Raw genomic sequence first — 56,545 nt, 5'->3', positions numbered from 1 at the left:
TCTCTTCTGCGCCGCGATGCACGCCGCCGATGCCGCCGGTGGCGAAGACCTTGATGCCAGCGCGGGCTGCGGCGATCATGGTGGCGGCGACGGTGGTTGCGCCGGTGCGGCGCTCGGCGATCGCAAAAGCGAGGTCAGCGCGCGAAACTTTCATTGCACCCTCCGTCTTGGCAAGGGCTTCCAGCTCTTCCGGCTCAAGACCGATATGCAGGGTGCCGTGAATGACGGCGATGGTCGCCGGCACCGCGCCTTCCTGCCGGATGATCGCCTCGACGCTGCGAGCCATCTCGATATTGCCTGGGTAGGGCATGCCATGGGTGATGATGGTCGATTCCAGGGCGACAAGCGGCGCGCCGCGCAGCTTGGCGGCGGCAACTTCCTTCGAATAGGAGATCGGAAGCAGTGGCGAGATAGGCTGAGTCATTGTCGTTTCCAATTCACTGAAACAATTTAGGCGTTTTGAAGAGGCTTCATGACAGAATTTCGGCCTTGGGAACAAGGGCCAAGGTCGTCTTTAGCAGCTCGGGGGAGAGATTTTCTGCAGTCGCAAAGGGCGACTGCACAGTGATCGCCGCGGCGGCTGCGCCATGGCGGACGGCTTCGCCGAGATCGTGGCCGGCAAGCAGGGCCGAGAGTACGCCCGAAGCAAGTGAATCGCCCGCTCCGGTGACATCGGCGACATTATCGACGATGGGCGGCTGCAGGCTGATCACTGCGTCATGGGAGAAAGCGACCAGCGCGCGCTTGCCGCGGGTGATTACCCCATTGCGCAGGCCGAGGGCACGCAACGCTTCCACCCATTCGCGCGGGTCTTCCGGGCGGTTTTCGGTCAGTGCGGCTGCCTCCGCCTCGTTGAGGAACAGATAGTCGATGCCCGGGAGGCTTGGCTTCAAACGCACGACCTTTGCCGGTGAGATTGCGATGGCGGCGACGGGCTTGCCGCAGAGGAAGGCTTTTGTCGCAATCGTCGCCAAAGTCTCGGCCGGCAGATTGGCGTCGCAGAGAACGAGGTCGGCCTCGTCAAAAGCTTCGCGAACGGCGCGAATCGCCAGACGGCGTGGGCTGAACAGCTTGTAGAGTTCCATATCCGCAAGGGCGATGACCAGGTTACCGTCATGTTCGAGGATCGCGGTGTAGCTCGGCGTTTTGCGGTCGAGGAAAACAAAAGGCCTGTCATCGATGCCGGCATGGCTGGCAGCCTCCGCGACCATCTCGCCCGAGGGGTCGCCGCCGCGCGGCGAGATCATCCGGACTTCGAAGCCGAGGCGGGCGAGATTGCGGGCCGCATTGAAGCCGCCGCCGCCGGGTTCTTCGAACCAGGCTCCCGGATTGCTGGCGCCCGGCGCCGTCTCGCCGAAGATGCGGCCGCGCCGATCGACATGAGCGCCGCCGAGAACGAGAATCTTCTTCGCCATATGGTTTTCCTCAGCAATCAAAAAAAGCGAATCGAGCCGCCAGTCGACATGATGGAACCTATGGTTCCGGATATGTAAGTATCTGGTAAGAAAGGAGAAAACAAAAGTAGAACGAAATTCATTTTACCTTTTTCTTTCAATCGCTTGTTGTGCTCTTGCGATAAGAGAACAAATAGAGTACAGAATTCTCATCAGCGGCGACATTGCTAGAGCGGCTTCAATAACCTAAAGGTGGATCGAATGTCTCAGAATTCTTTGCGGCTTGTAGAGGACAAATCGGTGGATAAAAGCAAGGCACTTGAAGCGGCACTCTCTCAAATTGAGCGGTCGTTCGGCAAGGGCTCGATCATGAAGCTCGGTTCTAACGAGAACGTGGTCGAAATCGAAACGGTTTCCACGGGTTCTCTGAGCCTCGATATCGCCCTCGGCATTGGCGGCTTGCCGAAGGGACGCATCATCGAAATCTACGGGCCGGAAAGCTCGGGTAAGACGACGCTGGCTCTGCAGACCATTGCAGAGGCCCAGAAGAAGGGCGGCATCTGCGCCTTCGTGGACGCGGAACATGCGCTCGATCCGGTCTATGCCCGCAAGCTGGGCGTCGATTTGCAGAACCTGTTGATCTCGCAGCCGGATACCGGCGAGCAGGCGCTTGAAATCACCGATACGCTCGTGCGCTCCGGTGCCATCGACGTTCTCGTCGTCGACTCCGTTGCGGCATTGACGCCGCGAGCCGAAATCGAGGGCGAGATGGGCGACAGCCTGCCGGGCCTGCAGGCTCGTTTGATGAGCCAGGCGTTGCGCAAGCTTACGGCTTCGATCTCGAAGTCCAAAACCATGGTGATCTTCATCAACCAGATCCGCATGAAGATCGGCGTCATGTTCGGTTCGCCGGAAACGACGACCGGCGGTAATGCGCTGAAGTTCTATGCCTCGGTTCGCCTCGATATCCGCCGCATCGGCGCGGTCAAGGAGCGCGAAGAAGTGATCGGCAACCAGACTCGCGTCAAGGTCGTCAAAAACAAGATGGCACCTCCCTTCAAGCAGGTCGAGTTCGACATCATGTATGGCGAAGGCGTTTCTAAGACGGGCGAGCTGGTCGATCTCGGCGTCAAGGCCGGCATCGTCGAAAAGTCCGGTGCCTGGTTCTCCTATAACAGCCAGCGCCTCGGCCAGGGCCGCGAGAATGCGAAGATCTTCCTGCGCGACAATCCGGATCTCGCCCGCGAGATCGAATTGTCGCTGCGCCAGAATGCCGGTCTGATCGCCGACCGCTTCCTGCAGAATGGCGGTCCGGATGCCGATGATGGTGATGATGCGAGCGAGTAACGATTTCCGGGAGCAATTTCCGGCTTGATACGAGACTAAAAGCTGAAACCGGCCGCATTGTCCAAGGGATGTGCGGCCGGTTTTGTTCGTGCGGCTGGACAGCGCCCGGAGCGAACGATAAAAGCCACTGACTTTGACGCAAGTTGTTGACGGCAGTACTGAAGGGCCCCCTATGAGCGGTGTGAATGAAATCCGGTCGACCTTCCTCGACTATTTTAAGAAAAACGGTCACGAGATCGTGCCGTCGAGCCCGCTCGTACCGCGCAACGATCCGACATTGATGTTCACCAATGCCGGCATGGTGCAGTTCAAGAACGTGTTTACCGGCCTGGAGCCGCGTCCCTATACGACGGCCTCGACGGCGCAGAAATGCGTACGCGCCGGCGGCAAGCACAACGACCTCGATAATGTCGGCTACACCGCGCGCCACCACACCTTCTTCGAGATGCTCGGCAATTTCTCCTTCGGCGACTATTTCAAGGAGCGTGCGATCGAGCTTGCCTGGAACCTGATCACCAAGGAATTCGGCCTCGATGCCAAGCGCCTGCTGGTCACGGTCTACCACACCGACGACGACGCCTATAATCTGTGGAAGAAGATCGCCGGCCTTTCCGACGACAAGATCATCCGCATCGCCACCAGCGACAATTTCTGGGCGATGGGCGATACCGGCCCCTGCGGCCCCTGTTCCGAGATCTTCTATGACCATGGCGATCACATTTGGGGCGGCCCTCCGGGCTCTCCCGAGGAAGACGGCGACCGCTTCATCGAGATCTGGAACCTCGTGTTCATGCAGTTCGAGCAGGTTACCAAGGAACAGCGCATCGACCTGCCGCGCCCGTCGATCGATACCGGTATGGGGCTCGAGCGCGTTGCCGCCGTTCTGCAGGGCAAGCATGACAACTACGATATCGACCTGTTCCGCGCGCTGATCGAGGCCTCGGAAGAGGCAACCGGCGTAAAGGCCGAGGGTGAGCATCGCGCCAGCCATCGCGTGATCGCCGACCATCTGCGCTCCTCCGCCTTCCTGGTTGCTGACGGCGTGCTGCCGTCGAACGAAGGCCGAGGCTATGTTCTGCGCCGTATCATGCGCCGCGCCATGCGCCATGCGCAGCTGCTCGGTGCCAAGGAGCCGCTGATCTGGAAGCTGCTGCCGACGCTGGTTCAGCAGATGGGCCGTGCCTATCCCGAGCTGGTGCGTGCCGAAGCGCTCACATCCGAGACGCTGAAGCTCGAAGAGACCCGTTTCCGCAAGACGCTGGAACGCGGCCTGTCGCTGCTCAACGACGCGACCTCGACGCTGCACAAGGGCGACAGCCTGGATGGCGAGACCGCCTTCAAGCTTTACGACACCTACGGCTTCCCGCTCGACCTGACGCAGGACGCGCTTCGCGCTCGCGGCATCGGCGTCGATATCTCCAGTTTCACGGATGCCATGGAGCGCCAGAAGGCCGAAGCGCGCTCGCATTGGGCCGGCTCCGGCGACAAGGCGACGGAGACCATCTGGTTCGAGCTCAAGGAAAAGTTCGGCGCGACCGAATTCCTGGGCTACGACACGGAAACGGCCGAAGGCGTCATCCAGGCGATCGTCAAGGATGGTGTCGCCGTCGATAGCGCCTCCGCGGGTGACAAGGTGCAAATCGTCGTCAACCAGACGCCGTTCTACGGCGAATCCGGTGGTCAGATGGGCGATACCGGCATGATTACGAGCGACCACGGCAAGCTCGCCGTCGGTGACACCCAGAAGAAGGGCGAAGGCCTTTTCATTCACAGCTCGGAAGTCTCCGAAGGCAAGATCAAGGTCGGCGACGCCGTCGTCCTGACGGTCGATCACAACAGGCGCTCGCGCCTGCGCGCCAATCACTCTGCCACCCATCTGCTGCACGAGGCTCTTCGTGAAGTGCTGGGAACGCATGTGGCGCAGAAGGGTTCGCTGGTCGCGCCTGAGCGCCTGCGCTTCGACGTTTCCCATCCGAAGCCGATGTCAGCTGAGGAGCTGAAGGTCGTCGAGGATATGGCCAACGAGATCGTTCTGCAGAATTCGCCAGTTACGACCCGCCTGATGAGCGTCGACGATGCGATCGCGGAAGGCGCGATGGCGCTGTTCGGCGAGAAGTATGGCGATGAAGTCCGCGTGGTGTCGATGGGGCAGGGTGTTCGCGGCGCCAAGGCCGGTAAAGCCTATTCCGTCGAGCTTTGCGGTGGCACGCATGTGTCTGCCACGGGCCAGATCGGTCTCGTACGCATTCTCGGCGAGAGCGCCGTCGGTGCTGGTGTGCGCCGCATCGAAGCTGTGACCGGCGAATCCGCACGCGACTATCTCTCCGAGCAGGATGAACGCGTGAAGAACCTCGCCTCAACGCTGAAGGTTCAGCCGGCGGAAGTCGTTTCGCGCGTCGAAGCCCTGATGGACGAGCGCCGCAAGCTGGAGCGCGAATTGGCCGATGCCAAGCGCAAGCTGGCCATGGGCGGCGGCCAGGGCGGCTCCGCCGACGCGGTGCGCGACGTCAATGGTGTCAAGTTCCTTGGCAAGGCGATCTCTGGCGTCGATCCGAAGGATCTGAAGGGTCTGGCGGATGAGGCCAAGGCAGGTCTCGGCTCGGGCGTGGTCGCGCTGATCGGCGTCTCGGAAGACGGCAAGGCCAGCGCCGTCGTTGCCGTCACCGAGGACCTGATCGGCCGTGCGAGCGCCGTCGATCTCGTCCGTATCGCCTCGGCCGCTCTCGGTGGCAAGGGCGGCGGCGGCCGTCCCGATATGGCTCAGGCCGGCGGCCCGGATGGCGCCAAGGCCGACGAAGCGATCGAGGCGATTGCCGCGGCACTCGCCGGCTAACAACATACAATTTATGGTGATGGTAAAGGTGGCGGATGCTTCGGCATTCGCCACTTTTATTTGCGCGCCCAACTCCGCAGGATTTGTCAAATCGGGTTATGGTCTTGTCGGGCCGATCGATTTGCAAGAGGTTTGACATGAATGGTGGAACGGCGTGGACGCTTTACGAGACCCGGTTGCGGCGGGTTTCGGCCTATATCCACGAGCATCTGGATGACGAGCTCGATATGGAAAAGCTCGCCGAGATCGCCTGCATGTCCAGCTATCACTGGCATAGGATCTATCGGGCAATTTATGGCGAGACGGCGGCGGCCACGGTCAAGCGGCTGCGGCTGCATCGTGCCGCCGGCGATCTCGTCAACACCCGTCTATCCGTCAGCGACATTGCAAAGCGGTCGGGCTATCCTAACCTCCAGTCGTTCAACCGCATCTTCAGATCCGTCTACGGCATGCCGCCGGCGCGATATCGGAATGAGGGAAGCCACACGATCTTCGAACCCAGCACCCAAGGAAGGATTACTGTCTTGTTCGACGTTACGCTTCGCACCATCTCCCCGATGTCACTCGTCGGTGTCGCCCATCGCGGCTCCTACATGCAGGTCGGCCAGGCTTTTGAGACACTTTTCGGCACTATTTTTGCCCGTGGCCTTGCCGGGCCGGACATGCGCATGATCGGCATCTATCTCGACGATCCCGATGTCGTCAAAGTGGATAAGCTGCGCTCCTATGCCTGCGTCACGGCAGGAGAGACCGTCGTCGCCGATGCTCCGTTGGAGCGGCGCTCGCTCGAGGGCGGCGAATATGCCGTGCTGCGCCACAAGGGGCCATACGCAAACATGCACAAGGCCTATCAATGGCTATATGCGCAATGGCTGCCAGCCTCCGGGCGACAGCTGCGCGATACCGTCATGTTCGAGGAATATATCAACAATCCGCGCGACGTGCCGCCGACGGAGCTTCTGACCGATATCTATATGCCGCTGCAATAGCGGCATATAGTACTGTCGGTTGAAGTTCTTTCTTCAGTGCCTTGTTTTCTCAGGCGTTTGTCTGCTTCGGCATGGCAGCGTTGTCGATTTCGTTGCCGCGGCGATAGGCGTCGCGGTCGCTGACCCGGCTCCAATAATCGATGAAAGCCTGGCGTTTCTCGATGGTGCCGAAGTTGAGGCCCCAGCCGACATGCGAGCCGACATAGACGTCGGCGGCCGTAAAGCGGTCGCCGGCGATGAACGGCGAGGCGCTGACGGCCTGTTCCAGAGCGTCGAAGATATGGTCGAGGCTGCCGCATCCGGCCATGCGCAGGCGTTCCGCGGGAATTTCGAAGCCCAGGGCGCGGTTGGTCACTGCCATCTCCATCGGGCCGGCAGCGAAGAACATCCAGCGGAAGTAGCGGCCTCGCTCGGCTGCTGTCGGCGCAAGGCCCGCCTGCGGGAACGTCTCTGCCAGATAGGCGCAAATGGCCGCGCCTTCGGTGACGACGGTATCGCCATGCTTGATCGCCGGTACCTTACCCATGGGGTTTATCGACAGGTATTCGGGCGCTTTCATAGTCGTGCCGTAGTCGAGATATTCGGTGCGGTAGGGCTGGCCGATCTCCTCGAGCATCCAGCGTGCTACGCGTCCGCGTGACATCGGGTTGGTATAGAAAACGAGTTCTTCAGCCATCTGTCTCTCCCTTTTTGTCGGGCGCATTGTTGCCACCGGTCGGCTGCGGCGGCAAGCTTCCGGGCAAAAGAAAACCCGGCACAGAGGCCGGGTTCTCAAAGGGTCCATTGTCGGCGAGGCTTAGGCAGCCATGGCCTTCTGGAGATTTTCGTCGATCTTGTCGAGGAAGGCAGTGGTCGAGAGCCACGGCTGATCCGGGCCGATGAGCAGCGCCAGATCCTTGGTCATGAAGCCGGCTTCGACGGTATCGACGCAGACTTTTTCGAGCGTGGAAGCGAACTTGGCGAGCTCGGCATTGTCGTCGAGCTTGGCGCGATGGGCGAGACCACGGGTCCAGGCGAAGATCGAGGCGATCGAGTTCGTCGAGGTTTCCTGGCCCTTCTGGTGCTGGCGGTAATGGCGGGTCACCGTGCCGTGGGCGGCTTCGGCTTCGACCGTCTTACCGTCTGGCGTGAGCAGAACCGAGGTCATCAGGCCGAGCGAGCCGAAGCCCTGAGCAACCGTGTCGGACTGGACGTCGCCGTCGTAGTTCTTGCAGGCCCAAACATAACCGCCGGACCACTTCAGTGCGGAGGCGACCATGTCGTCGATGAGGCGATGTTCATAGGTGATGCCGACTTCGTCGAACTGAGCCTTGAACTCGTTCTGATAGACTTCTTCGAAGATGTCCTTGAAGCGGCCGTCATAGGCCTTGAGGATGGTGTTCTTGGTCGACAGGTAGACCGGCCACTTGCGCATCAGGCCGTACATCATCGAAGCGCGGGCGAATTCGCGGATCGACTCGTCGAGGTTGTACATGGCCATTGCAACGCCGGCGCCGGGGGCGTCGAAAACGTCCTTTTCAATGACCGTGCCGTCTTCGCCGACGAACTTGATGGTCAGCTTGCCCTTGCCGGGGAACTTGAAGTCGGTGGCGCGGTACTGGTCGCCGAAGGCATGACGGCCAACGACGATCGGCTTGGTCCAGCCGGGAACGAGGCGCGGTACGTTCTTGCAGATGATCGGCTCGCGGAAGATGACGCCGCCGAGGATGTTGCGGATCGTGCCGTTCGGGCTCTTCCACATCTGCTTCAGGTTGAATTCCTTGACGCGATCTTCATCCGGCGTGATCGTCGCGCACTTGATGCCGACGCCGTGCTTCTTGATGGCGTTGGCGGCGTCAACGGTCACCTGGTCGTTGGTCGCATCGCGGTTTTCGACGGAAAGGTCATAATAGTCGATATCGATATCGAGGTAGGGGTAGATCAGTTTGTCTTTGATAAACTGCCAGATGATGCGAGTCATTTCATCGCCATCGAGATCGGCAACGGGGTTAGCGACCTTGATCTTCTTCATACTTCTGCCTCGTTTAAGCTGATGGGACCGGATTGTCCTGTGGGTAATGTGAAGTCTCGAGCGCTATAACACCGCAAGCCCGGAACGCAAAGCCGATAGAGCCTCCCGCATCGCGTTTTTGATCATTCGTGACACCTGTCGCTTTTTGGGATCGGCCCATTGCCAAAGTGGTCGATGCGTCTAATGTCGCCCATGTTTTGCCGATCGCAACGGAATCATATCATGCAGAAATTTGCCGCATCCGCGCTTGCCTTCACGCTCTTCCAGTTTTCGCTCGGTGCGCATATGGCGCTGGCCGCCGATGCGACGACGCCGGTCAAGGTGATCATGGACGCAACCGTCTCGAACTGGGCGGGCGGCGACAGCGATTGGCAGGATATTTTCGGCGACGACAAGCTCAAGGATGTCTACAGCAAGGATTTCGTCGCCAAATACCAGGCGGCAGCGCAGTTTCCCGCAGCGGACGAGGATGGGATTTCTCCGTTCGACTATGACGTCATTGTCAATGCGCAGGATGCCTGTCCGCTGGAGGATGTGAAGATCACCGCCCAGCCGCCCAAGAACAATGCCACGGAGGTGCTGGCGACCTTCAAGAAGTCCACCTGCATGGGCTCCGATGCCGACTATCAGAAGGTGACGACGGTGCGCTTCGAGGTCATCGAAGAGGGTGGCAGACCAGTCGTCGACGATATCGTCACGAACGACGACAACGGCAATCCGAGCTCGCTGAAGAGCGTGATGCAGGATCTCGTCAAGCAACAGCAGCAACAGCCTGCCGATCAGAAACAGCAATCCACGGACCAGCAACAGCCGGCCAAGCCGTAACAATCGGGCACGCTTCATCCCGCCATCGTGCGTAAAAACCTTGCCGATTGCGGCCTGTCTCGCTATTGCGACCCCGGAGCCGGATGATTTCAGGTCGAACAGACCTGAAATCATCCGGCTCCGGAATCAGGAAAATAGAGCATGATGTCGTGCGAAAACCGCTAGCACTTTTCGGCATCATGCTCGAATTGGCGCGACTGGGCTCGCGCGCGGAGATTTAGGCATCATGGCAGGCACGAATAGCGAGCGTCAACTTCTGGCCGAGGGGCCGGCCGTCATTCTGGTCGAGCCGCAGATGGGTGAGAATATCGGCATGGTAGCTCGCGCCATGGCGAATTTCGGGCTTGTCGAGCTGCGTCTCGTCAATCCGCGTGATGGCTGGCCGAACGAGAGGGCGCAGGCGACGGCCTCAAAGGCGGATCACATTATCGAGGCGACGAAGGTCTACGAGACGCTGGAGCAGGCGATAGCAGACCTCAATTTCGTCTATGCGACAACAGCGCGCGAGCGTGATGGTTATAAGCCGGTGCGTTCGCCTGTCGTTGCCGCCGAGACGCTTCGCGCAAAGTTCAAGGCGGGCGAGGGCACCGGCATTCTCTTCGGGCGCGAGCGCTGGGGACTGACGAACGAGGAAGTGGCTTTGGCCGACGAGATCGTCACCTTTCCGGTCAATCCCGCTTTCGCGTCTTTGAACATCGCCCAGGCCGTGCTGCTGATGTCCTATGAGTGGATGAAGTCGGGCATGGAAGATCTGGGTGCCGTGCCTTTCCAGGCAATCGAGCAGAGGCCTTCGACAAAGGATCAGCTTTTCGGCCTTTTCGACCAGTTGGAGGAGGCGCTGGATGCGCGCAATTATTTCCATCCTGCCGGGAAAAAGCCGAAAATGGTCGACAATCTCCGGGCCGTCCTCTCGCGCCGGGCGTTCACCGAACAGGAAATCAGCGTCCTTCGCGGGGTGATCTCGTCCCTCGATCGATTCACGCGGAAGTCTCCGCGCGGCAGCGGCTCGCATCCCCGGCCCAGCAAGACGTCCTCCAAAGCGCCCAAGGAAACCACCAGCGATGACAGCAGCGGCGAATGAGCTGAAACCGGTCCTTGTCTTCGATTCAGGGATCGGCGGTTTGACTGTTCTGCGGGAAGCGAGGGTGCTGATGCCGGAACGCGGTTTCATCTATGTCGCCGACGATGCCGGCTTTCCTTATGGCGGCTGGGAAGAGCCAGCGCTGAAGCAGCGCATCGTCGATCTCTTCGCAAAGCTACTAACGCAATATGATCCGGAAGTCTGCATCATCGCCTGCAATACGGCCTTCACCCTTGTCGGCGCCGATCTGCGGGCAGCCTTTCCAGCGATGACGTTCGTCGGGACGGTACCAGCGATCAAGCCGGCTGCGGAGCGCACGCGTTCGGGCCTGGTTTCGGTGCTGGCGACGCCAGGCACCGTCAAGCGTGCTTACACGCGCGACCTGATCCAATCTTTCGCCACCCAATGTCATGTCCGGCTTGTCGGATCGGAAAATCTGGCCCGCCTGGCGGAGAGCTATATTCGCGGCGATGCGATTGCCGACGATGCTGTCATGACGGAGATCGACCAATGCTTCGTCGAGATGGATGGCCGCAAGACCGATATCGTCGTGCTCGCCTGCACGCATTATCCTTTCATGGCCAATATCTTCCGCAGGCTCGCGCCGTGGCCGGTCGACTGGCTGGATCCCGCAGAAGCAATCGCAAGGCGCGCGCGCAGCCTGGTGCCGCAGGCAGCCGATGCGGTTCATCCCGACAATTTCGACTTTGCAGTGTTCACCTCCGGTGCGCCGGATTTCCCCACCCGCCGGCTGATGCAGGGCTTTGGGCTCAAGGCTTGATGATGACTGATAAGATTTCGCTGCGTAAACTCAATTTCGCGGACATGCCGGCGGCTGCTGCCATTCACCGTGCATCCTTCAACGAGCGGCTGCCGACGCTTGTCGGGCTCCATACGCCGGAAGAGGATGCCGGATTCTGGAGTGCTGTCGTCTATAGGGATTGCCAGATCTGGGGCGCGGAAGAGGGCGGTCGACTCGTCGGCGTCATTGCCTTTCTCGAGGATTGGATCGACCAGCTCTACGTTCTGCCTGAGGCGCAGGGGCGCGGCATCGGCAGTCGCCTGCTCGATGTCGCCAAGTCGGCCTATCCGGTGCTCTCGCTCTGGACATTCCAGAGAAATGAACTGGCTCGCCGCTTTTACTTGAAACACGGCTTCTTCGCGGTTGACGAGTCGGACGGGGCAGGCAATGAGGAAAAGGAGCCGGATGTGCTTTACAAATGGGAAGCACGCTTGCACCGGCTTTGATGCAAGACCGGTCTTAATTGCGGGATTAGCGGGAGTTCGATAGTTGATGTCTTTTGAGAATGTCGAGGCAAGCCATGCGTCTGCGTGAGTGCCACAACTTCCATGATTTTCGCCTCCTTGCGAAAAAACGTCTTCCGGGTCCGATCTTCAACTATATCGACGGCGCAGCTGACGATGAGGTGACGCTGCGGCGAAACACGTCGAGCTTCGAAAGCTGCGATCTCGTTCCCAACGTCCTGCGTGGTGTCAGCGAGATCGACATGTCTGTTACCGTCATGGGACAAAAGCTCGCAACGCCCTTTTATTGCTCGCCGACGGCGCTGCAGCGGCTGTTCCATCACCAGGGCGAGAATGCGGTCGCTGCCGCGGCCTCGTCGCTCGGCACGATGTTCGGTGTCTCTTCGCTCGGCACCGTCAGCGTCGAGGAAATCCGCAAGAAGTATTCAGGACCGCAGGTCTACCAGTTTTATTTCCATAAGGACCGCGGGCTGAACCGGGCGATGATGGAGCGGGCGAAGGAAGCCGGCGTCAACGTGATGATGCTAACCGTCGACAGCATCACCGGCGGCAACCGCGAGCGCGATCTTCGCACAGGTTTTTCTATTCCGTTCAAGCTCAATCTGGCCGGCATCACTCAGTTCGCCATCAAGCCAGCCTGGGCGCTGAACTATCTCACGCACGAGAAATTCCGTCTGCCGCAGCTCGATGAGCATGTGGATATGAGCGGTGGTGCCATGTCGATTGGCAAGTATTTCACCGAGATGCTCGATCCGTCGATGAACTGGAACGACGTCGCCGAAATGGTGAAGCACTGGAACGGGCAGTTCTGCCTGAAAGGCATCATGTCGGTTGAGGACGCCAAGCGTGCGGTCGACATCGGATGCACCGGTATCGTTCTGTCGAACCATGGCGGCCGGCAATTGGACGGCTCGCGTTCCGCATTCGATCAACTGGCCGAGATCGTCGACGCCGTCGGCCACCGCATCGATGTCATGATGGATGGCGGCATTCAGCGCGGCACGCATGTACTGAAGGCGCTGTCGCTCGGTGCCAAGGCGGTTGGTCTCGGCCGCTTCTACCTCTATCCGCTGGCCGCTGCCGGTCAGGCGGGCGTAGAGCGCGCGCTACGGCATCTGCGCACCGAGGTCGAGCGCGACATGAAGCTTATGGGCTGCACCTCGGTCAGCGAGCTATCGCGGGCAAACTTGCGGTTCCGCTGACATCACAATCGCCTGTGGGTTTTTTCAATCCGCGGGCGCGAAGCTTGGAAATCTTTGCTAGACGGAGGCGCGTCCTTTCAGAAAGATGGGACGCATCAGCGTTTGATTCTTGATCATATAGGGGAAGTGCATTGCAGGTCGGCATCGACATGGGAACGGCGTCCGGCGGGACCAGCGCCCAGCTCGATATCGAGGAGCTGCTGGCGACGCGTCTCCTGGTACAAGGCAATTCCGGCTCCGGAAAATCGCATCTCTTGCGACGGCTGCTCGAGCAATCCGCACAATGGGTGCAGCAGGTCATCATCGATCCCGAAGGCGATTTCGTCACGCTGGCCGACAAGTTCGGGCACGTCGTCGTCGATGGCGAGCGCACGGAAGCGGAGCTTGCCGGTATAGCCAACCGCATCCGCCAGCATCGCGTCTCCTGCGTGCTGACGCTGGAGGGGCTCGATATCGAGCAGCAGATGCGTGCCGCCGCCGCCTTCCTGAACGGCATGTTCGATGCCGATCGTGAATTCTGGTATCCGGTGTTGGTCGTGGTCGATGAGGCGCAGATGTTCGCGCCCTCGGTCGGTGGCGACGTTTCGGAAGATGCGCGCAAGATGTCGCTCGGCGCCATGACCAACCTGATGTGCCGCGGCCGAAAGCGCGGTCTGGCCGGCGTCATCGCCACGCAGCGCCTGGCGAAGCTCGCCAAGAACGTTGCGGCCGAGGCCTCTAATTTCCTGATGGGCCGTACCTTCCTCGATATCGATATGGCGCGCGCAGCCGACCTTCTCGGCATGGATCGCAGGCAGGCGGAAATGTTCCGCGACCTGAAGCGCGGCAATTTCGTCGCACTCGGGCCGGCACTTTCGCGTCGTCCGCTGCCGATCGCGATTGGCACGGTAGAGACCTCGGCGCGCTCTTCCAGCCCGAAGCTGATGCCGCTGCCGGATGCGCCGCAGGACGTGGAAGATCTGATCTTCACGCCGGATCCCGAAGAATTTACACGACCCGCCGTTCGCCGCGCCACGCCGGCGCCGCGTCCGACGACCGACATCCTGGCCGAGCTTTCGCGCTCCGTGCCGGCGGCTGGCCCAGTTACGACGGAGCCGAAGACCAGTCAGCCGGAAATATCGAGCGAGGATCGCGAGGCGAGGGTCGGCGCCGTGCTCTCCGAGATCCTTGACGATCCAGCGTCAGGCTTCCGCACAGATTCGGTGCTCTATCAGGAATTTCTCGTGCGGCTGCGCATGCGCCGCGTTCCCGGCGCACCGATGAGCCTGTCGGAGTTTCGTCGCCGCGTAGCGATCGCGCGCTCCGGCGCCGATGACGAGATCATGGCAACCGAGCAATGGGCGACAGCGCTCACGCTTTCCTCCAGCGTCACCGATGATCTGCAGGGCGTTTTCCTGATGCTGGCGAAGGCCGCCATCAGCGGTGAGCCATGCCCGTCCGACGCCCGCATCGCCCGCGCCTACGGCACGCATTCGGCTCGCCGCGCGCGCCGTCTCCTCAGTTATTTCGAGGAACAGGGCAGCGTCGTCGTCCACACGGATTTCTCCGGCAAGCGCATCGTCGCCTTCCCGGATATGGGATGCCAGACCGCTCCGGGCGATGCCAATGCGCCCGATCTGGATGGCGGCGAGCAGGCAGCTGCGGAATAGCTGCCCTATTCTCGTTGAAGAGCGCTTGGCGCTGTTGACATTTTCATGACGACCGCTTAGAGACCGCCTCAACGCCGGGCAGAAATGTCCGGTGTTTCATTTGACATGTCCCGTGGCTTTCTCCGTTCGCTAACGTGAGAAGCCTGTCAGAGCTCGAAAACGGAGTTCAGAGGAGGGCGTGTTTCCTTCGCGGTTCGGCAACGAGCCGCCATAACACTTGAAAGGAAATGCGATGAGCAAGCGCGAATCGTCCAAGTATAAAATTGACCGCCGTATGGGCGAAAACATCTGGGGCCGTCCGAAGTCCCCGGTTAACCGTCGCGAATACGGCCCGGGCCAGCACGGCCAGCGCCGCAAGGGCAAGCTCTCGGACTTCGGTGTGCAGCTGCGCGCCAAGCAGAAGCTGAAGGGCTACTACGGCGACCTGCGCGAGAAGCAGTTCCGCGCCATCTTCGCTGAAGCTGACCGTCGCAAGGGCGACACCTCGGAAAACCTGATCGGCCTGCTCGAATCGCGCCTCGACGCGATCGTCTACCGCGCCAAGTTCGTTCCGACCGTCTTCGCAGCTCGTCAGTTCGTCAACCATGGCCACGTCACGGTAAACGGCGTTCGCGTCAACATCGGTTCGTACCGCTGCAAGGCTGGCGACGTTATCGAAGTTCGCGAAAAGTCCAAGCAGCTCGTAACCGTTCTGGAATCGATTTCTCTCGCTGAGCGTGACGTTCCGGACTACATCGAAGCCGACCACAACAAGATGGTTGCGACCTTCGCTCGCGTTCCGGCTCTCGGCGACGTACCGTACGCCGTTGTCATGGAACCGCATCTTGTCGTCGAATTCTATTCGCGTTAATAAGCGGATAACTTTCTTGATGAATGAAAAAGCCGCTCGTTTCGAGCGGCTTTTTTGTCTTTGGAGCGCCGCATGACGGATTTGCAGGCAATTCTCGATGGCATTCATGCTGAGCTTTCGCCGCGCATCGGCGAGGGCAAGGTCGCCGACTACATTCCGGAGCTGGCAAAGGTCGATCCGAAGCAGTTCGGCATGGCGATCGCCACGGTCAACGGCGATGTCTATAGCATCGGCGATGCCGCAATTCCTTTTTCCATCCAGAGTATCTCGAAGGTCTTCATGCTGACGCTGGCGCTCGGAAAGGTCGGGGAAAGCCTCTGGAAGCGTGTGGGGCGCGAACCTTCGGGCACGGCGTTCAACTCCATCGTTCAGTTGGAGCGGGAGGAGGGCATACCGCGCAATCCCTTCATCAATGCGGGTGCGATCGCCATCAGCGATATCGTATTGGCGGGGCACGAGCCACGGGAGGCAATTGGCGAGCTGCTGCGCTTCGTACGCTATGTGGCCGACGACGAGACGATCAGTATCGACGATAGGATTGCGCGTTCGGAGACGCAGACGGGTTATCGCAATTTCGCTCTGGCGAATTTCATGCGTGCCTATGGCAATATCCATCATCCGGTGGAGCACGTGCTCGGCGTCTATTTCCATCAATGCGCGCTTGCGATGAGCTGCCAGCAGCTTGCCAAGGCTGGGCTCTATCTCGCCGCGCGCGGCAGCAACCCGATCACCGGGCATTCCGTCGTCTCGCCGAAGCGGGCGCGGCGCATCAATGCGCTGATGCTGACATGCGGCCACTATGACGGCTCGGGCGACTTCGCCTATCATGTCGGCCTGCCGGGCAAGAGCGGTGTTGGCGGCGGCATTCTGGCCGTGGCGCCGGGCATCGGCTCGATTGCCGCCTGGTCGCCGGGCTTGAACAAGGTCGGTAATTCGCAGCTCGGCGCGGTCGCGCTGGAGATGCTGGCGGCGCGCACCGGCTGGTCGGTGTTTGGTGATTGATACGGTGTTTTCTTGCCACGCATTCTGCTATCAGCGTGGCGAGATCCTACCGCGCCGCGCGTCCTATGGGATGTGCAAGGGACGCGGTAGCACTTTTAATCTGCGCATAACCCCTTCAATCGAGTGGGATTGAAGGGGTTATGTGCCGGGGATTACGAGATGAATATCGCAACGACTGTCGCGGACGAGATCGATGTTGAGGAAGGCGGCTCTGCCGTCCATCCGATGTTTTCCGATGCGCCGCGCTCCGTCTCCTTCAACAAGCTTCGCAAGCGCCTGTTGCGGCAGGTGCGTCAGGCTCTGGAGGATTTCCAGATGCTGAAGGGGCAGAAGCGCTGGTTGGTCGGCCTGTCCGGTGGCAAGGATTCCTATGGGCTGCTCTCGCTCCTGCTCGATCTGAAATGGCGGGGCCTGCTGCCGGTGGAGTTGATCGCCTGCAATCTCGATCAAGGTCAGCCGAATTTCCCGAAACATATACTGCCCGAATATCTCACCAAGATCGGCGTCGCACATCGCATCGAATATCGCGACACATACTCGATCGTGAAGGAGAAGGTGCCCGAGGGGGCCACCTACTGCTCGCTCTGTTCGCGCCTGCGTCGCGGCAATCTCTATCGCATCGCCCGTGAAGAGGGTTGTGACGCCCTGGTGCTTGGCCATCATCGCGAGGATATTCTCGAAACCTTCTTCATGAACTTTTTCCATGGCGGTCGGCTGGCCTCCATGCCGGCGAAGCTTCTGAACGACGAGGGCGACCTGATGCTGCTGCGCCCGCTCGCCTATGCCGCGGAAGATGATCTCGCCAAGTTCGCTACTGCCATGCAGTTTCCGATCATTCCCTGCGATCTCTGCGGCTCACAGGACGGATTGCAGCGCAATGCCATGAAGGACATGCTCGCCGATATCGAGCGGCGCATGCCGGGCCGCAAGGACACGATGCTGCGTGCACTGGCGCATGTGAACCCGTCGCATCTGCTCGACCCGAAGCTCTTCGATTTCGCCGGCCTGATGACTCAGGGATCTTCGGCCAGGAGAACGGACGTCGAATAGGCATTTCGCCATACCACTGTCATCGAATCGGGCATAAGAGGAGGCCCTTCCAAATCAAAGGCTTCCGATGACTTTCTCCGATACAGATTTCGACTACCTGACGACGATCGTTGCCGAAGCAGCGGCTAAGGAAATCCTGCCGCGTTTCCGCAATTTGAGCACCGACGACATATCGGAAAAAACCTCGGCCATCGATCTGGTGACGGAGGCCGATCTGCTTGCCGAGAAACATATTACCGCGGCATTAAAAGCGCGCTTTCCGACAGCGCTGATCGTCGGAGAAGAGGCCTATGAGGCCGATAAGTCCGTCGTGCCGGCATTGGCAGACGCAGAGCTCGCCTTTACCATCGATCCAGTGGACGGCACATTCAATTTCGCGGCAGGGCTCCCGGTGTTCGGCACGATCGTCGCCGTTGTTGCGAATGGTCAGACGATTGCCAGTGTCATCCACGATCCCGTACTCGGGGATACGATTACCGCGGCGCGTGGCGCTGGTGCCTTTCTCCGCCGGCCAACAGGGCAGGCGAGGCGACTTTCAGTTGCTCCCGCCGCCCCTTTGAGTGCCATGACGGGGGCGATATCCTGGGGGTACATGGACGAGCCGGACCGAACCCGAATCACGACGAATCTCGCCAAGACGCGCATAGCTTTCGCATTGAATTGCTCCGCCTACGAATATTGGATGGTGGCATCCGGCAAATGGCATTTTATCAGCCATTCCAAGCTGATGCCCTGGGATCATCTTGCCGGGGTACTGGTACATCAGGAGGCTGGGGGTTATACGGCGAAATTCGACGGCACGCCTTACCGGCCCGGTGAGACCACCGGCGGCATCATTTCCGCGCCGGACGAGGATAGCTGGCACATAATTCGCCGGGAAATCATCGGCGCCTGACAGGAAAGGACCAAATCATGACTTCGCTCGTTGACGTTACTACACTTGCCCATGTGTTGCGCCGTGCGGCTCAGACGGAGATCCTGCCGCGTTTCCGCAGGCTTGGCAGTGATGACGTCCGCGCCAAGAGCGAAGCCACCGATCTGGTGACCGAAGCTGACGAGCGCGCCGAACGCATGGTGAAGGCGGAGGTGTCGCGGCTTTGGCCGGAAGCTCTGTTTATCGGCGAGGAATCCGTCGCTGCCGATCCCGCACTCCTCAACAAATTGCAGGATGCGGATCTCGCCATCATCGTCGACCCGGTGGACGGTACCTTCAATTTTGCGGCTGGCATCCCGGCCTTCGGCGTCATGGCTTCCGTCGTCTCGAAGGGTGAGACCGTCGCCGGCATCATCTTCGATCCGATGGGCGACGACTGGGTGCTGGCGGAACGCGGCAGCGGCGCCTGGCTGCGCCGGCCTGATGGCGAGATGCTGCGTCTCAACGTGACTCAGCCGGTCGTACTGGAAGAGTTGGTCGGCATGGCAGCCACCGGCTATCTGCCCAAGGAGAAGCGTGCCGAGATCATGGGCAATCTCGCCAAGGTACGCTACGCGACCAGCTATCGATGCGCGGCACATGAATATCGCACGCTTGCCGGCGGTCATGTGCATTACCTGATGTACAACAAGCTGATGCCCTGGGACCATCTGGCAGGATCGCTGATTTCGCAGGAAGCGGGTGCCTATGTGCGCCGTTTCGACGGGTCGCCCTATCTGCCGCGTCATCTCGATGGCGGGCTGCTGGTTGCCGTGGACAAGGATACCTGGGAGTTGCTGCGGCGTGAGGTCTTCACCATTTAAGGTGAGCGGATCGACCTGATAATCGCCGCTGCTACTTGGAAAGTGGTATCTGGAAAGCTATCTTTTTGGCAACAGGCGGGAGCCTTGGTGGGCGCCTGCTGCGGGGATGAGGTCGATGTCCGAAACAAGCCGCAAGCTGACTACCATTTTCTGCGCCGATGTGCAGGATTACACTCGTCTCATGGGGAAGGATGAGGAGGGCACGCTCGAAACCCTCCGGCGTTACCGCGATGCGATGAAGCGGCTGATAGAGGCGCATGGCGGCCGGGTGATCAACACCTGGGGCGACGGCGTCTTTGCCGAGTTTCCGAGCGTTGTCGAAGCGGTGCGGGCGGCAATCGACGTTCAGAATGAATTGGCTGGATACAACGCAGCCATGGATCCCGAAAAGCAGATGCTCTTCCGCATCGGTCTTAACCTCGGCGATGTCATCGCCGATGGCAATGATCTCTATGGCGACGGCGTCAATATTGCCGCCCGTCTGCAATCGCGCGCGGCTGCCGGCGGCATCGTCATTTCCAACACGGTTTACGATCAGGTCCGCAACAAGGTCGCAGTCGGTTTCGATTTTCTCGGTCAGTTGGATGTCAAGAATATCGAGGGCGGCGTGCCGAGCTATGCGGTTCGAGTCGGTGGTGTGCAGGTCGCCGATACCGCTGCGGACTATCGGCCGGCGCCTGAACCCGTCCGGGCACCTGATGTTGCCGCCAGCGAACCTGCGCTGCAAGACTGGCGGCGCAGCTACGGCGTGCCATTTGTCGTTGCCATCGGCCTTGCGGCATTCAATGGGCTGAACTGGCATGGAGAGTTCTGGGCCAAGTGGCCGATACTCGCGCTTGTCTGGGTGGCTGCGCTTCGCTTCGTGCGAAGCAACAAGCAGATCGATATGGCCATTGCCGGTCTTGCCATTACCGGCGTTGGCTTCGTCATGATCAATCTTTTCACCTGGCATGGAACGCCATGGGCGATCTGGCCCTTGTTCGTGCTCGCCATCGCGGCTGCGGTGCGTTGGGTCAGCCGCCCACGCAGACGCGTGTAATCCGGGGAGTCACGCCGTTCAGACGTGACCCATGCCGGGTTCCAGCGCCGGCGTATCGCCGGGATGGGTGAAGAGCTTGCCGCGCTCGGCCCATAGTGTCGCCAGGATCGACAGTATGCCGAATATGGTGAAGCCGGCGATCATCGGCTGGGCAGTGCCATCGAACATCTGACCGACAATGCCGCCGAGAACGACGCCGCCGGTGGTTGAGATTGAGCTGGTGATGGCGGCTGCCGTGCCTGCGAGGTGTCCCATCGGCTCCAGGCTGATCGCCATGCAGTTGGTGGTAATGACAGCAAACATCATCAGCATGATCGAGATCAACACATAGATGAATGCGAAGCTCGGCTGGCCGAACACGCCGACAACGTAACCGAGAACGCCCAGAAGGGTGAAGAGGATCATGGCGGCGTGGGAGATGCGCCGCATGCCGAAGCTGCGGACGAAATAGCCGTTGGCGAACTGTGCCACCGCCGTCCCGGCTGCCGTCGCCGCGAAAGCGATCGGGAACCAGTCGCCCAGGCCGTAGACCTCGCCGAAAACCTGCTGCACGGAGACGATGTAGGCACAAATGACGCCGGTATAGAGCGTCAGGCCGATCATGTAGCCGCAGGTGATGCGGTTCGTCAGGACCGTCTTGAAGCCGGAGAGGACGGAAGCGACCGAAAGCGGCAAGCGCTCTTCGACCGGAAGCGTTTCCTTCATGCGGAAGACGGCGACGAAGAACAGGCCGGCACAGATGATTCCGAGAAGGATGAAGATCCACTGCCAGTTGGAATAGGCGACGATCACCTGACCGAGGAAAGGCGCGACCATCGGCATGATCATGAAGACGATCATGACATAGGACATAACGCGCGCCATTTCGCGGCCGCCGAAGCAATCGCGGACGATGGCAAGGGTGGTGATGCGCACGGCTGCGGCGCCAACGCCCTGCGCGAAACGCAAGGTGAGCAAGGCAAAGAGACTGCCGCTCCAGGCCGCCGCAAACAGCGTTACTGTATAGAAGGCAAGGCCACCGAGCAGAATGCGGCGGCGGCCATAGGTGTCCGACAGGCTGCCGAAGAAGAGTTGGCAGATACCGAAGCCGAGGAAGTAGACGCCGATGACCAGCTGCGTGTCATTGGGGTTGGCGACTTGTAGGGACTGGCCGATGTTCGGGAGCGCCGGCAGCATGCTGTCGATGCCCAGTGAGATGCTCGCCGTCATCAGTGCGATCATGATGATGAACTCGACGATGCCGAGGCCGATGCGGCTGGAGCCGGATTTCGCCGGCATATGGTCTTGAGGCGGGGTCATATGAGTTTGCCTGTCAATGTAAAGCGAGGGATTGATCGGCCGGCGGCGGCGCATTGTGCTGACGGAACAGCTTGCCCTTTTCGGCGATCAGCACGAAGAAGACGCCGATGAGGGAAACGGTGAAGTAGCCGATGACCATCGGCGTTGCCGTGCCGTCGTAGAACTGACCGATGCAAGCGCCGATCGATGCGCCGCCGACCGTGCTCATGAAGCCGAGCACGGAAGAAGCCGTGCCGGCAACGTGGCCGAGAGGCTCCATCGCGAGAGAGTTGAAATTGGAACCGATCCAGCCGAACTGGAACATGGCCAATGCGAAAAATACCATGAACAGCGGGAAGGGCATCGGCGACGGTCCATAAAGCTGCACCAGCAGCCAACAGAAGGTGATGGCGACAAAGCCGAGCAGGGCCGTGTGCGACAGCCGGCGCATGCCGAACCGGCCGACGAACTGCGAGTTGACGAAGGACGACAGGGCCATGAACAGCGCCACGCCGCCGAACGCCAGCGGCGTGTAGACGCCGAGGCCGTAGATATTGTTATAGATCTGCTGAGCGGAATTGATGAAGCCGAACAGCGCGCCGAACAGGAACGTGCTGGCAATGGTGTAACAGAGCGCGACACGGTTCGTCAGAACCATCTTGAAGCCGGATACGACGGATTTGACGGTGAGCGGGCGCACATTTTCCGGCTTCAGCGTCTCGGGAAGCCGGAAATACATCCATGCTCCCACGAGCATCGCCATGACGCCGATGAAGACGAAGATCATATGCCAGGTGCTGACCAGCATGATGATCTGGCCGCTCCCCGGCGCGATGACCGGGACGATCATGAACACCATCATGATCAACGACATCACCTCGGCCATCAGGCGGCCGCCGAAGACGTCGCGGACGATGGAAATGGTGATGACGCGCGTTGCCGCCGAGCCCAGACCCTGGATGAAGCGCAGAGCGAGCAGACCGGCAAAGGACGGTATCATTGCGATGCCGAAAGCCGAGACGACGTAGATCGTAAGGCCGATCAACAGCGGCATACGGCGGCCGAAGCGGTCCGACACGGGACCGTAGACGAGTTGCGCTGCACCGAAGCCGATCAGATAGGCCGTCACCACGTATTGGCGGTGATTCTCGTTTAGAACGCCAAGACTGGAACCGATCTGCTGCAATGCAGGGAGCATGATGTCGATTGCAAGCGAATTGGTCGCCATCAGGAAGGCCGCGAGTGCGATAAACTCGCGCTTGCCCATGGGCAATTGCCCATGGGACAGAGCCTGGGATGAAGTCGTCACGGTTTTATTCCCATAAACATATCAAGGCGCCGCTCGGTGGCAGCGCCTTATCGATCGAAGTGAACTATGGAAACCGGACGGGTAGCCCGGTGACCGATCAGGAAGCGGCGCGAACGCTGATGCCGTTTTCCTGGAAGTGCTGCTGCAACTCGCCCGCCTGGAACATTTCGCGCACGATGTCACAGCCGCCGATGAATTCGCCCTTGACGTAAAGCTGCGGGATGGTCGGCCAGTTCGAGTAGTCCTTGATGCCCTGACGGATTTCGGCGTCTGCGAGGACGTTGATGCCCTTATAGTCGACACCGATATAGTCGAGGATCTGAACCACCTGGCCCGAGAAGCCACACTGAGGGAACTGGGGCGTGCCTTTCATGAAGAGAACGACGTCGTTGCTCTTTACTTCGTTGGCGATGAATTCCTGAATGCCGCTCATTGTCCAGTTCCTTTCACATGCGGAGTCAAGATCCGCAGCGTTAAATCCGTTCCTTAAATAGCAAGCGACCGGCGCGATTTCCAGCCGCAAAACGTACGCGCCGTCTTTTTCGTCGCATGAATGATTCCGAGCGCCGTCGTTAAGGATCATGGCAAAATTCGTTCATTGGCAATGTTTCTTGAACAGTGCGTTTTGAAAACGCCACTTCAACTCGATCACTGAACAACGCATATAAATTAAATGCAAGGGACGATTAATATTAGGCTGCTATCTAATTTACATGCGGCCGGTTTGTTTGTTAAAGTTCGTCGATTGATGCGATTTGGCGCGTATCGGTCCCTTGTGAGCATACCACTGGCATTTTTAAGGGAGCGGACACCATGAGCCACCATCATTATTCTGAAGGGCAGGTTGGTGAGGAGCGAGAATTTTATAGCTCGGAGGATACGAGCGAAGGCGAGCGGGAATATTACGAGCACGTCCGCACGCCGAGAGCTTCGATCCTGAGCAGCACGGTGACTGTGAGTGCGATCGTGCTCATTCTCAGCATCGCCTTCGGCTATCGAGCCTCGATTGCCACGCCGTCGCCACCGGGCACGCCTACGATCGTCGAGAAGATCATGACCGCGCCACCGGCGGACTCTTGCGCTGAGGTTTCCCCCTATCCGCGCCGGGAGTGCTAAGACTGTTGCATCCCGCCTTGTCACCGACCGGTGCGATGACAAGGCGGGATGCCATAAGCCACGCGGTCCCGAGTACAGATCGGTAGTCCCCGAGAGTTTGATCCCATCTTTTTGTTTTTCGGATGATTTAAGGCGGCTTGCCATGAAAAAGCCGGCAGCCCATGGTGTTGGCGATCTTCGGTATCGATCGATGTACTGACGCGCCCCGGGAACTGACGACAATATGGATAGTATCAAGAAGAGGGTGGTTCTCCACTTCCCTGGCTTCGAGCCGTTGGATGCTGCGGCACATCGAGCCCGCTACGAGCGCTCGGCGCGGCAAAGCGCGGCCGTATGGGATTTTTCTGCCTCAGTCGACGAATTGAACAATTTAGGCCGGGCGCCGTATTTCGACGTTACCGCGACGGCGGCGGATTGGCGCACGCAAAGCCGCATTCACATTGTCGATCACAACGATCTGGTCGCTGCCCTGAACGGTAAACCGTTCTTCACGCGGCTGCTGCAGGGCTATCTGGCGGCCGCAAAGGTTGTTCTGACCGGTGGTATGGTCGGTTATTTTCGCCATGCATGGCGTTTCGGCCTGTTCTTCATCTTTCCGTTTCTGCTAATGCTGGCCGGGCTGCTGATCAGCCTCTCGATTGCCTTTGCACCATTCCTGCTTGGGCTGCCGGCCTGGAGCCATATCGGCAGCATCGCGCTGGCCGTTGCCTTTTTCGTCTATATCTTTCTGCCACAGGCCGAGAAGCTGCATACTCTGCATCTCTTTTCCGACTGGGGAATGGCCGTGGCGATGGCGGATCTGAACGGACTCGGCGCCGAACAATGGCTGGAGGCGAGCGCGATCAGCGTGCGCCAGGCGTTGGAAGAACCCGGTGTCGATGAATTCGTCATTTCCTCGCATAGCATGGGCTCGTCCGTCGCGACCCATGTCATCGGACTGCTGCTCGAGCGCGAGCCGGATCTGCTGCAGGGCAAGCGCGTGATATTCGCGACGCTTGGCAGCGCCATCCTGCAATGCGCGCTGATGCGCCCGGCATCGGTGCTGCGCTCACGCGTGGGGTTGGTCGCGCGCTGCAAGGAGATCTTCTGGCTCGACGTTCACTGTCTGACCGATGCGATCCACTTCTACAAGGCGAAGGTTGCCGCCGTTTGCGGGCATTCGGATGCCGAGCAGGCTTCGATCCTGTTCGTGCGCTTCAAGCATATGCTGACGTCGCAGCACTATACCAAGATCAAGCGCGATTTCCTGCGGGTCCACCGGCAATATGTGCTCGGTCCGGATGTTAAGGCCTCCTTCGACTTCACGCTGATGACGGCCGGTCCGTTACCGGCAGCACATTTCGCGGAGTTCTCACCGAAGAAGCTGCCGGAGCTGACGTTCAACTCCGGCGAAGAGGCGCAGGCGCTCTCAATCGGGCGCTGAGGTCTGCAGCGCAAGGGCGTGCAACACGCCGCCCATATTGCCCTTTAGGGCATCATAGACCATCTGGTGCTGTTGCACGCGGCTCTTGCCGCGGAAGGCTTCCGCGACAACTTCGGCGGCATAGTGATCGCCATCCCCGGCCAGGTCGCGAATCGTTACCCGGGCTCCGGGGATGCCGGCCTTGATCATGTCTTCGATATCGCCGGGGTTCATTGGCATAGGTAGTATACCTCGATCTTATTCAGCGGCAGCGAGAGCGCTGCCATCCATGAAGGCAGGAAACCACGATTCATGCGCTTCGCGCAACTGTTCAACCGGAAGCGTTAACAGGCCGTCGATGGCGAGCGCATCGCCTCCGACCGTGCCGAGGCGGCGGAAAGGTACGCCGGCGCTTTCGGCATTGATGCAGACGAAATCGGCGAGATCGGCCGGAACGGCGATGACGTAACGGGCCTGATCTTCACCGAAAAGCGCTGCATGCGCCACCGTCTTGCATTCTGCAAGGTCGATGCGCAGACCCTTGCGGGATGCCATCGCCATTTCGGCAAGCGCCAGCGCGAGGCCGCCAGACGAGATATCGTGGCAGGCCGTGACCTGGCCGTTGCGGATGGCGGAGCGGACGAAATCGCCGTTGCGGCGCTCTGCGAAGAGATCGACTTCCGGAGCCGGGCCATCGGTCGAGCCGAGAATATCGCGGAGATAGATCGAGGAGCCGAGATGGCTGCCGTCGACACCGATCATCACGACATGATCGCCTTCGGAAGCAGAGCCGATGCGGGCCATCGCCTTCCAGTCCGGCAGCAGGCCGACGCCGGCGATGGTGGGCGTCGGCAGGATCGCGACACCATTGGTTTCGTTGTAGAGCGAGACGTTGCCCGAGACGATCGGGAAATCGAGCGCGCGGCAGGCTTCACCGATGCCTTTGATCGCGCCGACGAGTTGACCCATGATCTCTGGCTTTTCCGGATTGCCGAAATTCAGGTTGTCGGTAGCCGCCAGGGGCTCGGCGCCGGTTGCCGTAATGTTGCGCCAGCATTCGGCCACGGCCTGCTTGCCGCCTTCGAACGGATCGGCTTCGACATAACGCGGGGTGACGTCGGAGGAGAAGGCCAGCGCCTTGTTCGGATGGCCTTCTACGCGCACGACACCGGCGTCACCGCCGGGAAGCTGCAGCGAATTGCCCTGGATCAGCGTGTCGTACTGCTCGTAGACCCAGCGGCGGCTGGACTGATTGGCAGAGCCGACCAGCGTCAGCAGCGCCTGACCGTAATCTTCCGGTGCTGCCACGAGATTGGCGGGCAGGGCTGCGCGCTTGTCGGATTCCCGCCATGGGCGGTCGTATTCCGGTGCCTGATCGCCGAGATCCTTGATCGGCAGGTTGGCGACTTCTACGCCCTGATGGATGACGCGGAAGCGCAGGTCGTCCGTCGTCTTGCCGACGATGGCGAAATCCAGGCCCCACTTGACGAAGATCGCCTTGGCGATGGCTTCCTTTTCCGGCTGCAGCACCATGAGCATGCGCTCCTGGCTTTCCGACAGCATCATTTCGTAAGCCGTCATCTGTTCTTCGCGCACCGGCACCTTGTCGAGATCGAGCTCGATACCGAGGTCGCCCTTGGCGCCCATTTCGACGGCGGAGCAGGTGAGGCCGGCTGCACCCATGTCCTGGATGGCGATGACGGCGCCCGTCTGCATCAGTTCCAGGCAGGCTTCCAGCAGGCACTTTTCGGTGAAGGGATCACCGACCTGAACGGTCGGGCGCTTTTCCTCGATCGATTCGTCGAATTCGGCCGAAGCCATGGTTGCGCCGCCGACGCCGTCACGGCCGGTCTTGGCGCCGAGATAGACGACAGGCAGGCCGACGCCCTTGGCTTCCGACAGGAAGATGGCGTTGGACTTGGCAAGGCCGGCCGCAAAGGCGTTGACCAGGATATTGCCGTTGTAGCGCGCATCGAACTCGACTTCGCCGCCGACCGTCGGCACGCCGAAGGAGTTGCCATAACCGCCGACGCCGGCGACGACGCCGGACACAAGATGGCGGGTCTTCGGATGGTCCGGTTCGCCGAAGCGCAGCGCGTTCATAGCAGCGACCGGGCGGGCGCCCATGGTGAAGACGTCGCGCAGGATGCCGCCGACGCCGGTCGCCGCACCCTGATAGGGCTCGATGTAGGACGGGTGGTTGTGGCTCTCCATCTTGAAGACGACACAGTCGCCATCGTCGATGTCGACAACGCCGGCATTCTCGCCGGGGCCCTGGATGACCCGCGCCCCCTTGGTCGGCAGTGTGCGGAGCCACTTCTTGGAGGACTTGTACGAGCAGTGCTCGTTCCACATGGCCGAGAAGATGCCGAGCTCGGTAAAGGACGGCTCGCGACCGATCAGATCCAGAATGCGCTGATATTCATCCGGCTTCAGGCCGTGGGCGGCAATCAGTTCGGGGGTGATCTGGATCGAATTGGAAATGGTCATGGGCGCTCGAGTGTCCTTGCCTGTAAAGGGTTTGAAGGCCGGTCAGGGATCGGGGTCTCTTTAGCGCAAGTCTCCCTGTCGTGCGACAGGAAAATCACCGCGTTCACAACACGCCGGTATTCACGACGGGGCCTGGGCAAGAACTACGCCCGTAGGTCGTCCAGGAAAGCGCCTTCTCACTGATGTTTCGATACATGGTCTACAAATCGGTCCAGCAGAGGCGTTGTTTGCTTCCTGTGCCAGCAAAGCCCGACCGGCCAAGTGGATTCCACGCCGGAAAGAGGTTGCTGACGGGTGCGGCCAGCCAATGCATTGACGCCGTGCCAAGGTAAGAATGCCGCTCCGAGCCCGGCAGCCACCACGGCATGCACGGTCAGAATATCTTCTGCATGTTGAACGATGCGCGGCTTGAAGCCGTTCGCCGCACACCAGCGGTTGACCTGCCCATCCAATCCCGGCCCACTAGACGGCGAGAGCGCCACGAAGCCAAGTTGGTTCAATGTCGACATTCGATCCGGGGCAGGGAACTCCACCTCGCGGGGGAGCACCAAGGCTAACTGCTCCTCGACGAGCGGCATGAAAGACAAGTCCTCGCTTTCCTCCGGCGCTCTGCAAAAGCCGACGTCGAGCCGGCCGCTCAGCAGGCGCTGATGCTGTTCTCGCGACGGCAAGTCATTGAGCGTGATCTGGCTGTCCGGTGTCGCCGCGCGAAATCCGGCGATCAGTTCCGGCGCGACGATGAGCGTCGAAACGCCAAAACCGATGTCCAGTTGCCCGTTCAGCCCGGCATTGGCGCGACGCATCTTGACATCGATATCCTCGCTGAGCCGCAGGAGCGCCCGCGCCTCCCGCTTCAGCAGCATTCCCAACGGCGTCAGTATCGCGCCATGCCGCCCGCGCTCAAACAGCGCTCCTCCGACACTCTCTTCCAATGCCTGTATCTGCTTGGACAGCGTCGATTGCGTGATGAACAGTTTCGCCGCGGTCTTGCCGTAGTGACCCGCATCCGCAAGCTCGATGAACGATCGTAGCAGCTTAAGTTCCATTCCAATTCCGAATATTTTTAATCCAAAGTTTCATTTTACAAAAGGATGCCGACGCAGTCAAATTATGACCAGGCACTTAATCGCCACAAGTCATCAGAGGCATCGGTCATGACATTCAAAGTTTCTTCCGTGCAGTTTCAGCACAAAGCCAGCGACAAGGCCTACAATCTCTCGCGGATCGCGCATTTCACCAATGAGGCCATTCTCGAGGGCAGCCAGCTCGTCGCGTTTCCCGAGATGTGCATCACCGGATATTGGCACGTCCCCAAGATGGATAGGGATGGCCTTTATGCGCTTGCCGAACCGCTTTCCGGCCCTTCGATTTCCTACGTCGCTGCCATGGCCCGCGAGAAAGGGATTGCGATCGGCGCCGGCTTCCTGGAACTGGCCGAGGATCAATCCTTGTACAACAGCTATGCCGTCTGCATGCCGGACGGGCAAGTTCATTGCCATCGCAAACTCCATGCCTGGGAGCATCGCCTCATTTCCAGCGGCAACGCCTACACGGTCTTCGATACGCCTTGGGGCGTCCGCGCAGGCATTCTGATTTGCTGGGATAACAATCTGATCGAAAACGCGCGCGCAAACGCTCTGCTTGGTGCGGAAATGCTGATCGCGCCTCATCAGGCTGGCGGAGGTTATTCCGTCAGTCCGCATGGAATGAAGCGAATTCCGGTCGAAAAATGGACCCGCCGTCACGAAGACCCCGAAGCCATCGAAGCCGAAATCCGAGGTCCCAATGGTCGCGAATGGTTCATGCGCTGGCTGCCGTCTCGCGCGCATGACAACGGGATGTTTCTGGTCTTCAGCAATGGTGTCGGCCAGGACGAGGATGAAGTGCGCACAGGCAACGCAACGATCCTCGATCCCTATGGCCGGATTCTGGTCGAGACTTGGCAGGCGGCCGACGCGATGGTGAGCACCGAGATCGATCTTGGTTTGCTCGACAAATGCACGGGGCAACGCTGGATTCGCGGTCGTCGCCCGGAGCTTTACGGTTGTCTGACGGAGCCTAATCCGCAGGGCCTTTCGCCGATGGACGCGCGGTTCTCCGATACCTCGACACGCAAGCCCTCACGCACAGACGAAACGTCGTAAGCGTCAATAGCAAGCTAAAGGAGACGCGGCCATTGCGGCCGCTCTCCGATCGTCAGAACTTGTAGCCGACCATGAGGCCGACACGCGTCATGCCGCCATTCGGACCGTCGCAAAGATTGGCGTGCGACGAATGGGCAACCTGCGCCATCATGTTCCAGTGACTGTCGAAATTGTATCCAAGGCCTGCATATTCGTGAAAGAGCAGGCGACAGCCAAGCATCGGGCCGTGGTCCTGCCAATCGTCGAGATTGCCGGTATGAACCGTTCCGCCGAAGCCGGCTTCCGCGAAAATGCCATTGCTGTTCGTCAGCGTCCAGGAAAGGCCGCCATAAACCTGCGTGGCGGAGCCCGCGGTGCCGATCGACGTTCCCAAATGGATACGTGGATGCGTCAGCTGATCTTTCCAGTTGTCGGTCGGATTGTAGCCGAACGGATTGAAGAGCACCTGGACATCCGGGAACACGCCATTTTCGTGGTCACGGCCACCCTGGATGGAGGCGCTCGCTCCGAAACGCAGTTCGTCGAAGATTTTCGGGCCAGAGGCGACCGCTACCTGATCAGCGGCAGTTGCGGCGGATGCCTCCGCAACAAATATGGCGCTGATTGCTAGAAAACTCGCTACTAAACCCTTACGCGAAACGCATGCTGAAATGCTGTCGATAGCCATGCACTCCCCCTGAATGGCGGGCGAATCCCTAAACATCCATAGAATGGTAGGGTGCTAGGTGTCGAGATGGCACGGCTGGAATTTCGCAAAATGCCTGTCGATAAACGAAGAGTCTTGCTTAAATGTGACTATCGTAGCCTGACGAGCCGTTTTCCAGCAGCCGGCGCAGGGTCATGAAGCCTGCTTCGACGTCCTCGCGCCGCCGGGGCGACGAGAAAGCGACGCGAACGCGATGGTAGACCTTTTCCATACGCGCGGCCTTGAATTCGTCTTCGTCGTCGATGAGCACGCCGTCGGCAATAGCCGCATTCTTGAAGGTACCGGATAGCCAGGGTTCAGGCAGTTTCAGCCAAAGGAACGGCAGGTGCGGATGAGAATTGAACTCGAATCCGGCTAGCGCCTGCTGCGCGATCTGCTCGCGCGCCCTGATTTCCTCGATCGACTTGCGGCGCAGGTCCAGCGCATGGCCTTCCAGCACCAGCCGCGCACAGGTTTCCGCCAGAATGAAGGGCAGTCCGCCGGTGGTCATCTTATGCGTGACCTTGATGCGCTGCGCGAAATGCGGCGGGCAGGCGACCCAGCCGCCACGCACGCCGGCCGTCACTGCTTTCGCCAGGCTGCTGACCACAAAGGTCCGCTCAGGCGCGATGGCGGCCATCAGCGGGTTCTGGTCGCCGGTCATTCCGCCATAGAGATCGTCCTCGATGAGCCAGACACTGTGGCGGCGCGCTATGGCGGCGATGGCCCGGCGCCTTGCTTCCGGCATTGTCACCAGTGTGGGATTATGCGCTGTCGGCATCATGAACGCCAGGCGCGGATGCTGCTGCTGACACAGCCGCTCGAAATCGTCTGGGATCATGCCATGTTCGTCGGAATCGACCAATATCGAGCGGCGCCCAAGGAGGCGCGCGGCGCGGCTGATCTGCGTGTAGGTCAGGTTTTCAAAGACGATCTTGTCGCCGGGCGATGTCACGGCCGAAATGACGGCTATGGCACCGGCATGGGCACCCAGCGTCGGCACGACTGATTCAATTGGCGGCCGCCAGCCGTTGCGGGCGAGCCAGATCTGCCCCGCCTCAAACCAGCTTGCCGGGAAATTCCGGGAATAGGAGGAGATTTCCGATTGGTGTTCGTTGCTGATGTCGGCGAAGAGCTTTCCGATAATCACGCCCTGGCCGATATCGGGCGCTGCGGTCGTATCGAAGCGTATTTTCGCATCGGGCGTATTCAGACCACGAGTGCCGGCGAGCGCCTGCGTGATCGGATCGACGAGCTCGATCTGCTTGCTGTTCGAACGCTCCAGCACATAGGTGCCACGCCCGACTTCGCCGGCAACGAGGCCGCGCTCGTGCACGAGCGCATAGGCGCGGCTCACCGTGCCGATCGTCACGCCGATATCATAGGCAAGATTGCGTTGCGGCGGCAATTTTGTGCCGGGCGGCAAGACGCCATGCGTGATCGCGTTCTCGATGCTGTCGGCAACGCGGATATAGACCGGTCCGTTGCCACTGGAAATGTCAGGGAGCCAATTTGTCATAATGACAATTTCCTAGATTGTCTCTGTGGTAGAGTCAATACTATGAGTCAATTGTATCGTTTGGCTCGATACGTGTGAATTGTCACGACTAGGTGGATTTGAAGATGAGTACAATTGATACAATGTGCGCGGCGGAGGCGAGCGAGACTCGAGCCGCGGCCGTGGAAGTCGGGGCGACGCAGCCAAAGTCGTATCCTGTGCGCCGGCTTTGGGCCTCTTTCCTTCTATGGATGCAAAAGCGCGAGGGCCGCTTGGTTCTGCGGGAATTGACGGGCGATCAGTTGCGCGACATCGGCCTTAGCCCTAGCGAGGCCAAGGCAGAGGTCAGCAAATCGTTTTTCTGGGATTGAGGCTGACGATGCGCAATGTCTGCCCTCATTGAGGCTGGTCGAGGATCAACGCAGGCCTAGTGTCGAAAGGACGAGATCGGCGCGTGTCTCGACGCCGATTTTCGGCGGGATATGAGTTTCATAGCTGAGCGAGGGATAGTCGGCGCTCAACCGCTCATATTCGGCGATCGCCTCCGACAGATCATGTCTGCACTCGCGGTCGCCGACATATATTTCCGGCCAGGGCGGCGTGAGGAAGATATGCCGGTTGTAGCGGTGACGCTGGCCGTAAGACGTCAAGGCGGGTTCGCCCGTTAAGTGTTCGAGGGCCGATGCGGCATCGATCAATCCTCTGTCGAAGAAGACGATTCCCGGATGCGCGGCTGCAGCCTCTCGGTCGCAGAGCGATATGTCGATCGCCCGACGTGCGAAGGCCGTAAGATCCACCCAAGGCAGCGCTGAGCCGCTATTGTCCAACTCCTGCCCAACGATGCGCCGCCCAGGCTCCTCGACGACATGGTGTCCGCGAAGCCTGAGCGCTTCGAGCAGGGTGGATTTACCTCCGCCCGAACAGCCTGAAAGAATGACAAATCCATCCATGACAATATCCCTGTGGTTGAGGGCACGTCATGCGTCGGCTGCGGTGTTGGAGAATGCGGGTGGGTTCAGGCCATCGGCTTTAATTGCAGTTCTTCGAACCCGCAGCCCAGCGATTGACGTCGCCCGTGATACGGCCGCCGGAAGCGCCGTTCATCATCGGACCGAAGGCCTGCAATTGGGCCGGATTGCCTTCCGCCTGCACGACAAGCGACGGCCGGCCGGTGGGATGCTTCTTGTCGACCACGAGGATGCGCGGGCGACCGGTGAAGGAATTGAGTTCCGGAGAAAGCTGGTAACCCGTGAAAGCAGGGTCGGACGACTTGAACCAGCAGGCGCTGGCATTGAGCATGACGCGTTCCATCGTCGACAGGGCGCTGTGATCCGTCGCGATGATGCTCGGAGGGCGCGGACCGCCGCAAGAGGTGATGAGAAGCCCAAGCATCGCGATGGCAGCGGCGGAATAAAGTCCTGTCGGGAGGCGAGGGCGCATCAATCTCTTTCCAATGAAGCGGTTAGGTCTGGCGTTGCGAAGGTGCCGAACAATTATTTGCCGGCGCCCTGCTGTTTTGCGCAAAGACGTCGATTTTATGATGTCGGCGCCAGGCCTTGGCGATCTATCAGGCGGCGATAACGCCGAGTGCGGAGGCGAAGAGGCCGCGGCCGTCATTGCCGCCGTGGGCCGCTTCGATCAGATTTTCCGGATGCGGCATCATGCCGAGCACATTGCCCTTGGTGTTGATGACACCGGCGATGTCGTTGACCGAGCCGTTGGGGTTGGTGCCTTCGGCATAGCGGAAGACTACCTGGCCATTATCCTCGATCGCCTTCAGCGTCTCGGCATCGGCGAAATAGTTGCCGTCATGATGCGCGACCGGGCTGCGGATGACCTGACCCTTGGCATACGCGCCAGTGAATTCCGTTTCGGCATTCACTACCTCGAGCTTCACTTCGCGGCAGACGAATTTCAGCGAGGCGTTGCGCATCAGCGCGCCGGGCAGCATGCCCGCCTCCAGCAGAATCTGGAAACCGTTGCAGACGCCGAGAACCTTGACGCCCTTGTCGGCCTTGTCCTTGATCGCCTGCATGATCGGCATGCGAGCTGCGATCGCGCCGCAGCGCAGATAATCGCCATAGGAGAAGCCGCCAGGGATGACGATCAGGTCGACATCCGGGATCTCGGTCTCGGTCTGCCACACGGTCACGGGCGCATGGCCGGAAATCTTGGTCAGAGCCGCAATCATGTCGCGATCGCGATTGAGGCCGGGGAGTTGGACGACTGCTGATTTCATGATGCTGGTCCCGTAACAGGCTAGGGATGATCGCTGGAAGAGCTTCGAGAGCCATACTCCATTGCCTCAAGCAAAGGAAGAATGGCTCGCGGACGAGGACAATCAGTCGATCGAAATGCTGAAGTTCTCGATTACCGTGTTGGCGAGGAGCTTTTCGCACATGGCTTTGAGATCCGCCTCGGCCTTGCTCTTGTCGGTGCCTTCAAGCTCGAGGTCGAAGACCTTGCCCTGGCGGACCTGATGAACGCCGTCAAAGCCGAGCGCGCCGAGCGCGCCTTCGATTGCCTTGCCCTGCGGATCGAGAACGCCGTTCTTCAGCGTGACGGTTACACGAGCCTTGATCACGATTGTCCTTCCTGAACTTACTTGACGAGAACCGGCCCCGTGCCGCGCACGGGTTCGTTTTCATTGATGATGCCGAGGCGGCGAGCGACTTCGGAATAGGCTTCCAGCAGGCCGCCCATATCGCGACGGAAGCGATCCTTGTCCATCTTCTCATGGGTTTCGATATCCCATAGACGGCAGCTGTCCGGCGAGATTTCGTCGGCAAGGATGATACGCATCATGTCGCCTTCGAAGAGACGGCCGCATTCGATCTTGAAATCGACGAGCTGGATGCCGACGCCGAGGAAAAGGCCGGTCATGAAGTCGTTGACGCGGATGGCGAGCGCCATGATGTCATCGAGTTCCGCCGGGTTGGCCCAGCCGAAAGCCGTGATGTGCTCTTCGGAGACCATGGGGTCTTCGAGCGCATCGGACTTGTAGTAGAATTCGATGATCGAGCGCGGCAGCACCACGCCTTCCTCGATGCCGAGGCGCTTGGAGAGCGAGCCGGCGGCAACGTTGCGCACGACGATCTCGAGCGGGATCATCTCCACTTCCTTGATCAGCTGCTCGCGCATGTTGAGGCGGCGGATGAAATGGGTGGGGATGCCGATCTTGTTCAGATGGCTGAAGATATATTCGCAGATGCGATTGTTCAGAACACCCTTGCCATCGATGACTTCGTGCTTCTTCTTGTTGAAGGCAGTAGCGTCGTCCTTGAAGAACTGGATCAGCGTGCCTGGCTCAGGTCCCTCATAAAGGATCTTGGCCTTGCCTTCGTAGATACGGCGGCGACGGTTCATTGGTATTGTTCTCTGTCTTTGGCGCTCATGGGATAGCGCAAGTGGATCGTATGTGGGCGTCCCATAACGGATAAGAAGCGAATTCACAATCCGCCAGCGCCTCCTTCCTCGGAATTCCGGCCTTGGCGGGACGCCAAGGCGAGAATCGGGATCCTGTCAGGGCCTGTTTTACAGGTTTTTATCTGACGATGGAATGAATGTGGCCGGTACTTCACAGGCTAGTGAGATCGGCTGCGTCCATCGCACATTGCATTTCCCGGCTGTCACGGCTTCAGTTGGCTCAGGAATTTCGCGAAAACCATCGTGCCTTCGGGCCAGGGGCCGTGGCCGGATTCGCTGTTGATATGGCCGGACTCGCCGGCGTCGATCAGCAGCGAGCCCCAGCTGCTGGCGACATCGTCAGCATGCTCGTAGCTGCCGAATGGGTCGTTACGGCTCGCAATCGTAACCGACGGAAATGGCAGGGGATCGCGCGGATAGGGGCCGAATGTCATCAGATGCTTCGGCCGGATGCCGGGATTGGCGACATCGGGCGGTGCGACGAGGAAGGCACCGGCGACCTTGTTGCGGAATTGTGGGATCGCGTGGATTACCGAGGGGACGCCGAGCGAGTGCGCCACGAGTACGACAGGCTTATCCGAAGCGTTCACCTCTTCGGCAATACGGGCAACCCAATCATCGCGCACGGGCTTCGACCATTCGGCCTGCTCCACGCGCCGCGCTGTCGAGAGTTTCTGCTCCCAGCGTGTCTGCCAGTGGTCGGGGCCGGAATTGGTATAGCCGGGGATGATGAGGATATTTGCGTCGGAGGCTTTCATGATAGCGCGATGTGGAAAAGGTGAACCCAAGTGTCAAGGGAAAAAGGCGACAATTGCGGCAAAATTTGCTAGCATCGCCGTTGCCGGTAGCGAATGACGATGTCGGCGATCAATTTGCCGCCATCTTTCACCGCAACCGAGTGCCACGGTTGAGGAGGAGAGCATTATGACGGCCTTTCACGTCATGGCTGGAGCGGACCATACATTTACCCGCCCTGCCATCCGCAAGATTGGTATTGCAGACCTTGTCGACGCCCTGAAACTGGGGCTGGACGATTTCAGCGAGAAGCCATCGCATTATGTCTTCCTGTGCCTGATGTATCCGATAGCGGGCATTGCACTCGCGATCTGGAGCACAGACCAGAACCTTTTGCCGCTACTATTCCCGCTGATGTCGGGCTTTGCCTTGCTAGGCCCGATGGCTGCGATCGGTCTCTACGAGATCAGCCGACGGCGGGAAAAGGGGCTGGATACGTCCTGGAGCCATGCGTTCGACGTGCGCCATTCGCCAGCATTGCCGTCGATCGTTGTTGCGGGCCTGATGCTATTTGGCCTCTTCATCGTCTGGCTCTTCGTAGCGCAGAACATTTACGCCATCTTCTTCGGTGACGGTGTACAGCCCACGCTTTGGTCCTTCGTGTCGAATGTTCTGACGACGCGTGCGGGCATGACGATGATGTTCTGGGGCAATCTGACCGGTTTCGTCTTCGCCCTCGTCGTGTTGGCGACCACAGTCGTTACGTTTCCGCTGTTGCTGGACCGTGACGTCGGCGTCGTCGCAGCGGTCGATGCCAGCATAAGGGCAACATTGATCAATCCGGTTCCGATCGCGGTCTGGGGCCTGATAGTGGCAGCATTGCTTGTGGTTGGTACGATTCCGATCTTTGTGGGTCTTGCTGTCGTGATGCCCATACTCGGTCACGCGTCCTGGCATCTCTATCGCAAACTGGTCGTAGCCCAAGACTAGACCTTCGCGCTTTTAGCGGTTCTCGGCGATCGTTGGAACCGCAACGGAGTTTCCACGTTGATCCGCATCATCATGGAGATGCGGATCATGGTTTCGCTGACGCATATTTTCACACGTTTTGCGGTGACGGTTTCGAATTGGACGGGCAAACCGGCCATCTTCGTACTGGCGTTGCTCGTCGTCACTGTGTGGGGCGCGACAGGGCCGATCTTCAATTATTCGGACACCTGGCAGCTGGTCATCAATACCAGCACGACGATCGTCACGTTTCTGATGGTTTTCCTGCTTCAGAGCGCACAGACGCGCGACACGCGGGCCATCCAAGCCAAGCTCAACGAGCTGATCCTGACCAGCGGGGCCGAGAATCGCTTCATTGGGATCGAAAACCTCGACGAAGAGGATCTCAAACATCTCGACAGACTGGTCGAAAAGGCAGCGAAGCGGCATCAGGAACGACACAAGAGCAAGGCTGGCGATAGCGTCGGGCTCGATCGCGTGGTCGTCGCCAAGCCAGCGAACAAAAGAAAAAGGCGGCGCGTCAACCGCACCGCCTCAACGTCAAATCAGACCAATCACACCAAATCTTAGCCGAAGACCCGCTTGAAGATCGTGTCGACATGCTTGGTGTGATAGCCGAGGTCGAATTTTTCGCGGATATCTGCCTCGGAAAGCGCCGCGCGTACTTCCTGATCCGCCAGGAGTTCCTCGAGGAAGTCCTTGCCTTGCTCCCAGACCTTCATCGCGTTGCGCTGGACAAGGCGATAGGAGTCTTCGCGGGAAACGCCGGCCTGGGTCAGCGCCAGCAGGACGCGCTGCGAATGAACAAGTCCACGGAACTTGTTCAAATTCTTCATCATATTGTCCGGGTAGACCAGCAGCTTGTCGATCACGCTCGTCATGCGGGCGAGCGCGAAATCGAGCGTGACGGTCGCATCTGGGCCGATCATGCGTTCGACGGACGAATGCGAGATATCGCGCTCATGCCAGAGAGCGACGTTCTCCATGGCCGGCATGGCGTAAGAGCGGACCATGCGGGCAAGGCCGGTCAGGTTTTCCGTCAGCACCGGATTACGCTTGTGCGGCATAGCCGATGAGCCCTTCTGGCCCGGCGAGAAATATTCCTCGGCCTCCAGAACTTCCGTGCGCTGCAGATGGCGGATTTCGGTCGCGAGACGCTCGATCGAGGAAGCGACGACGCCGAGGGTGGCGAAGAACATCGCGTGACGGTCGCGCGGGATGACCTGTGTGGAGACCGGCTCCGGCTTCAGGCCGAGCGCGGCGGCAACATGCTCTTCAACGCGCGGATCGATATTGGCGAAGGTGCCGACGGCGCCGGAGATGGCGCAGGTGGCGACTTCCTCGCGGGCCGCGATCAGGCGCTGCCTGCAGCGCTCGAATTCGGCATAGGCGAGCGCGAGCTTGACGCCGAAGGTGGTGGGTTCGGCATGGATGCCATGCGAACGGCCGATGGTAACCGTGTCCTTATGCTCGAAGGCGCGGCGTTTCAGCGCTTCCAGCAGCTTGTCGATATCGGCGAGCAGCAGGTCGCTTGCGCGAACGAGCTGGACGTTGAAGCAGGTGTCGAGAACATCAGAGGAGGTCATGCCCTGGTGCACGAAGCGGGCATCCGGACCAACGATTTCGGCGAGATGCGTCAGGAATGCAATGACGTCGTGCTTGGTGACGGCCTCGATCTCATCGATGCGGGCAACGTCGAAAGTTGCCTTGCCGCCCTTTTCCCAAATGGTGTCTGCCGCCGACTTCGGAATGACGCCGAGAGCGGCCAGCGCATCACAAGCATGGGCCTCGATCTCGAACCAGATACGGAACTTGGTTTCGGGCGACCAGATGGCGACCATTTCCGGTCGGGAGTAGCGCGGGATCATGGGCTCAAAGCTTTCTTGGCTAACGGGAAAGGAAACCTCGGCGCCCCCATAACAAAGACGGGCGGCAATCACAATGTTTGACGGATCAATCTTTGATCCGTCTCAACGCATATGTCGGGTAAGATAGACCGACGCGGCGATCAGGCAAAGCAAACCGATGGGCAGAAACAGCGTAAAGCCGAGAACGGCGAACTGATAAACGGCGCTGGCGCTGGTGAACAGGAATTGAAATATCCAGACGAGCGAGCCGAAGGGAGCATGCCAGCGCGCGTAGAACCAGCGATAATCCATCGCGAAGAGGAATGCCGTTATGGCTACGGTGCCGATCGATAGCGCCAGGAAGAACGCGGCAAAGCGCGCCGTTGGCGGCCGATGTCCGGCAAAGCGTCTGGCGAATGGCACCGTGACGAGCCAGGAGAGGGCGCCGCCCAGGAAGTAGACGAGAACGAGCGCAGCCAGATGGCTCGTCAGAAGGCCATTGCGCAGGTAGAGCGCCACCAGCGCCGAGGCGGCCATGGCTAGGCCCCAAAAGGCTGCGTCGCGCAAAAGTCCAAGGCAATAGGAAACGGCGGCCCGAATTCGGTCCACCGCCTCGATAGTGCCGGTTGGATTAGTTTGCTCCAACACGACCTCGTTCCGCCGCCGCTCTGAGATCGCCGACCGTCTGCTTGTAGGCGTCAACCGACCCTCCCTTGAAGATCGCCGAGCCGGCAACGAGGACATTGGCGCCGGCGGCTGTGATCAGGCCGGCCGTCTCCGTGGAGACACCGCCATCGACTTCCAGTTCGATTGGCCGGTCACCGATCAGAGACTTTGCATTGCGGATCTTGTCGGCCATGGCCGGAATGAACTTCTGGCCGCCAAAGCCCGGATTCACTGACATGATCAGAATCAGGTCGATGTCGTCGAGCACGTTTTCCAGTATCGACAGCGGGGTAGCGGGGTTGAGGGTGACGCCGACTTTCTTGCCGAGATGGCGGATCGTCTGCAGCGAGCGATGCAGATGCACGCCGGCTTCGGCATGGACGGTGATCCGGTCGCAGCCAGCCTTGGCAAAAGCCTCGACGTAGGGATCGGCCGGCGAGATCATCAGATGGCAATCGAAGGTGGCGGTCGTATAGGGCCGCAGCGACTTGATGACATCAGGGCCGAAGGAGATGTTCGGCACGAAATGCCCGTCCATGACATCCAGATGGATCCAGTCGGCTCCGGCTTCGGTCACATCCTTCACTTCCTGCCCGAGCTTGGCAAAATCGGCTGCGAGAATGGAAGGGGCAATGCGGATCGGCAGGGTCATGGGATAGCTGAGCTCCATCTGATTTTTCGGTCTGGATTAGCACCGCTTCGGCACGCAAACAACAGCCCGCTCTGGTCGCCTTAATTCGATGGCGTCGTCACCGGCGCGAAAGCGTTGCCGCGCCATTCCAGCCGCCGATAGACATTCTCGGTCAGTTCGTGGTTCTGCCCGAAGGTGATCGAGCCGATGGCTGTCTGGAAAGCCGCGCCGACGAGCTTGTCGGCTATCGGTTTGTTGCTGTCCGCCTTGGCGCTTTCGGCCGCTTGGCTGGCGACCTGCGCTGCGGCGGCGGCTGGCAGGATGTAGCCGTCCGGTTCGATGCCGCCAGCGCGCATGGCCTGCGCGGTCGATTGCGCTGCGGGCAGGCTGGCATAATCAGGGAGCGCGATTGCCTGCACGCCCTCCAGCAGCGGCACAGGCTGATCGGCGGCGCGCATGGCGTCGCCGCCCATGAGAGTCAGCGGAATGTTTTCGTTTTTGGCGTCGCGTGCGATGACCGCGACGTCACTGCGGTCGCCGCCGACGAAGACACGCGTCGCGCCCGCCTTCTTGAGACGGCGGACGAGGGCGATCTGCTGTTCCTGGCCTGGCCGATAGGTATCGGTGAAGACAGGTTTCAGCCCTTTTTCCTCAAGCGCATTGCGGATCGCGCCGACCAGTTCGCGGCCGTGGATCGTGCCGTCGTCGATCAGGGCCATCGGTTCGCCCGCCCAATCCTTCAGGATGGTGCTAATGGCCATGGCGGCCTCCGCGCTATCCATCGGCGCAAGGCGAAACAGCGGCAAGCCGTTCTTCAGAGCATCTTCCATCAATATGCGGGAACGGACGGAAACGGTGATGGCCGGGATGCCGGCATCCTTGAGGCGAGGCAAGGCACCTTCCAGCGTTTCGGTGCAGAGGAAGCCGATAGCGATCTGCGCCTTCGCAGCGATCAACGCTTCGGCGGCGGCACGGCCGCCGTCTTCCGTGCAGGGTTCGTCGACAACGGTCGCCGTGTCCTTCTGCGCCTGGATTTCGAAATTGGCGCCGGCAGTGATCTCGGCTCCCAGCGTTGCAAAATTGCCGTCCTGCGGCGCTACCACGCCGATGCGGATTCCTGCGGCGTGGCTGCTGCCGGCCGCCGACAGCAGCACAAACAGAAGCGGAAGGCGACGCAGAACGTTCATCGATTGATTATCCCGGACAATTTTTCTGCTCTATTTATCCGTCTGAAGGGGATCGTCAAAGAAAAAGCAGCAGAATCGCTCTGTTTTCAATTGAGCTATTGTAGAAAAGCTAACATCTGCCCGCCATATTGAGAGAAAGACGGGGTGTTACAGAATAATGGAGATGATGGTGCTAGATAGGCAGCGTATGGATCCGGCGCTTTATCGCGATGCCATGAGCCGTTATGCGGGGCATGTGCAATTGGTGACGACGGCGCTCGGCGGCGAGCGGCGCGGCGTGACGATCACGGCTGCATGCTCGGTGTCGGACAATCCGGCGACAGTTCTGATCTGCCTCAATAACAGCAACGAGAAGAATGAGATCTTCTTCAACAGCGGCATCTTCGCGCTGAATACGCTCGGTGCGCACCATCAGTCGCTCGCCGATGCCTTTTCCGGCAAGACGCAGCTAACGACGGACGAGCGCTTCGCCTTCGGCACGTTCGAAACGCTGGCAACGGGCGCGCCGGTGCTTTCGGATGCGCTCGCAGCCTTCGATTGCCGCGTGATCGAGATCAAGCAGACCTCGACGCACAACATCATTTTCGGCGAGGTCATGGCCGTACGCTACAGTGAGGCGAAGCCCGCATTGCTGTATATGAACCGGGGCTATCACGCGCTATAACCCCTTCAGGGGAGTTATCATGGCGGATCAAAAATCATCAACTTCGCTGCCGGGCTCGATCGAAGAGACGATGGCATTGCTCGCAGCCCATGACTATCTGGCCGGCCGAGCGCTTGGCACGGTCCTGTTCCTGGCGCTGAAAATGAAGCGGCCGCTTTTTCTGGAAGGCGAGGCCGGCGTCGGCAAGACCGAGATCGCCAAGGTACTCTCCAAGGCGCTCGACCGGCCGCTGATCCGGCTGCAGTGTTACGAAGGCCTGGATGTCTCGTCGGCCGTCTATGAATGGAACTATCCGGCGCAGATGCTGGAAATCCGTCTTGCCGAGGCTTCGGGTCTCACAGATCGCGGTCGCATAGAGGCCGATATCTTTTCCGAGCGTTATCTCATCCGCCGGCCGGTGCTGCAGGCGCTGTCGGGTGTCGGTGGCCGGGCACCGGTATTCCTGATCGACGAGCTGGACCGTACCGACGAAGCTTTCGAAGCGTTCCTTCTAGAGGTGCTGTCCGATTTTCAGGTCACAGTGCCGGAACTCGGGACGATCCGCGCCGCAGAGCCGCCCATCGTCATCATCACCACGAACCGCACGCGCGAAGTGCATGACGCGCTGAAACGGCGCTGTCTCTATCATTGGGTCGACTATCCGCAGGCGGAGCAGGAGCTGGAGATCATCCGCCGCAAGGTGCCTGGCAGCAACGAGGCCCTGTCGCGCCAGATCGTCGCTTATGTGCAGAAATTGCGCACGCTCGATCTCTACAAGAATCCGGGCGTTGCCGAGACGATCGACTGGGCGACTGCCTTGACCGAGCTCGACCGGCTCGCACTCGACCCCGAGATGATTTCCGACACGCTGGGGACACTCCTGAAGTATCAGGACGATATTGCCCGCATTCAGGGCGGCGAAGGCAAGCGTGTGCTGGACGAAGTGAAATCCGAACTGCTTGCGGCGGGGTGAGCCATGGAACCCGGCGCGCAAGACGGCATCATCATTGCGCCGTCACCGCCCGGTGACGGGCGTCTTGCCGATAATATAGTGCTGTTTGGCCGTGCGCTTCGCAAAGCCGGGCTGAAGGTCGGGCCTGGGGCCATTGCCGACGCCGTCGAGGCGGTCGAGGCGATTGGCATCGGCTCCCGCGAGGAATTCCACGCCGCCCTGTGTTCGGTCTTCGTCAAGCGCCATGAGGACCTCGCCGTTTTCGACGAGGCATTCCGGCTGTTCTGGCGCTCTCGCGATCTTGTTTCGAAAATGATCGCCATGATGTCGCCGGTCGCGCCTGACAATCGCGAGAAGGAAAAGCCGAAGGCCGGCGAAACGAGAGCCGGAGATGCCTTATTGGGCGATCGTGACGACCGGCGCCCGCAACGCGAGATGCCGGACATCGAAATCGATGCTCGGTTCACGACGTCTGGCAGCGAGGTTCTGCGCCGGCTGGATTTCGCCCAGATGTCGGCAGTCGAGATCGCCGTCGCCAAGAAGGAGCTTGCCAAGCTGCGATTGCCGCTTGATCGCGTGCGTACGCGCCGCTTTGCACCGTCGCATACGTCGGCCAAGGTCGATCCGCGCGCGACGATGCGGTCTGCCTTGCGCACCGGCGGCGCACTGATCCTGCCGCGCTTTCGGCGACCTAAGGAGATACAGCCGCCGCTTGTGGTGCTCGCCGATATCTCGGGCTCGATGAGCCAGTACACGCGCATCTTCCTGCATTTCCTGCATGTGCTGACCGAGCGGCGGAGGCGCGTGCATACATTCCTGTTCGGCACGCGGCTGACCAACGTCACCAGGGCAATGCGCCACAAGGATCCCGATCAGGCGCTGGACGAATGTGCCGCGGCGGTGCGCGACTGGTCCGGAGGGACGCGGATCGGCGAGACGCTGAAGGAATTCAACCGGCTATGGGCGCGTCGGGTGCTGGGGCAGGGCGCGATCGTGCTTTTGATCACCGATGGGCTGGAGCGCGAAGGCGTGGAATTGCTTAGCGAGGAAATGGATCGCCTGCATCGCTCCTGTCGGCGGCTCATCTGGCTCAATCCACTGCTGCGCTTCGATGGCTTCGAGGCGCGTGCCCGCGGCGTAAAGGCGATGCTGCCGCATGTTGACGAATTCCGTCCCGTTCACAATCTATTATCTCTGGCCGATCTCGTATCGGCTCTCACCGCCGGCCGCGCGGGCACTTATGATCCGCGCCGGTTTCTCGGCAAGTAATGAGGCTCCGATGTCAGATATACCCGAAAGTCTGGATCCGCTCGTGATTGCGGAGGAATGGGTGTCGGCAGGCCGCAACGTGGCCATGGCGACCGTTGTCGATACCTGGGGTTCGGCGCCGCGCCCGTCCGGCAGTCATCTGGTGATCGACGGCGAAGGCAATTTCCATGGTTCGGTTTCCGGCGGCTGTGTCGAAGGTGCCGTCATCACCGAGGCGCTCGACGTCATCGAAACCGGCAAGTCCCGTATGCTGGAATTCGGCGTTGCCGACGAAACCGCCTGGCGGGTCGGCCTGTCCTGTGGCGGGCGAATCCGCGTCTATGTGGAAAGGCTCGCCTGATGGATCGTCAGATACTGGCGCGGCTGAATGAAATGCGCCGCAAGCGACAAGCCGCGATCCTTGTGACCGATCTCGCCGGAGGGCCGGACAGGCTGATCGTCGAGGGTGACAGGATGGACGGTGCCCTGGCAGATGCGGCGGCTTCGGCGTTTCGTTCCGGTAAGTCGTCGGCGGTGGAGATCGAAGGACAGAGCCTGTTCCTGAATGTTCATTTGCCGCCGCCGCGTATCGTCGTCATTGGAGCTGTCCATATCAGCCAGGTCTTGGCACGCATGGCCGCGCTCGCCGGATTCGATATCACGATCATCGACCCGCGCACTGCCTTTGCGACGCCGGAACGTTTTGAGGGCATCGATCTAATTGCCGACTGGCCTGTGGACGCTTTCAAGGAGCGCTCGCTCGATAGCTATATGGCGCTGGTTGCCGTCACCCACGATCCGAAGATCGATGATGAGCCGATCGCGCAAGCACTGAGAACGGGCTGTTTCTATGTCGGCGCCCTCGGCAGCCGCAAGACGCATGCCGGGCGTCTGGAACGTATGAAGCGGGCGGGATTGACGGAAGCGGACCTTGGCCGCATCCACGCACCGATCGGTCTTGCCATCGGCGCCGCAAGCCCTGCGGAGATTGCTGCCGCCATTCTGGCCGAGATCATCGCTTCGCTGCGCGGGCGTGATGTGTCGTTGCCCAAAGGCGCGCCGCCATGATCTTCGGGGAGTTTCAAACGGCTGAGGCTGAGGGTGCGGTTCTCGCACATTCCGTTCGTTTGTCCGACGGCAGCTTCTCGAAGGGGCACAAGCTTGATCGCAGCGATATCGATCGTCTGATCGCCGCCGGCATCGACCGCGTCATCGCGGCCCGTATCGAGCCCGGCGACCTCATGGAAGATGAGGCGGCCGAGCAACTGGCGCGGGCGATTGCCCCCGACCATCTGACGTTTTCCGAGGCTGCGACCGGGCGCGTCAATATCCATAGCGCGGTCGATGGTCTCTTCGTCGCGAATCGAGCCGCCGTCGATCGGCTCAATAGTGTCGATCCGGCAATCACGCTTGCCTGTCTGGCCGATCATGTGCCGGTGCGATCGGGCGACATGGTTGCGACCTTCAAGATCATTCCGCTGGCTGTCTCCGGGGCGAAGGTTGCAGCCGGCGTCGATATCCTGCGGCAAACGACTGTCTTCGAAGTCAAGCCGTTCCAGCCACACGCTGTGTCGCTCGTCGCTACGGAACTGCCGTCCTTGAAGACGACCGTCATGGACAAGACGGCGCGTATCCTCTCGCAGCGGCTGCAAGTGGCGGGCAGTGCGCTCCAGCGGGAGGAGCGGGTCGCTCATCGGGCGAATACGGTGGCAGAGGCGATCTGTCGTGCCTTGGAGGCGCCTGACCGGTTGCCGAAGCTGGTGATTGTTTTCGGCGCGTCTGCGGTCATCGATACCGGTGACGTTATTCCGGCTGCCATCCGGCTTGCCGGCGGTGAGGTTATTCAGGTCGGCATGCCTGTCGATCCCGGCAACCTGCTGGTGCTCGGAAGAGTGGGCGATGTTCATGTCGTCGGGGCGCCTGGATGCGCCCGCAGCCCGAAAGAAAACGGTTTCGACTGGGTGCTCGATCGCATCTTAGCCGGCGAACAACCGACATCGCGAGACATCTGCGGCATGGGTGTCGGAGGATTGCTGATGGAAATTCAGTCACGGCCGCGGCCGCGCGATATCGCCGCCAAGCCTGCGGTGTTGATATCGGTTGCCGTCGTGCTGCTGGCGGCGGGAAAAGCCAGCCGCATGGGCGAGGGCGGTGCGCACAAGCTGCTGGCCGAGTTCGACGGCATACCGCTGGTCCGTCGATCGGCGTTGACCGCAATGGCAAGCGGGGGCTCCGCCGTTGTCACTGTGATGGGACATCGTCGCGACGACATCGAACGCGCGTTGGGAGATCTTGCTGTCGAACGGGTGTATAATCCTGACTACGCATCCGGCATGGCGAGCTCGTTGGTGGCAGGCGTTGGCACACGCGCGGCGCAAAAGGCGGATGGCGTTCTTGTCATGCTTGCCGATATGCCAGGTGTCACCGGTGGGGACTTGAAAACCATGATTGCGGCTTTTCGCAAAGCGAATGGTCAGGCGATCGTCCGGGCGGTATCGGGCGGCAAACGTGGCAATCCCGTCATCCTGCCCAGGTCCGTGTTGAATGCCGTGATGCGGCTGGAGGGCGATGTGGGCGCCCGGCATATTATTGAAACTTCCGGGCTTCCTGTTATTGACGTCGAGATCGGCGAAGCAGCACATCTCGACGTGGATACGCCCGAGGCTGTCGTGGCAGCCGGCGGCGTCTTGAAGGGATAGGGAATGGACAATACCGATATCGAAGACATGTTTCAGTCGCTTGGGCCGGTGACGATCAAGCGGATGTTCGGCGGCAAGGGGATCTACCATATGGGCCGGATTCTCGCGCTCGAAGTGGGTGACGAAATACTACTGAAGGCCGATGACGTGAGCGCTGCGGAATTCGAGGCGGCTGGTGCACGGCGCTGGGCTTACGAAGGAAAGAAGGGCAAGGTCATCAACATGCCCTATTGGTCGGTGCCCGACGATGCATTCGACGATCCTGACATCATGGCGCGCTGGGTAGGGCTGGCCTATGCGGCGGCCCTGCGCTCGGACAAATAATAGATGTCTTGCGACGGCGCGCAGCTGAATTGTGACAGCGATACGCTATAGGCGTCAGCGGAAGTCTTTTTTGCTCAAATGGGCGATGGTTGCTTTGGCAAATTCGGAAAGCTGGGTTGGCAAGTCGTCACGGCCGAACCAGCCGAAATCGGAGAGCTTGTCGGGCTCCATCAGGCTAGGCTCACCCGAGAAATCCCGGCAGACATAGATCAGCGAGATCCAGTGCTGGCGATCCGCCTCGACGATCACCTCTACTGTGCAGAGGTGGTCGATTTTGCCGATCGAGAGGCCGCTTTCCTCTTCCGCTTCGCGGATGGCGGCCTGGGCGGCGGGCTCCATATGGTCGACCTTGCCGCCGACAATGCTCCAAAATCCGGCTTCCGGCGCCTTGAGGCGCCGGTAGAGCAAAACCTTCCCGTCCCGCAATATTGCGAGACCGGTTCCTAATCCGGGGAAATCGATGCCGGGCTTGCCCATGCGTACATCCCGAGATGTGCGTCTAAATGGGGCCTATCAGGCCTTCGCATTTGCAACGATGAGCATGAAAGCCGGAATGTCGTCGCCGAAGCCGACCGGCGTCGGGCCGTCATCATGGTCGCGATAGCGGCTACGGCGTTCGCGATTGTCGTCGTTGGCAGCAGGGAAGGGCCGGTTGTTGTTGCGAGAACCGTTGTGGGACTTGTTGTTGTTCTCAGACTTGCGCTCGTTTCTCACGCTTTCGGCCTTTGCTGGTGCTGCTTCGATCGCCACGACGTCATTATCTTCGACATCGATATCAGATTTATGACTCGAGGCACTCCGGCCTCTGGGGCTGCGATCACGGTCGCGGCCTCGGCTCTTGGGATCACGGCGGCGGGGGGAGCGATTGTCGTCCCCGCTCTCGTCTGCCGGCGGCAGCGCCGACAGGTCGCCGTTCAGCCACTGGACATCTTCGCCGATCAGCTTCTCGATCGCGTCGACATGCTTGGTGTCGCGCTTCGTCACGATGGTGAAAGCGGCGCCGGAGCGGCCGGCACGGCCGGTACGGCCAATGCGGTGGACATAATCTTCCGAGTGAATCGGAACATCGAAATTGAAGACATGGCCGACATCGGGAAGATCGAGGCCGCGTGCCGCGACGTCGGAAGCCACGAGAAGCTGGATCTGGCCATCACGGAAGTTCTGCAACATCGTGGTGCGCGAGCGCTGGTCCATGTCGCCGTGCAGTGCGCCGACGGAGAAGCCGTGGCGTTCGAGCGAACGGAAGAGGTCGGCCACGTCCTTCTTGCGGTTGCAGAAGATGATGGCGTTCTTCAGGTCGGTCTGCGCGCGGATGAGATCGCGCAGCGTAGCGCGCTTCTCGTAGTCCTTGCCATGCGAGGCCACGAAACGCTGCGTAACGGTCTTTGCCGTCGACGCAGGCTTTGCGACTTCGACGCGTTCCGGATTCTGAAGGAAGCGGTCGGCCAGCTTCTGGATTTCGGTCGGCATCGTTGCCGAGAAGAAGAGCGTCTGGCGGGTAAAGGGAATGAGCTTAGCGATGCGCTCGATATCCGGGATAAAGCCCATATCGAGCATGCGGTCGGCCTCGTCGATGACGAAGATTTCCACGCCGCTCATCAGGAGCTTGCCGCGCTCGAAATGGTCGAGCAGGCGGCCGGGCGTGCAGATCAGCACATCGGCACCGCGCTCGAGCTTGCGGTCCTGCTCTTCGAAGGACACGCCGCCGATCAGCAGCGCGATGTTCAGGCGATGGTTCTTGCCGTACTTTTCGAAGTTTTCGGCGACCTGAGCCGCCAGCTCGCGCGTCGGCTCTAGGATCAGCGTGCGCGGCATGCGGGCGCGGGCGCGGCCCTTTTCGAGCAGCGTCAGCATGGGCAGCACGAAAGAGGCCGTCTTGCCGGTTCCCGTCTGGGCGATGCCGCAGATATCACGGCGCTGGAGCGCAAAGGGGATGGCACCGGCCTGGATCGGAGTCGGTGTGGTGTAACCCGCGTCGGTAACCGCGGAAAGGACTTTTTGGCTCAGGCCAAGGTCAGCAAATGTTGTCAAAGGGAAAACTGGTTCCGTCTTGGTTCGGTCGAACACCATGAATCGACACGCAACAACGTGCCGGAATGCAGCGCGACATAGAACCAAATACCCGCGAAGTCAAGGAAAGTGGGTGCTTCTATAGGCCCGAAGTTCATTCGGGGCGCAATTTTTAGATTAGTGTCATCTTTGTTGCGCGTTTGTCACAATTTCCGCAGCTAAATTGCGCCTAATCCGCTGATGTAACTTGCGAGCTTCGTGCCGGCATTAATGAAATACATCGGGTCCACCGAATGCCCGTTTTCCCGGACTTCGTAGTGCAGATGCGTCCCCGTCGAACGACCGGTGCTGCCGGCGAGACCGACCACGCCGCCCCGGCCGACCTTGTCGCCGACTTTGACAAGTATCTGTTCCATATGGCCGTAGCGCGTGGATATGCCGTCGCCATGATCGATCTCGACCATGTTGCCATAGCCGCCCGTCCAGCCAGCCGACACTACCTTGCCTGGAGCCGTCGCCTTGATCTTTTCGCCGGGACTGAAATGAAAATCGGTGCCGGTGTGGAGGGCCAGCGTGCCGAAGAACGGGTCCTTGCGGTTGCCGAAGGGGCTGGTGACGAGCTTGCCTGGTGCAGGATTGCGGAAGGGCAAGCTCTCGGCAGTACCTCGCACCGTCTCCAGGCGCGTCAGCGCCGTATCTAGATCGGCCATGGACTGCTCGAACTGATCGACATTTTCCGGCGCGACATAGGGGCCGCCCACGCCGCCATCGGCGTCCTCAACTGCGCTGCTCGCGATCGCATTCGGAACCTTCACGCCGACATCGTGCATGATCACCTGAATCTCGTTCGCCGTGCCGGAGGCATCGGCGGTGAGATTGCGGATACGGGTCAGTTGGTCCTGTTCGATGTGTTTCAGCGACAGCGTCACCTTGGAAAAGACGCGATCGGCGCGGTCGGCAACGGTTTCGGGGGCAGGGACATAACCGAGGGTGGAGTTGTCGGGAGTGGCATCGGCAGGCTTGCCGCCGGAAAGAAGTTTTTCGATCGCCTTCGGTGCCGTCAGTTGCGCGTGTTCGTTTTTGCCGGCCGGTGCATTTGCCTCCGCGCGAGGGCTTTTGTCGCTGAGGCCAGAGCTTTCGGCCCGGTCGAGCAGCGCGTTGAGCTTGCCGCCGCGCGAGGAGAGCTGCTGTTGCTGCTCGATCAGCTTATCGACCTTCTCTTCAACAACCTGCTGATCGAGAAGCTGCCGCGAAGTGACGCGATCGACCTGGGCGCGCAGCGCGGCGATGCGATCTTCATAGTCGTATTGCATGCGAGCCTGCCGCGCCATGGTCGCGCCGATCAGGTCGTCGCGCAGCACGAGATAGGATGTCGCCAGGAGGTAACCGATCGAAAAGATACCGACCATGCAGACGGCGAGGGCCGCCATCCATGGGCGCACGGTCATATGACGCACCATATCGCCGCTCGCGAGGATGATGGTGTGATGCCGCCGCTGTTTGCCGAAAACCCGGTTTTGAGGCCTTGCTGTCACCGAGACTCTCCCAATCGATGCCTTTTAGCACCCAATGGAAGTACACGGTATTATGGTTAATGAATGCTTTCCGTTTCAGTGATAGTTACCGGAAAAATTGATTTTTATCAGTATATCATCCGTTGCTTGTGGAAGTCAGGGAGCGATAGAACGAGGGCGTGAGCCCGGCTTCGGCGCGCGCGATGTCGTTGAACGGTGCCTTCAGCGAGCCACGGAAGTTTGCGCGAACCAGTTCCTGGAACGTGCGGGCCGGATCGCGCTTTTCGCGGGCGCAGAGAAAGCGAAACCATTTGGCACCAACGGCAACATGGCCCTTTTCGTCGTTGTAGATGACGTCGAGCACCGCCGCGCTTTCCATGTCGCCGGTCTCGCGCATTTTCGCCTGCAGCGCTGGTGTCACATCCAACCCTCTGGCTTCGAGGATCAACGGCACGACCGCGAGGCGGGCGGTCAGGTCGGTGCGGGTCGCGTGCGCCGCTTGCCACAGGCCGTCATGGGCCGGTAGATCACCATAATCCGCGCCGAGTTCGCGCAACCTTTCCCGGACCATGCGGAAATGTTTAGCCTCCTCGAAGGCAACTTGCATCCAGCCGTCGAAGAACGAGTTTGGAACCGGCTCGGTTGCGAAGCGCGCAACGATGTCGAGCGCGAGATCGACCGCGTTCAGTTCGATATGGGCAATGGCATGCAGCAAGGCGATCCGGCCCTTGAGCGTATGCAGGGAGCGCTTTTCCATATGCTTGGGCGGCACCAGCTCCGGGCGTTCCGGCCGACCGGGCCGATCCGCCAGTGGCGGATCGAGCGGCGAGCGCAGAGACAGGGTGCGCGCAAACCAGCGCGTTGCCGATTCCTGGGCCAACGCGGTCTTGCGATCGAGATCGGCCGACCGGATGGCATCGATAGCGCCACCGCGGAGCGATATGATCGCGTTGGGGTTGCCCGCCATGCCGTTAAAGCTCCTTCGCGGCGGCCAGAACATCCTCCACATGCCCGGCAACCTTGACCTTGTCCCAGATTCTGGCGATCCGCCCATCGGCGCCGATCAGGAAGGTCGAGCGAACGACGCCCATATAGGTGCGGCCATACATGCTTTTTTCGCGCCAGACGCCATAGGCGATCGCCATCGTCTTTTCTTCATCCGAGGCCAGCGGGACGGAAAGCGCATGCTTCTTGACGAATTTATCATGGCTTTTCACAGAATCCGGCGAGACGCCGAGGATGGCAACGCCTGCCTTATGAAATTCGGAGGCAAGCGCCGTGAAGGAAATCGATTCCGTCGTGCAGGCCGTCGTATCGTCCTTGGGGTAGAAATAAACGACCAGCACCTTCCCGGCAAAATCCGCAAGGCGCACTTCCCCGCCGCCATCGCGAGGCAGATGAAAATCCGGCGCCTTATCGCCAAGGTTCAGTTGAATTGTGGAGACTTCCGTCACGATAAAACCTTTCTTTTGCCGGTTTTTTAGATGACACACAGGGTGAGCCATATATACTGATCGGGTATGGCGTCCACATGGGACGCGGCGTCACCAACAAAATTGCTGAGAATGAAAGGGACGCACAGGAGTGATCCGAGGCGAAAAGGTAATATTCCGCAAAAAGGATCTCGTGTCACTCGACCATCTGCCGTCCGCTCAGGTCGAAGACCCCCTTATCGTGCATGTGCCAGAACGCAGCAGCCGCAGCCGTTCGCATGTCTGGCACGTCTGCCGCATGACCATGGTTTTCTTTGCGTTCCTGGCCATAATACTGGGAGCGGTGATCTTCACCATAGAAAGCGGCATCTTCGATACGCCGTTGTCGCAGAAGGCACAAACGGCCCTCGATAAGGCAATCGGCCCGCGCTACAAGGCCGAGGTCGGCGCAACCGCGGTTCGCTTCACGTCCGGCCTGCGACTGGCGCTGGAGGCGCGCAACGTGAATGTCGTCGATCAGGAGAGCGGCAAGCACCTGTCGACCATGTCAGCTGTCAATATGCAGCTCGATCCGCTTGCTCTCATCGAGGGGCGCGTGGAGGTGGCGAGCGTCGCGGCGGAAGGCATAGCGCTCGATACTTCGCTTCTGCCTCAGGGGGATCCCGTCGACCTCACGCAATTGCACGTGAATGCGCTGCCGCAGGCGTTGACCGAAGCTTTCGACAATCTCGATTTTCTGGAGCGCTTCGTGCAGCGCGGCGGTACGAATTCGGTGCGGATTTCCGGCTTCTCGGTCAAGCTGGCACGTGCAGAAGGTCCACCCATCTCTCTCGTGGTCGACAATCTCACTTTCGAGCGGGCAGAGCAGAACTCGCTGCATCTTTATGGACAGGTCGCCGTCAACGGCTCGGTTGCGACACTGGATATCAAGGCTCAGCAACAGGAAGCAGGCCACAGCTCCTCCTTGATCGCGAAAATCTCGAACCTCGATCTCACGCCATTATCGATGACCTACGATCCGAACGGCACTCCCCGCCAGGGTCTCACGAGTTTCGCCGATGTAACGCTTTCGGCGGTCAAAGCAGGCTCGGACGTCGATCCAAAGCTCGAAGCGTCGATCAAGATCCAGCCTGGCACGCTTTACATGGATCGCGACCCGCAGGAGCTGACGCAGGCCGACATCAACCTCCGCTACAATTTCGATCACCAGACGCTCGAGGTCGCGCCCTCGACGGCGCAGTTCGCGCGGACCGTCGTGCCGTTTTCGGGAGCGCTGATCGATCTCGATCGCATCAACGCCAATGCAGGCAAGGGCTTCGGTATCGATTTCCTGATCAAGAACGGCACGGCTGCCTCCTCCATATCGGGAGAAAAGCCCGTCAGCTTCGACGGTCAGGCAAAAGGACGCTTTCTGTCTGCGACAAAGGAATTTCAGTTCGAGAACCTCGGCATATCGACGCCGCAAGGCTCGCTGTTCGGGTCGCTACACATAAAGCTCGGCGACAGTTCACCGGAAATCAGCTTCGGCGGCCGCGCGGATAAACTCGATACGACCGCCGTGAAACAGCTATGGCCTTTCTGGATGGCTTCGAAGCCGAGAATCTGGGTCGAGAACAATCTTTTTGGCGGCTCTGTGACGAACGCGGTCATATCCGTCTTCATTCCCGCCGGAAGACTGAGAGAAGCTTCGCAGACCGGCAAGCTGCAGCTCGGTCCGAACGAGCTGCATATCGCTTTCGATATCGACGGAGTGCGCCTCAATGTGCCCGGTGAAATTCCACCGCTGCGCGACGCGAAAGCGCATTTCGACCTGACAGGCCCGAAGATGGCGGTCGATATCGCGACCGCGACCTCCTATTTCCCGACAGGGCGAACGATCACGCTGAACAACAGCAGCTTCGCGATACCGGCGACATACGACAAGCCCTTGATGGCCGACCTGGACCTGTCGATCTCCGGTGCCGGCGATGCCATAGCGGAGTTGCTGACATACAAGCCGGTGCAGGCGCTGCAGCGGACCGAATTCAAGCCGGAGGATTTCAACGGCAAGATCGTGGCGAAGGTCGATGCCCGGATCGGCCTGATCAGCGACCAGAAGCCGCCACCGCCGGATTGGGTAGCGAAACTGACGCTCAACGATGTCGACCTGCTGAAGCCGATGAGCAATCGCAAGATCGACAATCTGACCGGCGAGATCAATGCCGACCCGCAGTCGGTGCATCTGCAGGCTCAGGCGCAGATCGATGGCATTCCCGCGCAGATCGACATGGTCGAGCCGACCGACAGCAAATCGACCGTCAAGCGCGGTCGCGTAGTGACGGCAACGCTCACCGACGCCCAACGCAATGCCGTCCTGCCCGGCCTGCGCGATATGATCGACGGACCCGTGAAGATAGAGCTGACGCGCATCGATGACGATCGCCAGGGCGTCAAGGTCGATCTCGGTAAGGCAGCGCTGACCGTTCCCTGGATCGGCTGGTCGAAAGGCAGCGGCATTCCGGCAAGCGCGCAATTCGAAGCCTCCGGCCCAGATAGCCAGATGACGCTCAAGAACTTCATGCTCAAGGGTGACGGTTTCGGTGTCAGCGGCGATCTCGTGATCAACAAGGGGAGCCTGTCCTCTGCGAACTTCGATGGCGTGAAGCTCTCCGCGCTCGACGATTTCGGATTATCGCTGAAACATAGCAAGGCTGGTGCCTATGACGTCACTATAGCGGGCAGTTCGGCCGACATCCGCCCGATCCTGGCGCGCGTGAAGGCATCATCCTCCGGCGGGCGCAAGAGCGCGGATGATCCGACGAGCACGAGCGCGACGGTTCGCGTCGATCTCGCGAAGGTCGTCGGCTTCAACGACGAATCGATCGGCAACCTCAAGGGCGTTTATTCATTCGCCGGCGGCAAGACGACGGCTGTGGATTTCTCCGGCGTAACCCGTAGCGGCGAAGCATTCGTCACCCAGATGAGCAAGGGCAGCAACGGCGTGATCCGCATCACCAGCGGCGATGCAGGCGCGGTGGCGCGCTTCAGCGACCTCTACAAGCATCTGAAGGGCGGTCTGCTCAATCTGTCGCTCCGCTCGATCGGGCAGGACGACTGGGACGGTTCGCTGGATATCCGCAACTTCTCGATCGTCGATGAAAAGAAGCTGTCGACGATCGTTTCGACACCGAGCGGCAAGAGCGGCAAAAGCCTGAATTCCGCCGTGAAGCAGAATATCGACACGCGAGCGCAGAGCTTTGAACGCGGTTTTGCGCGGCTGGTGCTGCGTGACGGAACCCTGTCGGTAGAAAATGGCGTCGTGCGCGGTGAGCAGGTCGGAGCGACCTTCCAGGGAACGGTGAAGGACGCCAACGACAAGATGGACCTAACCGGAACATTCATGCCCGCCTATGGCTTGAACCGGCTGTTTGCGGAGGTTCCGCTCGTAGGCTTCCTTCTGGGCAATGGCAGCGACCGCGGCCTCATCGGCATTACATTCCGGCTGACCGGCAGCTTCGACAAGCCGACCATGCAGATCAATCCGCTGTCGATCATCGCGCCGGGTGTTTTCAGGCAGATATTTGAATTTTGATCGGGCGCAGTCCGTTGGGGTGACGCCTTTGGTCCGGTAGCGGAGAAGTGGCACGAGCGGTCATTAGCACAATGCGCCTGAGCGAACCGAAAGTCATGACCTCCACCAGAGGTGGAGGTTTGAAACGCTGCGCTTGAACCGCTAGAAGCGGTTTTGTTAGCGCTTAGTAGCTACGATTGAAGAGGTCGGCAAAGTCGGAAGCTTTGTCGGCCTTTTCCTGATTACGGATATACCGTCTGACGACCTGCTCGTCATAGCCAGCCGTCGATACGAAGTACCCGCGCGCCCAAAAGTGATAACCCTTGTAGCGGCGCTTGCGCGCATATTTGTTGGCAACGTAAAGGGCTGTCTTGCCCTTCAAAAAGCCGACAATATGCGCAACCGAGTATTTCGGCGGGATCGATATCAACATATGCACATGGTCGGGCATCAAATGACCCTCTTCGATCTGGCA

57 protein-coding genes (1 of these 57 cut by a window edge) are annotated in these 56,545 nt (G+C 60.0%); 29 read left to right on the top strand and 28 right to left on the bottom strand.

The window, feature by feature from the left end:
• Positions 1-424, bottom strand: the 5' end (the start) of a protein-coding gene (locus GA0061102_RS24235; RefSeq protein ID WP_092853998.1) for a pseudouridine-5'-phosphate glycosidase. 503 nt of this gene lie to the left of the window's left edge; 424 of the gene's 927 nt are visible here — the first part of the coding sequence; its start codon is at positions 422-424; the stop codon falls past the left edge of the window.
• Between the two features lie 46 nt (positions 425-470).
• On the bottom strand, positions 471-1,415 hold the full coding sequence (locus tag GA0061102_RS24230; protein WP_092853997.1) for a carbohydrate kinase family protein: 945 nt from the start codon (positions 1,413-1,415) through the stop codon (positions 471-473).
• A 240-nt stretch (positions 1,416-1,655) separates the two neighbouring features.
• Here GA0061102_RS24230 and recA point away from each other — a divergent pair, with 240 nt between their 5' ends.
• From recA to GA0061102_RS24215, 3 genes are all read left to right on the top strand, one after another.
• A complete protein-coding gene (gene recA, locus GA0061102_RS24225) occupies positions 1,656-2,741 on the top strand; it encodes a recombinase RecA (protein WP_092853996.1) in 1,086 nt (361 codons plus the stop codon).
• 172 nt (positions 2,742-2,913) lie between these two features.
• Entirely contained in the window at positions 2,914-5,574 is a 2,661-nt protein-coding gene (alaS, locus tag GA0061102_RS24220) for an alanine--tRNA ligase (protein WP_092853995.1), read from the top strand.
• A gap of 137 nt (positions 5,575-5,711) precedes the next feature.
• Positions 5,712-6,563, top strand: coding sequence for an AraC family transcriptional regulator (locus GA0061102_RS24215; protein ID WP_092853994.1), 852 nt, complete (start codon positions 5,712-5,714; stop codon positions 6,561-6,563).
• Between the two features lie 49 nt (positions 6,564-6,612).
• Here GA0061102_RS24215 and GA0061102_RS24210 read toward each other — a convergent pair whose 3' ends face one another.
• Together GA0061102_RS24210 and GA0061102_RS24205 are read right to left on the bottom strand one after the other, a co-directional pair.
• Positions 6,613-7,239 (bottom strand): glutathione S-transferase family protein, encoded by a 627-nt coding sequence (locus GA0061102_RS24210; protein ID WP_092853993.1) that lies wholly within the window; start codon positions 7,237-7,239, stop codon positions 6,613-6,615.
• Positions 7,240-7,359: 120 nt separating this feature from the next.
• On the bottom strand, positions 7,360-8,574 hold the full coding sequence (locus tag GA0061102_RS24205; RefSeq protein ID WP_092853992.1) for an NADP-dependent isocitrate dehydrogenase: 1,215 nt from the start codon (positions 8,572-8,574) through the stop codon (positions 7,360-7,362).
• A gap of 222 nt (positions 8,575-8,796) precedes the next feature.
• Between GA0061102_RS24205 and GA0061102_RS24200 the strand changes: the two genes are divergently transcribed.
• From GA0061102_RS24200 to GA0061102_RS24145, 12 genes are all read left to right on the top strand, one after another.
• Positions 8,797-9,399, top strand: a complete 603-nt coding sequence (locus tag GA0061102_RS24200; RefSeq protein ID WP_208858702.1) for a hypothetical protein — start codon at positions 8,797-8,799, stop codon at positions 9,397-9,399.
• A gap of 226 nt (positions 9,400-9,625) precedes the next feature.
• Positions 9,626-10,480 carry an RNA methyltransferase gene (locus tag GA0061102_RS24195; protein WP_092853991.1) on the top strand — a complete coding sequence of 285 codons (855 nt, stop codon included), beginning with the start codon at positions 9,626-9,628 and terminating at the stop codon, positions 10,478-10,480.
• On the top strand, positions 10,461-11,261 hold the full coding sequence (gene murI, locus GA0061102_RS24190; protein ID WP_092853990.1) for a glutamate racemase: 801 nt from the start codon (positions 10,461-10,463) through the stop codon (positions 11,259-11,261). The genes GA0061102_RS24195 and murI overlap by 20 nt, the downstream gene beginning before the upstream one ends.
• 2 nt (positions 11,262-11,263) lie before the next feature.
• Positions 11,264-11,728 carry a GNAT family N-acetyltransferase gene (locus GA0061102_RS24185; protein ID WP_092854011.1) on the top strand — a complete coding sequence of 155 codons (465 nt, stop codon included), beginning with the start codon at positions 11,264-11,266 and terminating at the stop codon, positions 11,726-11,728.
• Between the two features lie 74 nt (positions 11,729-11,802).
• Positions 11,803-12,948 carry an alpha-hydroxy acid oxidase gene (locus GA0061102_RS24180; protein WP_092853989.1) on the top strand — a complete coding sequence of 382 codons (1,146 nt, stop codon included), beginning with the start codon at positions 11,803-11,805 and terminating at the stop codon, positions 12,946-12,948.
• A 131-nt stretch (positions 12,949-13,079) separates the two neighbouring features.
• Positions 13,080-14,597, top strand: coding sequence for a helicase HerA domain-containing protein (locus GA0061102_RS24175; protein WP_092853988.1), 1,518 nt, complete (start codon positions 13,080-13,082; stop codon positions 14,595-14,597).
• A gap of 232 nt (positions 14,598-14,829) precedes the next feature.
• The gene (gene rpsD, locus GA0061102_RS24170; protein ID WP_092853987.1) at positions 14,830-15,447 is read left to right on the top strand and encodes a 30S ribosomal protein S4; all 618 of its coding nucleotides are present in this window, start codon (positions 14,830-14,832) and stop codon (positions 15,445-15,447) included.
• A 72-nt stretch (positions 15,448-15,519) separates the two neighbouring features.
• Positions 15,520-16,449, top strand: a complete 930-nt coding sequence (locus GA0061102_RS24165) for a glutaminase (RefSeq protein ID WP_092853986.1) — start codon at positions 15,520-15,522, stop codon at positions 16,447-16,449.
• A 159-nt stretch (positions 16,450-16,608) separates the two neighbouring features.
• Positions 16,609-17,499, top strand: coding sequence for a tRNA 2-thiocytidine(32) synthetase TtcA (ttcA, locus tag GA0061102_RS24160; protein ID WP_092853985.1), 891 nt, complete (start codon positions 16,609-16,611; stop codon positions 17,497-17,499).
• Between the two features lie 67 nt (positions 17,500-17,566).
• Entirely contained in the window at positions 17,567-18,394 is an 828-nt protein-coding gene (locus GA0061102_RS24155; protein WP_092853984.1) for an inositol monophosphatase family protein, read from the top strand.
• 17 nt (positions 18,395-18,411) lie between these two features.
• Positions 18,412-19,236, top strand: coding sequence for an inositol monophosphatase family protein (locus GA0061102_RS24150; RefSeq protein ID WP_092853983.1), 825 nt, complete (start codon positions 18,412-18,414; stop codon positions 19,234-19,236).
• Between the two features lie 115 nt (positions 19,237-19,351).
• Positions 19,352-20,275 (top strand): adenylate/guanylate cyclase domain-containing protein, encoded by a 924-nt coding sequence (locus GA0061102_RS24145; RefSeq protein WP_092853982.1) that lies wholly within the window; start codon positions 19,352-19,354, stop codon positions 20,273-20,275.
• Between the two features lie 18 nt (positions 20,276-20,293).
• Here the strand turns inward: GA0061102_RS24145 and GA0061102_RS24140 are convergent, their stop codons facing one another.
• From GA0061102_RS24140 to grxD, 3 genes are all read right to left on the bottom strand, one after another.
• Positions 20,294-21,574 (bottom strand): multidrug effflux MFS transporter, encoded by a 1,281-nt coding sequence (locus tag GA0061102_RS24140; protein ID WP_092853981.1) that lies wholly within the window; start codon positions 21,572-21,574, stop codon positions 20,294-20,296.
• 13 nt (positions 21,575-21,587) lie between these two features.
• Positions 21,588-22,820 (bottom strand): multidrug effflux MFS transporter, encoded by a 1,233-nt coding sequence (locus GA0061102_RS24135; protein ID WP_092853980.1) that lies wholly within the window; start codon positions 22,818-22,820, stop codon positions 21,588-21,590.
• Positions 22,821-22,959: 139 nt separating this feature from the next.
• Positions 22,960-23,295, bottom strand: coding sequence for a Grx4 family monothiol glutaredoxin (gene grxD, locus GA0061102_RS24130; protein WP_092853979.1), 336 nt, complete (start codon positions 23,293-23,295; stop codon positions 22,960-22,962).
• A gap of 380 nt (positions 23,296-23,675) precedes the next feature.
• Between grxD and GA0061102_RS24125 the strand changes: the two genes are divergently transcribed.
• The gene (locus GA0061102_RS24125) at positions 23,676-23,978 is read left to right on the top strand and encodes a hypothetical protein (protein WP_092853978.1); all 303 of its coding nucleotides are present in this window, start codon (positions 23,676-23,678) and stop codon (positions 23,976-23,978) included.
• Positions 23,979-24,201: 223 nt separating this feature from the next.
• Positions 24,202-25,401: a hypothetical protein gene (locus GA0061102_RS24120; protein ID WP_092853977.1), complete on the top strand. Its 1,200-nt coding sequence runs from the start codon at positions 24,202-24,204 to the stop codon at positions 25,399-25,401.
• On the opposite strand, the gene GA0061102_RS24115 is transcribed toward GA0061102_RS24120, so the two are convergent.
• The 3 genes from GA0061102_RS24115 to GA0061102_RS24105 all read right to left on the bottom strand — a co-directional run bounded on the left by GA0061102_RS24115 (position 25,387) and on the right by GA0061102_RS24105 (position 28,916).
• Positions 25,387-25,620, bottom strand: coding sequence for a BolA family protein (locus tag GA0061102_RS24115; protein ID WP_092853976.1), 234 nt, complete (start codon positions 25,618-25,620; stop codon positions 25,387-25,389). The genes GA0061102_RS24120 and GA0061102_RS24115 overlap by 15 nt on opposite strands.
• 18 nt (positions 25,621-25,638) lie before the next feature.
• On the bottom strand, positions 25,639-27,870 hold the full coding sequence (purL, locus tag GA0061102_RS24110) for a phosphoribosylformylglycinamidine synthase subunit PurL (RefSeq protein ID WP_092853975.1): 2,232 nt from the start codon (positions 27,868-27,870) through the stop codon (positions 25,639-25,641).
• Between the two features lie 176 nt (positions 27,871-28,046).
• Positions 28,047-28,916 carry a LysR family transcriptional regulator gene (locus tag GA0061102_RS24105; RefSeq protein ID WP_092853974.1) on the bottom strand — a complete coding sequence of 290 codons (870 nt, stop codon included), beginning with the start codon at positions 28,914-28,916 and terminating at the stop codon, positions 28,047-28,049.
• Between the two features lie 108 nt (positions 28,917-29,024).
• Here GA0061102_RS24105 and GA0061102_RS24100 point away from each other — a divergent pair, with 108 nt between their 5' ends.
• Positions 29,025-30,014, top strand: coding sequence for a nitrilase family protein (locus GA0061102_RS24100; protein WP_092853973.1), 990 nt, complete (start codon positions 29,025-29,027; stop codon positions 30,012-30,014).
• A gap of 52 nt (positions 30,015-30,066) precedes the next feature.
• Here the strand turns inward: GA0061102_RS24100 and GA0061102_RS24095 are convergent, their stop codons facing one another.
• Positions 30,067-30,681 (bottom strand): acyloxyacyl hydrolase, encoded by a 615-nt coding sequence (locus GA0061102_RS24095; protein ID WP_245298117.1) that lies wholly within the window; start codon positions 30,679-30,681, stop codon positions 30,067-30,069.
• A 118-nt stretch (positions 30,682-30,799) separates the two neighbouring features.
• Positions 30,800-32,218, bottom strand: a complete 1,419-nt coding sequence (locus tag GA0061102_RS24090; RefSeq protein WP_092853972.1) for an aminotransferase-like domain-containing protein — start codon at positions 32,216-32,218, stop codon at positions 30,800-30,802.
• A gap of 104 nt (positions 32,219-32,322) precedes the next feature.
• On the opposite strand from GA0061102_RS24090, the gene GA0061102_RS24085 reads away from it, so the two are divergent.
• Entirely contained in the window at positions 32,323-32,568 is a 246-nt protein-coding gene (locus GA0061102_RS24085) for a DUF1127 domain-containing protein (protein WP_092853971.1), read from the top strand.
• A 45-nt stretch (positions 32,569-32,613) separates the two neighbouring features.
• Here the strand turns inward: GA0061102_RS24085 and GA0061102_RS24080 are convergent, their stop codons facing one another.
• The 6 genes from GA0061102_RS24080 to GA0061102_RS24055 all read right to left on the bottom strand — a co-directional run bounded on the left by GA0061102_RS24080 (position 32,614) and on the right by GA0061102_RS24055 (position 36,381).
• Positions 32,614-33,147, bottom strand: coding sequence for an AAA family ATPase (locus GA0061102_RS24080; RefSeq protein WP_092853970.1), 534 nt, complete (start codon positions 33,145-33,147; stop codon positions 32,614-32,616).
• Positions 33,148-33,226: 79 nt separating this feature from the next.
• Positions 33,227-33,637, bottom strand: a complete 411-nt coding sequence (locus GA0061102_RS24075) for a hypothetical protein (protein WP_092853969.1) — start codon at positions 33,635-33,637, stop codon at positions 33,227-33,229.
• A gap of 127 nt (positions 33,638-33,764) precedes the next feature.
• The gene (purQ, locus tag GA0061102_RS24070) at positions 33,765-34,436 is read right to left on the bottom strand and encodes a phosphoribosylformylglycinamidine synthase subunit PurQ (protein ID WP_092853968.1); all 672 of its coding nucleotides are present in this window, start codon (positions 34,434-34,436) and stop codon (positions 33,765-33,767) included.
• 102 nt (positions 34,437-34,538) lie between these two features.
• Positions 34,539-34,781, bottom strand: a complete 243-nt coding sequence (gene purS, locus GA0061102_RS24065) for a phosphoribosylformylglycinamidine synthase subunit PurS (protein WP_037202350.1) — start codon at positions 34,779-34,781, stop codon at positions 34,539-34,541.
• Positions 34,782-34,798: 17 nt separating this feature from the next.
• Complete coding sequence (gene purC, locus GA0061102_RS24060) at positions 34,799-35,563, bottom strand: phosphoribosylaminoimidazolesuccinocarboxamide synthase (RefSeq protein WP_004108877.1); 765 nt, start codon at positions 35,561-35,563, stop codon at positions 34,799-34,801.
• 263 nt (positions 35,564-35,826) lie between these two features.
• Positions 35,827-36,381 carry an RBBP9/YdeN family alpha/beta hydrolase gene (locus GA0061102_RS24055; protein WP_092853967.1) on the bottom strand — a complete coding sequence of 185 codons (555 nt, stop codon included), beginning with the start codon at positions 36,379-36,381 and terminating at the stop codon, positions 35,827-35,829.
• A gap of 166 nt (positions 36,382-36,547) precedes the next feature.
• Between GA0061102_RS24055 and GA0061102_RS24050 the strand changes: the two genes are divergently transcribed.
• Positions 36,548-37,348, top strand: a complete 801-nt coding sequence (locus tag GA0061102_RS24050) for a DUF2189 domain-containing protein (RefSeq protein WP_092853966.1) — start codon at positions 36,548-36,550, stop codon at positions 37,346-37,348.
• Positions 37,349-37,435: 87 nt separating this feature from the next.
• Positions 37,436-37,936: a low affinity iron permease family protein gene (locus tag GA0061102_RS24045; protein ID WP_092854009.1), complete on the top strand. Its 501-nt coding sequence runs from the start codon at positions 37,436-37,438 to the stop codon at positions 37,934-37,936.
• Here GA0061102_RS24045 and purB read toward each other — a convergent pair.
• From purB to GA0061102_RS24025, 4 genes are all read right to left on the bottom strand, one after another.
• A complete protein-coding gene (gene purB, locus GA0061102_RS24040) occupies positions 37,933-39,234 on the bottom strand; it encodes an adenylosuccinate lyase (protein WP_092853965.1) in 1,302 nt (433 codons plus the stop codon). The genes GA0061102_RS24045 and purB overlap by 4 nt on opposite strands.
• 102 nt (positions 39,235-39,336) lie before the next feature.
• Complete coding sequence (locus GA0061102_RS24035) at positions 39,337-39,858, bottom strand: hypothetical protein (RefSeq protein ID WP_425348563.1); 522 nt, start codon at positions 39,856-39,858, stop codon at positions 39,337-39,339.
• Positions 39,845-40,531 carry a ribulose-phosphate 3-epimerase gene (gene rpe / locus GA0061102_RS24030; RefSeq protein ID WP_092854008.1) on the bottom strand — a complete coding sequence of 229 codons (687 nt, stop codon included), beginning with the start codon at positions 40,529-40,531 and terminating at the stop codon, positions 39,845-39,847. The genes GA0061102_RS24035 and rpe overlap by 14 nt, the downstream gene beginning before the upstream one ends.
• A gap of 80 nt (positions 40,532-40,611) precedes the next feature.
• The gene (locus tag GA0061102_RS24025) at positions 40,612-41,697 is read right to left on the bottom strand and encodes an ABC transporter substrate-binding protein (protein WP_092853962.1); all 1,086 of its coding nucleotides are present in this window, start codon (positions 41,695-41,697) and stop codon (positions 40,612-40,614) included.
• Positions 41,698-41,866: 169 nt separating this feature from the next.
• Here GA0061102_RS24025 and GA0061102_RS24020 point away from each other — a divergent pair, with 169 nt between their 5' ends.
• From GA0061102_RS24020 to GA0061102_RS23990, 7 genes are read left to right on the top strand one after another with little or no spacing between them, the layout of a single operon-like run.
• On the top strand, positions 41,867-42,361 hold the full coding sequence (locus tag GA0061102_RS24020) for a flavin reductase (protein WP_092854007.1): 495 nt from the start codon (positions 41,867-41,869) through the stop codon (positions 42,359-42,361).
• Between the two features lie 19 nt (positions 42,362-42,380).
• Positions 42,381-43,313: an AAA family ATPase gene (locus GA0061102_RS24015; RefSeq protein ID WP_092853960.1), complete on the top strand. Its 933-nt coding sequence runs from the start codon at positions 42,381-42,383 to the stop codon at positions 43,311-43,313.
• Positions 43,314-43,316: 3 nt separating this feature from the next.
• Positions 43,317-44,561, top strand: a complete 1,245-nt coding sequence (locus tag GA0061102_RS24010) for a vWA domain-containing protein (RefSeq protein ID WP_092853958.1) — start codon at positions 43,317-43,319, stop codon at positions 44,559-44,561.
• Between the two features lie 10 nt (positions 44,562-44,571).
• A complete protein-coding gene (locus GA0061102_RS24005; protein WP_092853956.1) occupies positions 44,572-44,901 on the top strand; it encodes an XdhC family protein in 330 nt (109 codons plus the stop codon).
• Positions 44,901-45,608 carry an XdhC family protein gene (locus GA0061102_RS24000; protein WP_092853954.1) on the top strand — a complete coding sequence of 236 codons (708 nt, stop codon included), beginning with the start codon at positions 44,901-44,903 and terminating at the stop codon, positions 45,606-45,608. The genes GA0061102_RS24005 and GA0061102_RS24000 overlap by 1 nt, the downstream gene beginning before the upstream one ends.
• Positions 45,605-47,239, top strand: coding sequence for an NTP transferase domain-containing protein (locus GA0061102_RS23995; RefSeq protein WP_092853952.1), 1,635 nt, complete (start codon positions 45,605-45,607; stop codon positions 47,237-47,239). The genes GA0061102_RS24000 and GA0061102_RS23995 overlap by 4 nt, the downstream gene beginning before the upstream one ends.
• 3 nt (positions 47,240-47,242) lie before the next feature.
• A complete protein-coding gene (locus GA0061102_RS23990; RefSeq protein WP_092853950.1) occupies positions 47,243-47,563 on the top strand; it encodes a TfoX/Sxy family protein in 321 nt (106 codons plus the stop codon).
• Between the two features lie 54 nt (positions 47,564-47,617).
• Here the strand turns inward: GA0061102_RS23990 and GA0061102_RS23985 are convergent, their stop codons facing one another.
• The 5 genes from GA0061102_RS23985 to GA0061102_RS23965 form a co-directional block, all read right to left on the bottom strand.
• A complete protein-coding gene (locus tag GA0061102_RS23985) occupies positions 47,618-48,040 on the bottom strand; it encodes an NUDIX domain-containing protein (protein WP_092853948.1) in 423 nt (140 codons plus the stop codon).
• Positions 48,041-48,076: 36 nt separating this feature from the next.
• Positions 48,077-49,594 carry a DEAD/DEAH box helicase gene (locus GA0061102_RS23980; RefSeq protein ID WP_092854006.1) on the bottom strand — a complete coding sequence of 506 codons (1,518 nt, stop codon included), beginning with the start codon at positions 49,592-49,594 and terminating at the stop codon, positions 48,077-48,079.
• 197 nt (positions 49,595-49,791) lie between these two features.
• Positions 49,792-51,108 carry a M23 family metallopeptidase gene (locus tag GA0061102_RS23975; protein ID WP_092853946.1) on the bottom strand — a complete coding sequence of 439 codons (1,317 nt, stop codon included), beginning with the start codon at positions 51,106-51,108 and terminating at the stop codon, positions 49,792-49,794.
• Positions 51,109-51,223: 115 nt separating this feature from the next.
• Positions 51,224-52,054, bottom strand: a complete 831-nt coding sequence (locus GA0061102_RS23970) for a ferritin-like domain-containing protein (protein ID WP_092853944.1) — start codon at positions 52,052-52,054, stop codon at positions 51,224-51,226.
• Between the two features lie 4 nt (positions 52,055-52,058).
• A complete protein-coding gene (locus GA0061102_RS23965; RefSeq protein WP_092853942.1) occupies positions 52,059-52,541 on the bottom strand; it encodes a peroxiredoxin in 483 nt (160 codons plus the stop codon).
• 130 nt (positions 52,542-52,671) lie between these two features.
• Between GA0061102_RS23965 and GA0061102_RS23960 the strand changes: the two genes are divergently transcribed.
• Complete coding sequence (locus GA0061102_RS23960; RefSeq protein WP_092853940.1) at positions 52,672-56,091, top strand: YhdP family protein; 3,420 nt, start codon at positions 52,672-52,674, stop codon at positions 56,089-56,091.
• A 163-nt stretch (positions 56,092-56,254) separates the two neighbouring features.
• Here the strand turns inward: GA0061102_RS23960 and tnpA are convergent.
• Positions 56,255-56,545, bottom strand: a 291-nt coding sequence (gene tnpA / locus GA0061102_RS23955; protein WP_092853938.1) for an IS200/IS605 family transposase, incomplete at its 5' end; no start/stop codon positions are given.

Source organism: Martinezella miluonensis (genome assembly GCF_900094545.1).
Classification (GTDB): domain Bacteria; phylum Pseudomonadota; class Alphaproteobacteria; order Rhizobiales; family Rhizobiaceae; genus Rhizobium; species Rhizobium miluonense.
Note: the sequence above shows the minus strand (reverse complement) of the source record. Positions and strands in the feature narration are given on the sequence as shown.

Coding starts and splice junctions, on each gene's coding strand:
- GA0061102_RS23985 (WP_092853948.1), bottom strand. CDS start 48,040: ATGGGCAAGCCCGGCATCGATTTCCCCGGATTAGGAACCGGTCTCGCA.
- GA0061102_RS24100 (WP_092853973.1), top strand. CDS start 29,025: ATGACATTCAAAGTTTCTTCCGTGCAGTTTCAGCACAAAGCCAGCGAC.
- rpe (WP_092854008.1), bottom strand. CDS start 40,531: ATGACCCTGCCGATCCGCATTGCCCCTTCCATTCTCGCAGCCGATTTT.
- recA (WP_092853996.1), top strand. CDS start 1,656: ATGTCTCAGAATTCTTTGCGGCTTGTAGAGGACAAATCGGTGGATAAA.
- GA0061102_RS24150 (WP_092853983.1), top strand. CDS start 18,412: ATGACTTCGCTCGTTGACGTTACTACACTTGCCCATGTGTTGCGCCGT.
- GA0061102_RS24090 (WP_092853972.1), bottom strand. CDS start 32,218: ATGACAAATTGGCTCCCTGACATTTCCAGTGGCAACGGACCGGTCTAT.
- ttcA (WP_092853985.1), top strand. CDS start 16,609: ATGAATATCGCAACGACTGTCGCGGACGAGATCGATGTTGAGGAAGGC.
- GA0061102_RS24135 (WP_092853980.1), bottom strand. CDS start 22,820: ATGGGCAAGCGCGAGTTTATCGCACTCGCGGCCTTCCTGATGGCGACC.
- GA0061102_RS24185 (WP_092854011.1), top strand. CDS start 11,264: ATGACTGATAAGATTTCGCTGCGTAAACTCAATTTCGCGGACATGCCG.
- murI (WP_092853990.1), top strand. CDS start 10,461: ATGACAGCAGCGGCGAATGAGCTGAAACCGGTCCTTGTCTTCGATTCA.
- GA0061102_RS24045 (WP_092854009.1), top strand. CDS start 37,436: ATGGTTTCGCTGACGCATATTTTCACACGTTTTGCGGTGACGGTTTCG.
- purQ (WP_092853968.1), bottom strand. CDS start 34,436: ATGAAATCAGCAGTCGTCCAACTCCCCGGCCTCAATCGCGATCGCGAC.
- GA0061102_RS24140 (WP_092853981.1), bottom strand. CDS start 21,574: ATGACCCCGCCTCAAGACCATATGCCGGCGAAATCCGGCTCCAGCCGC.
- alaS (WP_092853995.1), top strand. CDS start 2,914: ATGAGCGGTGTGAATGAAATCCGGTCGACCTTCCTCGACTATTTTAAG.
- GA0061102_RS24155 (WP_092853984.1), top strand. CDS start 17,567: ATGACTTTCTCCGATACAGATTTCGACTACCTGACGACGATCGTTGCC.
- purL (WP_092853975.1), bottom strand. CDS start 27,870: ATGACCATTTCCAATTCGATCCAGATCACCCCCGAACTGATTGCCGCC.
- GA0061102_RS24210 (WP_092853993.1), bottom strand. CDS start 7,239: ATGGCTGAAGAACTCGTTTTCTATACCAACCCGATGTCACGCGGACGC.
- GA0061102_RS24085 (WP_092853971.1), top strand. CDS start 32,323: ATGAGTACAATTGATACAATGTGCGCGGCGGAGGCGAGCGAGACTCGA.
- GA0061102_RS24165 (WP_092853986.1), top strand. CDS start 15,520: ATGACGGATTTGCAGGCAATTCTCGATGGCATTCATGCTGAGCTTTCG.
- GA0061102_RS23970 (WP_092853944.1), bottom strand. CDS start 52,054: ATGGCGGGCAACCCCAACGCGATCATATCGCTCCGCGGTGGCGCTATC.
- GA0061102_RS24010 (WP_092853958.1), top strand. CDS start 43,317: ATGGAACCCGGCGCGCAAGACGGCATCATCATTGCGCCGTCACCGCCC.
- GA0061102_RS24005 (WP_092853956.1), top strand. CDS start 44,572: ATGTCAGATATACCCGAAAGTCTGGATCCGCTCGTGATTGCGGAGGAA.
- GA0061102_RS24015 (WP_092853960.1), top strand. CDS start 42,381: ATGGCGGATCAAAAATCATCAACTTCGCTGCCGGGCTCGATCGAAGAG.
- GA0061102_RS24120 (WP_092853977.1), top strand. CDS start 24,202: ATGGATAGTATCAAGAAGAGGGTGGTTCTCCACTTCCCTGGCTTCGAG.
- GA0061102_RS24200 (WP_208858702.1), top strand. CDS start 8,797: ATGCAGAAATTTGCCGCATCCGCGCTTGCCTTCACGCTCTTCCAGTTT.
- GA0061102_RS24105 (WP_092853974.1), bottom strand. CDS start 28,916: ATGGAACTTAAGCTGCTACGATCGTTCATCGAGCTTGCGGATGCGGGT.
- GA0061102_RS24180 (WP_092853989.1), top strand. CDS start 11,803: ATGCGTCTGCGTGAGTGCCACAACTTCCATGATTTTCGCCTCCTTGCG.
- GA0061102_RS24230 (WP_092853997.1), bottom strand. CDS start 1,415: ATGGCGAAGAAGATTCTCGTTCTCGGCGGCGCTCATGTCGATCGGCGC.
- GA0061102_RS23990 (WP_092853950.1), top strand. CDS start 47,243: ATGGACAATACCGATATCGAAGACATGTTTCAGTCGCTTGGGCCGGTG.
- GA0061102_RS24195 (WP_092853991.1), top strand. CDS start 9,626: ATGGCAGGCACGAATAGCGAGCGTCAACTTCTGGCCGAGGGGCCGGCC.
- GA0061102_RS24115 (WP_092853976.1), bottom strand. CDS start 25,620: ATGCCAATGAACCCCGGCGATATCGAAGACATGATCAAGGCCGGCATC.
- GA0061102_RS24205 (WP_092853992.1), bottom strand. CDS start 8,574: ATGAAGAAGATCAAGGTCGCTAACCCCGTTGCCGATCTCGATGGCGAT.
- grxD (WP_092853979.1), bottom strand. CDS start 23,295: ATGAGCGGCATTCAGGAATTCATCGCCAACGAAGTAAAGAGCAACGAC.
- GA0061102_RS24055 (WP_092853967.1), bottom strand. CDS start 36,381: ATGAAAGCCTCCGACGCAAATATCCTCATCATCCCCGGCTATACCAAT.
- purB (WP_092853965.1), bottom strand. CDS start 39,234: ATGATCCCGCGCTACTCCCGACCGGAAATGGTCGCCATCTGGTCGCCC.
- GA0061102_RS24080 (WP_092853970.1), bottom strand. CDS start 33,147: ATGGATGGATTTGTCATTCTTTCAGGCTGTTCGGGCGGAGGTAAATCC.
- GA0061102_RS23995 (WP_092853952.1), top strand. CDS start 45,605: ATGATCTTCGGGGAGTTTCAAACGGCTGAGGCTGAGGGTGCGGTTCTC.
- GA0061102_RS24145 (WP_092853982.1), top strand. CDS start 19,352: ATGTCCGAAACAAGCCGCAAGCTGACTACCATTTTCTGCGCCGATGTG.
- GA0061102_RS24025 (WP_092853962.1), bottom strand. CDS start 41,697: ATGAACGTTCTGCGTCGCCTTCCGCTTCTGTTTGTGCTGCTGTCGGCG.
- GA0061102_RS24095 (WP_245298117.1), bottom strand. CDS start 30,681: ATGGCTATCGACAGCATTTCAGCATGCGTTTCGCGTAAGGGTTTAGTA.
- GA0061102_RS24215 (WP_092853994.1), top strand. CDS start 5,712: ATGAATGGTGGAACGGCGTGGACGCTTTACGAGACCCGGTTGCGGCGG.
- rpsD (WP_092853987.1), top strand. CDS start 14,830: ATGAGCAAGCGCGAATCGTCCAAGTATAAAATTGACCGCCGTATGGGC.
- GA0061102_RS24050 (WP_092853966.1), top strand. CDS start 36,548: ATGACGGCCTTTCACGTCATGGCTGGAGCGGACCATACATTTACCCGC.
- GA0061102_RS24075 (WP_092853969.1), bottom strand. CDS start 33,637: ATGCGCCCTCGCCTCCCGACAGGACTTTATTCCGCCGCTGCCATCGCG.
- purC (WP_004108877.1), bottom strand. CDS start 35,563: ATGAACCGTCGCCGCCGTATCTACGAAGGCAAGGCCAAGATCCTTTAT.
- GA0061102_RS24000 (WP_092853954.1), top strand. CDS start 44,901: ATGGATCGTCAGATACTGGCGCGGCTGAATGAAATGCGCCGCAAGCGA.
- GA0061102_RS24125 (WP_092853978.1), top strand. CDS start 23,676: ATGAGCCACCATCATTATTCTGAAGGGCAGGTTGGTGAGGAGCGAGAA.